Raw genomic sequence first — 57671 nt, 5'->3', positions numbered from 1 at the left:
GGAAAAAGTCGGTTGAGGGCCACCGTGTAACGCTCAGAACCTCCCACAACAAATTCCTCCTTCTCTTTCTCCAATCCTAATAAAATCCCCTTAGCACAGCGAATTGGATCCATTCCATCTGCCAATGCATTTTGCATTTTCCCACTGGTACTTCCATCTCCACGAAGTCCAGCCACGGTGATGTTGGTTTGGATAAATCCCGGAATGACGATGTGAATAAATAGTCCCGAACCGTGAGTTTCAGCTCTTAGGGAATCAAAGTACCCCTGAATGGCATGCTTCGAAGCTGCATAAGCGGCTAGTTTGGGTACACCGTATTTTCCACTAAGACTGGAAGTAAGCACCAAATGAAGTGGGTTTTCCGGGGTTCTAAGTTTCAGTAGCTCTTTGGAAATCGCAACCGGCCCCCAGAAATTGATATCCATAATTTTTCGCTCCACTTCAAGTTTGCACTCAGTGACCAAATCACGGACAGACATCCCGGCATTCAAAAACACATAGTCCAAGCCACCAAAGATTTGCCACGCTTGACTAGTTTTTCCTGGGAGTGCGGAAATTTCTTCGACATCGAGTGACAAAACTTCAATTTTAGATTTGGGAAATGATGATTTCAGCTCAAGGAGCTTTGATTCATTTCTTGCCGACAGGATCAGGTTTGCACCTTTTTCAGCCAATAGCCTTACCAAGCCTTCTCCAATTCCGGAGGAAGCACCGACAATCCAAATCCGTTTTGTGTCCCAAAAGTCCATAGCCGATGGTTTACTTCTATCCTAATTTAACTCCCATTTTTCCATTTTTGGATTTGGCTCTAGCATTGTGAGTTGAAGAAATTATATTTGTCGGATTGTTTAGACTTTTTAAGGTCGATTCGATCAGATTTTGACAAGTAAATCCAAATAAGGATCGGCTTAATCCCGATCAGAACTTTAGAATTCAACCATCCGATAAATGAAATACAACCGCATTCTGCTCAAACTCAGTGGAGAAGCCTTGATGGGCGATAAAAACTACGGTATCGACCCTTCCCGTCTTCAACAATATGCCGATGAAATCCGAAAAGTGAAAGATATGGGCGTGGAGATTGCCATCGTGATCGGTGGGGGAAATATTTTCAGAGGAGTACAGGCAGAAAAATCAGGAATTGACCGCGTGCAAGGAGATTACATGGGAATGTTGGCTACCCTGATCAATGCGATGGCTTTGCAAAGTGCCTTGGAACAAAACCACATGTTCACCCGCCTGATGTCGGGCATCAAGATCGAAAGCGTCTGCGAACCGTTTATCCGCAGGAGGGCCATCCGTCACCTAGAAAAAGGTAGAATTGTGATTTTTGGTGCAGGAATCGGTAATCCCTACTTCACTACTGATTCTACAGCCGCCCTTCGAGCCATCGAAATCGAAGCGGATGTTGTGCTCAAAGGAACTCGCGTGGACGGTGTTTATACAGCAGATCCCGAAAAAGATAAATCAGCTACGAAATACAACAACATTACCTTCTCAGAAGTCTATGAGAAAAATTTGAGTGTGATGGACATGACTGCCTTTACACTCTGCCAGGAAAACAACTTGCCGATCATCGTATTTGATATGAACAAGGCCGGCAACCTAAGTAAACTTGTACAAGGAGAAGAAATCGGAACATTGATCACCGCATAATCCAGAATAAAATCATGGAAGAAATCGAGTTATTCCTAGACGAAGCAAAAGAACTGATGCAAAAAGCTGTAGATCATACTGCAGCTGAATTGGTAAAAATCCGCGCCGGCAAAGCAATGCCTAACCTATTGGACGGCATAATGGTGCAATACTATGGATCCCCTACTCCATTGAACCAGGTATCCTCCGTAACTACTCCTGATGCGAGAACTCTTGCCATCAAACCTTTCGAACGAAATCTGATTTCAGAAATCGAGAAGGCAATCATCAATTCAGATTTGGGCCTTGCTCCTCAAAACAACGGAGAAATCATCATTCTGACGATTCCTGCTTTGACAGAAGAGCGTCGAATCAACTTGGTAAAACAAGCCAAACAGGAATGTGAAACCGGCAAAATCTCCATCCGAAGCATCCGAAAAGACACCAATGAATCCCTGAGAAAACTTCAAAAAGATGGGGCTTCTGAAGATGCGGTCAAGCGAGCCGAAGACCAAGTGCAAAAACTCACAGATCAGTTTTCTGCGAAAATCGAAGAGCTGCTTGCCAAAAAGGAATTGGACATCATGAAAGTCTGATTTCGGCAAATTGTTAGAACACAAAACCCGGCTTCCTTCCAGTTGCCGGGTTTTGTGTTTTTAGTCCTCAAAGTTGACATCAATAAAGGTCGCGATCCCAAACAAAGGTCCACTTCTTAAGTATTTTCCATTTTCAAAGGCTACACCCAACTCTAGCCTGAATATCCTGAACAGATTATCCAGCGAATACCCGATTTCGGTGTAGTGCGGGGAGTTTTCGGTTTTAAGGTAATTGACAAAGATGTTTTCCCTCAACCCCGAAAACCTCAGCATGGGCAATTGGGTCAGCAAAAACTTTCTGAACTGGTAGTGTGCAATCCCTGAAATGAAAGACGAATTGGTGCTGTATTTATAATAATCCATAAACCGGTAATTGGACGCCGGACCAAAGTTTGAAAAGATGGTTCGGTTGCCTCCAAAATGCTTGAAGTCCTGAAAATAAACCCGGTCATTGTTGAGAAATGTCCCCGCGGTAACATTGAAATCCAGCTTCCCGCTTACTCCAAACTTGACATCGTGCTTTAATCCCACTTCGACCAAGTCAAATTTGCTGGCATCTGAAGCACCGAAAAATCCCGGAAAAGCTTTTTGATAAGTAAAAGTCAACAAGGGCGATCGTTCATAGTTTGGCGATTTCCTTCCGTCACGGATGGTATACGTCAAGCCCGGTCTCCATTCCAAAGAGGCGTTAAGTTTGGCAATTTGGTTGTTTTGAAATACTTCATCACCAGCCTCTACATTGTCGGGACGGTTAGGGGTATATTCCCTCTCAGGCTTATTATAGAATGAATAATCCGACGTATTGAACAATTCCCTTCGCTCGGCCCAAGTAAAGTTTACCCGATAGGTGAGTCCATAATTTACCCGATGCGACCAATATGCTCTTACAAAATCCTGTTCGTAGAGCTTCATATAGTTTTTTCGGACCAACAAGGAATAGGCCGCATTGACTTGCTCCTGGATGGGATCATCCGAATTGAATTGGTAGATGTACCTTCCACCCTCCAATCCCCAAGTCTGTCCGGAAGTCGGCTGAGTATGTGACCAACGGAAATTGACTTTGCCGTAAAACCGGTCACTGGAAAACCCATATCGAAGCTCAGGCTCGATGTTGAAACTCTTTCGGATTCTGTTTACGCTGTCTGCAAGCTTGACTTCTGAATATTTCCGGTAGAAAAAGCCCATTCCTACTTTCCATCCTTCCACCGTGTTAAAGGAGATTTTGGTCAGATTCTGTTTAAAACCAACCGAGACACCTTTTCCAAAGGAATAGGAACCACCTGTCAAAACCTCAAGTGGCTTGAATCCGGATCTTGCCTTTTTTGCTACCGAATCCACCTCACTCAGCTTGGCCACTTCTACTGTCGCTAGGCTATCGTCTCGCTTGTACCCCTCGATTTCCTTCAATGTCAACGGAACCGGCCGAATGCTGTCCCAATAGCTCAAGTCTCGTTTTTTCGCCAATGTATCAATGCTGTAATATCGCTCTGAAACGACATCCTGTTTTTCGGCAACCTGCTCCTCTTTCAAGGCAGCCTTCTCATATTCATTCAACAGCTTCCGGTATTCTTTTCTTGTCTTGGGCTCTTCGCTTGCCAACTGCTCCAAGGCTGAAACCGACTTTTTGAATTTTGTAGCATCCTGAGGTACATCCTGTACTTTTTCATCAATGATTTCAGGAACTTTCACCAAATCCGGATTGAGCGTCACCTCATAATCCCTAGTAGAGGCCAGATATTTGAATTCTCCCTCAAAACCAAAAATCTTCCCTCCAAACGTGTAACTGTGAGTCAGGGGCATCCAGACATTTTCAGCTACTGGGGCATATTGTTGCTTGGCTGAAATCTGAAAACCAAAAAGTGAAGTCCGCAAATCCAGACTGTGGATAGCCCAAAGATCCTCTATGATGTAGATATAGCCTTCGAAAACCCGCTCTCCCCTTGATCTTGGGGTTACCTTGATTTTGCTGACCATGACATTTTGGTCAAAAAAGCTGCCTTCGTACTTAAACTGATAATAGGTAAAAGCAGACCTGGACAAGGGAGAAATAATTTCATTGATCTGGTCCTGATAGAATGAGGTTTGAATATAAGGCGCAGGGGAAGTTCCTTGATTGTCTCCGTTGGTTCGGATAGAAATGACCCGTTCTTCCACCTTGTCAGGTAGTGTAAAAATAATCCGGGAGACAGATTCGGAGGTGTAGGCCTCATTTAACTTCAGCCCCTCTTCTTCCAAGGTCTTTTTCATAAAAAAAGGAGCATCCGTCAACTGACCAGTCCCTTTTAAATAAACGGTAGTGGAGTATTTTTGAAGCTGAAGACGATGATACTTTGCTTTTGAAATGGCCTTCCGCATAATGGTGAGCGCCGGATCTTCGGCACCGGCCCGTACTTCCACTTCACTGAGGTTGTAAATCTGTGGCTCTAACACAAAGTCCAAGGTCACCCAGGCATCTTTGACTTCTACCGTTTCCAGTCGGGACTTGTAGCCCAGATATTGGACAATGACATCATAATAACCCGGCTTAAGCTTGAATTCGTAAAGCCCATTTTCATTGGTAGGCACCCCATCCTCCAAATTCCGGATGTAAACCGAGGCAAATGGTAGGGGTGCATTTTCTACAGTTACTACTTTTCCTTTGATACCCTGACCAAACAAGGCATTGTGAAAAGCAAAAAGAAACAATACCAAAGAAAGAACTGAGAAGCGAATCTCTGATTTCATAAAAGTTGGTTTAACTAGATAAATATAGAGATGCCTCGACAAACGATAAGGTTGCTTGGCCGGTTTTTACATGTTTTAGGAATTGAAGAAAATTATTTAACTATTTCTGATTAGTTATTTTATTCATCTGGTATGAACTGCAGAAATACCGAAACGAAACTCTTCTGAAATAATTTTTTTAAACCATCACACTTTTTTAAAAATTTTCAAAATGTTGATTCTAAGCCAGAAACAGAGATTCGATGAAGCAATGAAATTTTCATTTATTTAATAAAAAGTAAATTTTTTAAGTTTCTTCAAACGGAAAACGTTTTCCATTGATTTCCTATCAACAAAATAAAACATTTGTTAATTAATCGTCAAATAATATATAATTCTGTTGGAAATAGATTTTTTGAGTGAGTACGGGGGCATTTGTTAATAATTGCAAAATCAAAAATTTCACATCACTTTGCTTGAGAAATTAAGTACTCATACCTATTTCGCTTTTTTCAAAAACAAAAAACCCTATGAGCAATTATTTACCAAAACTCAAGTCGTTGATGCTTGCTTTTGCACTTGTACTAAGTGTGATGGCAACTGTTAACGCCCAAAACCGCACCATTTCAGGTACAATCCTGGATGCTGCTCTTGGAGACCCTGTTCCTGGCGCCACTGTACTTGTCAAAGGTACGACCCGAGGCACAGCTACTGACCTGGATGGTAAGTTTACCCTCCAACTCCAGGCAGGTGATCAAACACTAGTGGTTTCTTTCGTGGGTTACTTAACCCAGGAAATCGAAATCGGTAACCAAACCACCATCACTGTAAATCTTGAAGAAGACATTCAAAGTCTCCAGGAAGCTGTGGTTATTGGTTATGGTTCACAGGACAAAAAGGAAATTACTTCTGCTGTTGTAGGTGTAAAGCCGGAAGACTTCAACAGAGGTAACATCACTAACCCTGCTCAGTTGCTTCAAGGTAAAGTTGCCGGTCTTTCTATCACCAGACCAGGTGGTAACCCTAACAACGGTTTTACTGTACGTCTGAGAGGTCTATCTACTTTCGGTGCCAACTCATCTCCTCTAATCGTATTGGATGGTGTAATTGGTGCATCGATTGAAAACGTTGACCCTAACGACATTCAGTCCATCGATGTATTAAAGGACGGTTCGGCAGCAGCTATTTATGGTGCAAGAGGTTCTTCAGGTGTTATCTTGATCACTACTACCAAGCAAGGCAAAAAAGAAGGTACAACCAATGTAAACATCAACACCTTCGGTACAATGGATCAGGCTACTAATCTAATCCCTGTTCTTTCTCCGGAAGAATTTGTGGCTAGAGGCGGTACTGATTTCGGAAGCAAAACAGATTGGAGAGATGAATTGATTGACAATGCTTTCTCTTACACTACCAACGCAAGTGTTTCCGGAAGCTTTGGAAACTCCAATTACATGGCTGCTGTTAACTATCGTGATAACAACGGTATCGTGAACGGTGTAGGAAACGAAAGATTGAACACTCGTTTGAACCTGTCTCAGGGAGCATTGAACAACAGATTGAGATTGAATATCAATTTGTCCTTCACCAATGTAGACTCTGAGTCTATCAATGATGCTGCATTTCGATATGCGACCATCTACAACCCAACTGCTCCTATTACTGAGTCCACTGAAACAGCGATTAACAGATTCGGTGGGTATTTCCAGAGAGACTTGTTTGACTTCTACAACCCTGTCGCTTTGGCTAAACAGCAAAAGTTCGTAGGTGAGACTAAAACAGCCTTAACTTCATACAGAGCGGAGTTCGACATTCTTTCCAACTTGACTTTGACTGCACAGTATTCTCAGGACAGAAGAAATACACTTTCAGGTGGTTTCTGGTCTTTGCAAGACTTCCAGGTAGGTATTGGTGCTACAGGTTCTGCTGAAAGGAACACTTTCGACCGAAAGCAGCGAATCTTCGAATCAACCTTGAGATACGAAACTGACCTCAGTGACAAATTAAACATGACCCTCTTGGGTGGTGTAGGTGTACAATACACTACCAACCAAGGATTCAATGCAAGAGTAAGACAATACCTGTTTGACTTGGGATGGAATAACTTGGGTGCTGGCGCTATCCGTGTCGGTAACAATACCAACGTTTCCTCTTTTGCCAATGAAGATCAGTTGAACTCAGTGTTCGGTAGAGCAAACTTCAACTGGGACAATATCGTTTTCGTTTCAGCGTCTGTTAGATCAGAAACGTACTCAGGTTTTGGTGAAAATAACCAGACTGGTATCTTCCCAGCATTCTCTGTGGGTTCTGACTTCACCCAAGTTTTTGATATGGGTCTGTTTTCTCAGTTCAAGCCTAGAGTTTCTTATGGTGTAACTGGTAACCTTCCTCCATCTCCAACCTTGGCTTTGGGTGTGTACGGCAACGGAAACAGAATTGACCTTGACGGTGATCCGCTGACTCAAAATGACATCTTTGTTGGTATCAACCAGTTTTCCAATCCTAATAAAGATTTGAAGTGGGAGACAAAGAAAGAATTCAACGTAGGTATTGACTTCGGCATCTGGGACAATAAAGTAACAGGTAGCGTGGATTACTACACCAGAAATATTTCTGACTTGTTGTTCAACGTTCCGGTTGCAACTGGTGCTCCAAACCCGTTTGATCCAGGAAGATTCAACACTGCTTCTTCTACTTGGGTAAACCTTGCTGACTTGAGAGCTGCAGGTTTCGAATTTGCAGTAGGTGTGACACAGATTGGAAAAGGCGCCTTGAAGTGGACTCCAAATTTAAACTTCACCATCTATGACAAGACTACCATTGAAAGCTTGTCAAACGGTGACCTTGGTTTTGAAGAATTGAGATTTGCAACTCCAGGTTCTCCAGGTCAGAATAACAACCCAATCATCTACAACCGAGTTGGACAAACTTTGGGTGATATTTACGGTCCAAAACTGAATGGATTAACTGAAGACGGACAGTACATTCTCTCTACCACAGACCCTAACCAGTTCGAAAAATTGGGTAACGGTCTTCCAAAAGGTGAGTTTGGTTTTGCTAACAATTTGATGTGGGGACAGTGGAACCTAAGCTTCTTCCTTAGAGGTGCATGGGGTCACGATCTATACAACTCCTACAGAGGTTTCTATGAGAATGCTGACCCAGCATCCAACACTTGGAACTCTGTAATCACGGACAAAACTCCAACAAACCCATTGGTAGTATCTACTCCTACTTTCAACAGTTCAGTAGTTGAGGATGCTTCTTTCATCCGTCTGGACAACATGGAATTGGGGTACAATGTGAAGACCAAATCAGCAAATCTGAGCTCATTGAGATTCTATGCAGCTGCTCAGAACTTATTTACCATCACAAATTACACTGGTATCGATCCTGAAGTGAGAACTAACGACTCAGAAAACGGAGACGCGTTCACATCTGCACTTTCTCCAGGTATTGAGCGTAGAAATACTTATTTCCAAACGCGTTCATTCACGCTTGGTGTAACTGTAAACTTTAAATAACCGATCAAATTCTACAGATATGTTTAAATCAATTAGTAAAATCTGTTTGATGCTCCCATTGGTTTTCGCCGTGGGTGCATGTCAAGAACTGGAGCAGGAGGTATTGGACGGGGTGACATCGGAGGATATTGCAAATAGCACCAACCCAAATTTGATTAATGTCCTTAAAGCTTCTGCTTACTCTCGTATTGTAGGTTCTTGGGGTGGCCATAACAGTATTTGGTCAATTCAGGAAGTGTCTTCAGACGAAATGGCTATTCCTCAAAAAGGTGCTGACTGGGAAGACGGTGGTCAGTGGATCAGAATGCACAGACACACTTGGAATCCACAGGAAGAATCATTCAACAACTCCTGGAACTATTGCTATTCTGCAATTGGTGAAATCAACAACCTGTTGATTCAATATCCGGATGTGGCTGCTTTGAATGCTGAATTGAAGGTGCTTAGAGCATTGGTTTACCTTTGGCTAATCGACTCTTTCGGTAACGTTCCAATCATTGAAGAAACCTCCATTGGCGGTAATCCTACCAACAACACCAGAGCCGAAGTTTTTGCTTTCATCGAGAAATCGATCAAGGACAACATGGATCAACTGGTGAAAGAGGATACCAAAACCACTGTAAACTACTACACTGCTCAGGCGATGCTGGCAAAGCTTTACTTGAATGCCGGAATTTACACCGGTACACCAAAGTGGGCTGAAGCTGAAGCTGCTGCGGATGCAGTAATCAACAGCGGTAAGTATTCTTTGTCTTCAAACTTCTTTGCTAACTTCTCCGAGCGTAACGGTGGTTCAACTGAAAACATTCTGACTCTTCCTTATGATCAGAACAACGCAGGTGGATTTAACCTTCCTCAGATGACTTTGCACTACCTGAGCCAAAGAACATATAACCTTCAGGAACAGCCTTGGAATGGTTATGCTTCATTGGAAGAATTCTACAACAAATTTGATGACAAAGATGTAAGAAAGAATTCCTTCCTTGAAGGTCCTCAGTTTGCTTCTGACGGAACTAGACTGAACGATATCTCAGCTGAAGCAACTGATCCGGATGGTCAGCCACTGACTTTCACTCCTCAAATCAACATGTTGGCACCAAATGCCTTCAGACAAGCGGGTGTAAGGGTAGGTAAATTCGAATTTGCATCAGGTGCAGCTTCCAGCTTGAACAACGATTATCCGTTGATCCGTTTGGGAGACATCATCCTGATCAAAGCAGAAGCTGCTTTCCGTCAGGGAAAAACTGCTGCCGCATTGACTGCAATCAACCAGATCAGAAAAAGAGCAAATGTGAGCGAATACACAACGCTTACATTGGATAACATCTTCGATGAGAGAGGTTTTGAAATGTTTGCAGAGGCAAGCAGAAGAACTGACCTGATCCGTTTTGGAAAGTGGAATTTGCCTTGGTGGGAGAAGCAGGCTTCTCAGCCATTCAGAGCATTGTTCCCAATCCCTCAAAACCAGATCAATGCTAACCCGGCTTTGAAACAAAATCCAGGTTATTAATCCATACTGAATTAATTTTGAAAGGAAGTGTGCTTCGGTACACTTCCTTTTTTTTACCCAACTACCATGAAGCTAAAGAACGTATTTGTTCTCCTGTTTCTTTCACACTTTTCCTGTCAAAAGGAATCCAACACTACTGAGCCCCTTTTTCGGCTTCTCTCAGAATCCGAATCAGGTATTACCTTCAGGAATGAACTTTCCTATACCGAAAAAGTGAATCCCTACACTTTTCGAAATTTTTACAACGGAGCTGGAGTAGCTCTTGGGGATATCAACAACGACGGATTGACCGACATTTTTCTAGCTGGCAACCAAACCTCCAACAAACTCTACCTAAATCAGGGAAACCTGAAATTCAAAGACATTACCGATCAAGCTGGGCTAAACTCCACCGGCTATTGGTCCACCGGAGTCAGCATGGCCGATGTCAACGGCGACGGACTTCTGGATATTTACGTCTGCAAATCCGGGCCTTCCGGAGGAGAAAAGCGTCACAATGAATTGTTCATCAATTCCGGAAATCTCACTTTTTCCGAAAAATCGAACGAATTTGGACTAGCTGAAACCGGGCTCTCTCAGCACGCCGTTTTTTTTGACTTGGACAAAGACGGAGATTTGGACATGTATCTCCTGAGCAATTCAGGCCGGTCGGTAGGAATCTATGATTTACGGGAAGGACAGCGGGAAATCCGCGATCCGGAAGGCGGAAATAAACTGTTCAGAAATGACGGGGACAGGTTTATCGACATCTCCGAGCAAGCTGGAATCTATGGCAGCGCGATTGGATATGGGCTTGGGGTAACGGTGGCAGATTTGAATCGGGACAACTGGCCGGATCTTTACGTATCCAATGATTTTTTTGAACGGGACTACCTCTACCTAAACAATCAAGACGGCACATTCTCAGAGATTCTTCCTGACGTTTTGCCCGAAATCAGCATGGGAAGTATGGGGGCCGACATCGCGGATCTGGACAACGATACCCGGCCAGATATCTTCGTGACTGAAATGCTCCCTCATGATTTGGCAAGGGTCAAAACTAAAACCCCTTTTGAAGATTGGGATAAATATCAGAAAAATGTCAACGCCGGATATCACCATCAGTTTACCCGAAACACACTGCAACGGAACCTGGGATTCAGACCCGGAACCGACACACCGGTTTTTACTGAAATCGCAAGATTGGCTGGAGTGGAAGCCACAGACTGGAGTTGGGGAGCCCTGATTTTTGACGCAGACAATGACGGCATGAAGGATATTTTCGTGGCTAACGGGATTGTCAAAGACCTCACCGATTTCGACTTTGTGGATTTTTATGCCAATAACCAGGAGAACGTGGAGGCTTTCCGAAAAGACTCCGTTTTGGTGACAAAAATGATAGACGCCTTCCCCTCTATCCCACAGCAAAACTTTCTGTTCAAAAACGGCGGCAATTGGAAGTTTGAAAATCAGGCCGGAAATCTGGGTTTGGATCAACTGACTTTCAGCACCGGTTCGGCCTACGGGGATCTGGACAATGACGGTGATCTCGATCTGGTGGTCAACAACCTGAACGAGCGAACCTTTCTCTATCAAAATACCAGTTCGGAATCCAAGAAAGGGAATTACCTGACGCTGGACTTGGGAAAAGCCTTTGGCGCGAAAGTGACAGCTTTTGCAGCAAATCAAACTTTCTTCCAGGAATACCAGCCGGTAAAAGGCTACATGTCCTCCGTGGATCCCAGAATTCATCTTGGCTTGGGGTCCATTACCCGATTGGATTCGCTCCAAATCCTTTGGCCTGAGGGAAAAATCACCATGCTAACCGGCGTCGAAACCAACCAAACCTTGAAGCTTTCCCCCGGATCGGATGCCGTTAGTTGGGAAAAACCAAACCTTGTCACCAATCCCCTCTTCCAACAATCGGAAACCATCATTCCATTCCGGCATCGGGAAAGTGACTTTATCGACTTTGATCGGGACAGGCTCCGATTTTGGATGATCAGCAATGAAGGCCCAAAAGCGGCCAAAGCAGATGTCAACGGAGACGGACAGGAAGACTTGTTTATTCCCGGTGCAAAAGGTCAGGCTTCAGAATTGCTGCTTCAAAAATCCAATGGGGAATTTTCCAACCCAAAAAATTCCCCCTTCGCAGAGGACAGCATTTCGGAAGACGTGACGGCTCACTTCTTTGATGCAAATGGCGACACCTTTCCGGATTTGATCGTGGGAAGTGGAGGGATCGAATTCCCGGATTATTCCGGAAACTATTCCGACCGACTCTACCTTAACGACGGAAAAGGCATCTTCAAAAAATCAGCTCAGGCCTTCTCGCCAACTCCAACTTCATTCCTTCTTTCCTATGATCTGGATGAAGACGGCGATTTGGATCTGCTCTCAGGAACCCGTTCCGTTCCCTTTGCTTATGGAATACCGACAGGCTTACAGGTATGGGAAAATGACGGTCGGGGAAATTTCAAGGAAATTGCTGCCCAACTGAATGCCGAACTCACCAAACTGGGTTTGTTGACTTCCGGAGCTCTGGAGGATTTGGACGGAGATGGAAAAGCAGAGCTTATTCTGGCAGGTGAGTGGATGTCCATTCGCATTTTTTCTTTTTCGAAGGGAAAAATGCTGGAAAAAACTTCCGCTTTTGGATTTGAAAATACACAAGGGCTTTGGAACTGCCTGCTCGTCAAAGACGTGAATGGAGACGGAAAGCCGGATATTCTAGCCGGAAATCAGGGATTGAATACTCGGCTGAGAACCTCGGAGACTTCCGAGTTGCGGATGATTGTCAATGACTTTGATCAAAACGGAGCCCTGGATCACCTACTTTCTCAATACGAAAATCAAAAAACCATTCCCTGGATCCTAAAGCCAGCTCTCATTCGGCAAATCCCCTCTTTGCGCAAACAGCTTCTCACCTATGAATCCTACCAAAATAAGACCTTGGAGGAGCTTTTCCCGGAGGCTGTTTGGGCAAATTCTTTAACTTTGCGTGCTCATACCCTGGAAACTACGCTCTGGATCAATGCAGGAAATGGACAGTTCAGTTCTACTCCGTTACCGATTGAAATTCAGTCTGCGCCGGTGCATTCGATCTTGGCAATGGCAAGTAAATCAGGACTTCCCTATTTGATCTTTGGAGGAAATCAAAGTCGGATCAAGCCGGAACTCGGTTCTCAACTGGGAAGTTATGGTTGGGTCCTGGAACCCCTTGCAACCAATCAATGGAAAACAATGCTTCCCGAACAAAGCGGACTGTTTGTCCCTGGAGAGATCCGAAGCATGATTCAAATCAATATTGAAAACAAACCAAACTTAGTCGTTTTAAGAAATAATGAAACACCGCTCGTTTTTGAAATACGTTAGTATTCTGCTCTTTACACTAGTCTTCGCCTGTCAATCTCCATACGAAAAAATGGAGTCGGAACAGCTTGCCTCAGGAAAAGTGGTCAATGATATTTTCCTTGGACTGAAGTTTGGTATGAGCCAAAAGGATTTTTTTGAAACCTGTTGGGCACTGAACAAGAAGGGATTGCTTACCAATGGCCCGACCGAGCTTTCTGTAGAATATCAAGCGAAAATGCCCTCGGGAAATCCCGCCAGAATGCGGTTTTATCCAAAATTTGAAGAAGATAAAATCTACCTGATGCCGGTGGAATTCACCTACGACGCCTGGGCACCCTGGAATGAAGATCTCACTGCAGAAAAGCTTCGTGAAGATGTGGTGAAGCTGTTTGAAGAATGGTATGGTCCCGGTTTCATCGAGGTGACCAACGAGGACAAAAGCCAGATTGCCTTCGTTAAAATCGACGGCAATCGAAGAATCCGGATTTTCAAAAAACATATCTCCGTCGTTAGGGCAGAAATTTCTGACCTTCCGATTGAGAAAAAATTAAAAGGGATCAAAGCCTCATAAAATACCTACGAGAAGTCATTCTCTCAATGGGAGATGATTATCAAGGTAATTCAAAATGGCCGCTTTAAGAGAATATTAATCCTATGAAAAACTACCTTGCCAGTCTTCTTTTTCTGAGTTTGATTTTTTCCTGTACCCAGAAAGAAAAGGAAAAAAAAGCCACGCTTTTCGAAGAAATTCCAGCGACCAGTTCGGGGGTTGACTTTCGAAATGACCTGAGCTTTGACGAGGAATTCAATGTGTTCACCTACCGAAATTATTACAATGGAGGTGGTGTAGCCATTGGGGATGTGAACAACGATGGACTGGCAGATCTCTATTTCACGGCAAATCTCGGCCCCAACAAGCTTTATTTAAACAAAGGCGATTTCAAGTTTGAGGATGTCACCGATAAAGCTGGAGTAGCAGGAACCCGTGCATGGAGTACAGGCGTGGCCATGGCGGATGTCAATGGGGATGGCTGGATGGACATCTACGTTTGCAATTCCGGGGACATTTCCGGTGACAATAAGCAAAACGAACTCTTCATCAACCAAGGTGACGGAACATTCAAAGAGCAGGCGGAAGCTTATGGTCTTGCTGATCAGGGTTTCTCCACTCATGCCGTCTTTTTCGACTATGACAAGGACGGGGACTTGGATGTGTACCTCCTCAACAACAGCTACCAAGCCATTGGCACCTTCAACAAAATGCAAAATGAGCGGATCAAACGCGATCCGGTCGGAGGAGACAAACTTTTCCGAAATGACGGGGAAAAATTCACCGATGTCAGCGAGGCTGCCGGAATCTATGGTTCGGTGATCGGATTTGGTTTGGGAATCACCATCGGTGATGTCAATCAGGACACCTGGCCAGACATCTTTATTTCGAATGACTTTTTTGAAAAAGACTACCTCTATATCAACAATCAGGATGGCACATTCACGGAATCCTTGGAGACGGCCATGCGCTCAATCAGTGCAGCATCGATGGGTGCAGACATTGCCGACATCAACGGAGACGGACTGCTGGATATTTTTGTGACAGACATGCTTCCGGAGCCTCAGGCTCGGTTGAAGCAGGTGACCACTTTCGAAAACTGGGACAAATTCCAGTTCAACAAGACACACGGCTACCACTATCAGTTTTCCCGCAACATGCTGCACATCAACAACGGTGACGGCACCTTCAGCGAAATGGGAAGGCTAGCCAACATGGAAGCGACAGACTGGAGTTGGGGAGCATTGATATTCGACATGGACAATGATGGGCTCCGGGATCTGTTCGTAGCCAACGGCATCTACCAGGACATCACGGATCTTGACTACCTCAACTTCATCGACGATGAGGAAACAAAGATCAAAATCATCTCTCAGGAAGGCGTTGACTACAAAGCGCTGATCGATCCGATTCCGATCACTCCCATCCCCAACTATGCCTACCGCAACCTCGGAGATCTGAAGTTTGAAAATGTGGCTGATGACTGGGGATTGGGGCAGCCCATTCACTCCAACGGTGCGGCCTATGGCGACTTGGACAATGACGGAACCCTTGATCTGGTGGTCAGCAATGTGAACAATCCTGCCCAAATCTTCAAAAATCAGGGGAAAACCCTGCATCCCGAAAAACATTCCATTCAGTTTCAGCTGGTAGGAAAAGGAAAAAACACCCTAGCCATCGGCACACAAATCCGGGTGAAAGCGGGAGGAAAATCCTTTTACCTGGAGCAAATGCCGAACAGGGGGTTCCAGTCTTCGGTAGACCCGAAATTAACCTTGGGATTGGGAGAACTTACGCAGGTGGAATCCATTGAAGTGCTCTGGCCGGACGGAAAATACAGTGAGCTGAAAAATCAGCCCACTGGAAAACTTTTGACTTTGAAATGGGAGGATGCGGTTGATCTTCAGGCTGGAAAATCCTTCTTTGCCACTCCTGCTCCCGGTCAGTTTTCCAAAGTGGACAACCCGGGTTTGGATTTTGTCCATGCAGAAAATTCCTATGTGGATTTTGACCGGGATCGCCTGACCTACCACATGTTTTCAACCGAAGGACCTGCGTTTGCCAAAGCAGATGTCAATGGGGATGGGTTGGATGACCTGTTTTTTGGAGGAGCAAAGACCTTTTCCGGAAAGCTCTATTTGGGCGACCGATCCGGAAAATTCAGGGAAAGTCCCCAAAAGTCATTTGAGGAAGATGCGCTTTCCGAGGATACCGATGCCGTATTTTTTGATGCGGACGGGGATAAAGATCTCGATCTTTTTGTCACATCCGGGGGAAATGAATCCGGATTTGCCTCCCCTGACTTGGCTGATCGCCTTTACCTCAATGATGGCAAAGGTAGCTTTACCAAAAGCAATCAACCCTCGCTTGCGGGAATCACAGGCAGTAGCGCGGTGGTCAGAGTAATGGACCTCAACGAAGACGGTGCTTCTGATTTGTTTGTGGGCGGACGCTTGGTTCCTTTCACCTATGGTGCACCGGCAAGCAGTCAGCTTTGGGTCAATGACGGCAAAGGCAACTTCACCGAGCAGTCGGCAACCTTCGCGCCTGGATTAAAAGATTTGGGCATGGTGACCGATGCACAGGTATTGGATTACGACGGAGACGGGAAAAACGATTTGGTCGTGGTGGGTGAATGGATGGCTCCAACTTTTTTCAAAAACCAATCGGGAAAGCTGGTAAAGACCGAAATGCCGGAATTGGCAGGACTTAAAGGCTGGTACCGTGTGGTGGAAGTCGGAGATTTTGACGGCAATGGGTTACCTGACCTAGCGCTTGGGAATCATGGGAGAAACACCCGATTTAAAGCCAATATTGAGCATCCTGTTAGCCTTTTCCTCAACGACTTTGACCAAAACGGAGCCATTGAGCATGTTTTTACCCGCAAAGAAGGAAACGTACAAGTGCCCTACACGCTCAAACACGAACTCGAAAAACAGATCCCGAGCATCAAGAAAAAGTACATCAAGAATGCGGACTACAACAATCAAACCCTGAGCGATATCTTTCCGAAGGAAGTATTGGACAAGTCCATCATTCAGGAAGTAAATCACTTGGAGTCTGGTATTTTGCTCAATCAGGGCAACGGGAAGTTCGAATGGAAGTCATTCCCAACGATGGCACAGCGCTCCTGGGTTTTCGCGATTCAGGTTCTGGATCTCAACGGAGACGGGAAGCAGGATCTTATCCTTGGAGGAAATCTCGCTCAGGCGAAACCTGAAGTAGGTAAATACGATGCAAGCTATGGCGAAGTCCTGATTGGAAACGGAGACGGCACTTTCACCTTTAGTCCCAACAGAGAAAATGGTCTGAAACTGGATGGAGACATTCGCGCGTTTTCAATTTTGGACGAGAATCGGATTTTGGTGGTGAAAAACAGTGCAGCAACTGAGATTTGGACGTATTGATGCGAAAGTTTTCACCCTATTTCCTTGTTGCCTTTGGAGTGCTTGCCTTTATTTCCTGCAAAAAGGAGGAGGTAAAAGAAACTGATCCACTGTTCACCTTGCTCAGTCCCGAACAGACAGGAGTGACCTTCACCAATCAGCTGACCTCAAGTCCGGAAAACAACATTCTGGAGTACCTCTATTTCTACAACGGTGGCGGAGTGGCGGCCGGCGATATCAACGGAGACGGATTAGTCGATCTGTATTTCACCGGCAATCAAGTTCCCAACAAACTCTACCTCAACAAGGGAAATTTTAAGTTTGAAGACATCACCGAATCCGCGGGAGTCGCCGGAAATGGCGGCTGGTCCACCGGAGTAACCATCGCCGATGTGGATGGAGACGGCAAGCTGGATATTTACGTTTGCCAGGTCGGAGAATTACCCGGACAATCCGGAAAAAACAAACTTTACCTCAATCTGGGAGAGGGAAAATTCCGGGAAGCAGCCGAAGAATTCGGGGTCGATTTTAGGGGATTCAGCACGCATTCAGTTTTTTTTGATTACGACCGGGACGGAGATTTGGATCTCTACCTGCTCAATCACAACGTCAAATCTCCGGAAGTTTTTGCAAAGGCCGAAAACCGATTTAAACCCGATCCTTCCGGCGACAAGCTCTTCAAAAACCTGGCTTCCGAAGGCAAAACCGGGTTTGAAGATGTCACCGAAACTTCCGGGATTTTCTCCAGCATTCTGGGCTTTGGCTTGGGAGTAAGCGTTGAAGATTTCAATGAAGATGGCTGGCTGGATATTTATGTATCCAATGATTTTACTGAAAACGATTACCTCTACCTCAACCAACAGGACGGCACTTTTCGGGCGGCTTTAGCCGAACTCATCCCCTCCACCAGCCGATACAGCATGGGCAATGACGCGGCGGACCTGAATGGAGATGGCTTGCCTGAAATTTTCACCACAGACATGCTCCCAGAAAATCCGGAGATCTGGATGAAATCAGTAGGTGAAGACAAAGCAGAAGTCTATCAGATCAAAAATCAGTTTGGCTATCAGGATCAGTACGTCCGCAACCACCTCCAAGTCAACTTGGGCAAGGGACAGTTTTCCGAAATCGCCCTTTACTCCGGTGTCCATGCCTCCGACTGGAGTTGGTCGCCTCTGATTTTCGACATGGACAATGATGGCCTTTCGGATATTCATGTCACCAACGGGATTGTCAAGCGTCCCAATGACCTGGACTTTATCCAGTATTCTCAGGAGGCTGATGCCAGCACCCCTTTGGCTGATCTTAGGAAAAAACAGATCGACATGCTCCCTAGCTTGAAGATTTCCAATTTTGCCTGGAGAAATCAAGGGAATTTGGAATTCAAAAACGAAGCAAAACCTTTGGGACTTGATCAGGAAAGCTACTCTAACGGCTCGGCCTATGCTGATCTGGACAATGACGGCGACTTGGATTTGGTCATCAATAACCTGGACCAACCGGCCTTTCTGTATCAAAACACCTCGGAAAAGAACGGTAACCATTATTTAAGGATTGACTTGAAAGGTTCCGAAAAAAATCCCTTGGGAATTGGAGCTCAAGTGAGCCTTTATTCAAGTGAGAAAAGTTGGACTCAACGCCTCAGCACTAGCCGGGGCTTTCAGTCGGGACCCTCGACGACCTTGGTCATTGGATTGGGAAAAGCCACGGTGCTTGACTCCATTTCGGTGAGTTGGCCAGAGGGTGAGCGGGAAGTCTTCCCTGGTACTCCTGTCAATCAATCCGTAACTCTTCAAAAAGGATCAGGAAAAGCTACTTTCGCCAATAAAAACCTTCTACCGGAAGCCCCTCCATTCTTTCCCGAATTTCCATGGATTCATCAGGAAAAAGATGAGGTGGATGAGCTGAAGAGGGAATACCTCGCTCCAAAAAGCTTTGCCCGAATGGGTCCCGCTCTGGCCGTTGCCGATGTGAATGGCGATGGATTGGAGGATTTGTATGTAGGCGGAGCCAAAGACCAAGCAGGTGCGATCTTCATTCAAAAGCCGGATGGAAAATTTGAAGAAGTACCCAATCCGATGTTTGCCCAACTGGCCAAAGCGGAGGATATCGTGGCAGAATTTGCGGATTTCAACGGAGACGGATTTTTGGATCTTTTCGTAGGTAGTGGGGGCAATGAATACGAGTCCGGCAACCTCTTCAACTTTGACCGGATTTTCTTCGGCAATGGGAAAGGTCAGTTCATGTTCTCGATGAATTCCCTTCCTCCAATCGGAGAAAACACCTCCTCTGTGGCCATTCATGACTTCGATGGGGACGGTGATCTGGATTTGTTTGTAGGCACCTCAGTCCAATCAGGCAACTATGGCGCCAGTCCAAAAAGCAGCCTTTTGGTCAATCAGGGTAACGGACAATTCAAAGACGAAACACAAAAATGGCTTGGTCCCGAGTTCGAATCGGGCATGGTCAATACGGCGAAGTGGGCCGATTTGGATGGAGACGGCAAAGTCGAACTCCTGCTCAGCGGGGACTGGCAGGGGATTCGGATATTTAAGCTAAGTCCGCAAAATAAACTGACGGAATCAACCCTTCCCGGACTTGAGTTTTCTTCAGGCTGGATCAATTCACTGGAAGTAGCTGACCTCAACGGAGACGGAAGACAGGATATTTTGGTGGGTAACCTGGGATTGAACAGCAAACTGAAAGCCTCCAAGGAAAAGCCCGTTTGGCTCTATCACCACGACTTCGACGGAAACGGGCAGGCAGACCTCCTGATTTTTCACTACATGGGTGAAAAACTGGTTCCGCTTGCCACGAGAGATGACCTCATCCGGCAGATTCCTGGAATCAAGCGAAAGCATGCCTCCTACAGCGAATATGCTCAAATCAGCCGTCCCGAGGATCTTTTCCCTAAAGAGGAAATCGAAAAAGCCCGAAAACTTCCTGCCTACGAGTTCAGGTCCGGAGTCTATTTCCAAACCGAAGATGGACGCTTTGAATTTGTCCCTTTCCCTTCGGAAGCACAATGGAGTCCGGTGATGGCCATGGAAATAGATTCTGTCTCGGGAACCATTTTTCTAACTGGAAACTTTTCAGGGTTCAGGGTGGACTTGGGGAAATCCATGAATCTACAACCCTCAGCTTACCGTTGGGTAAAGGATCATTGGGAAAAAGTCCCAGTGGAATCGTCTGTACCGATGAAAACTGAAATCAGAACCCTGAAGAAAATCGGGATCGGATCTGAAGTTTTCAGGCTCGGTGCCCAAAACAATGGCCCCTTAATCTGGATTCGGCAAAAAAGCTGAAGAAAATCATTTGGGGTTGAGGGCCTTCTACTTAGCTTTGACACTCATGTAAGTTGATAACAAATTCATTGACCCAATCAAGTGAATCCATTTATCACGCTTAACTCTTCAAAACCCTATATGCGTACCATTCGAATCTTACTCATTCCTGCTCTGATAGGCTTGACGGTATTCGCCTGCAAAGAGCCGGTCGATTACACTCAGGCGATCACCGATGGAAAATACTTTCATCAAGCCCAAAACCGGGTGACCGAAGTCATTATCCATGACATCTTCTCCCCTCCTGTTGCGGCTAGAATTTACTCTTATACTTCCTTGGCAGCCTATGAAGTGGCTGCTGCTACAGATCCGGCAAACTATGCTTCCTTGATGGGCCAATTGAACGGTTCCGAACCTTTGAATCTGACCGTTCCTGAAAACATCTATCCTCCATTGGCTTCATTAGCGGCCTATTATCATGTAGGGACAGCCATGATTTTCTCGGAGGAAATGATGAACGAGCATCGGGATAAAGTCTTTGCCGAACTGAAAGAAAAGGGAATCCCTGAAGATGTTTTTGAGGCTTCTGTGAAATTTGGACAGGAAGTCGGAGAAAAAATCAAGGACTACTTCAAGAAGGACAACTACCACCAAAGCCGCTCTTTTCCAAAATATACCGTAGTCAATGATCCGGCGACTTGGCAACCCACACCTCCTGCCTATATGGAAGCAGTGGAGCCGCACTGGAACAAGATCAGAACTTTTGCCTTGGATTCAGCGGCACAGTTCAAGGCCGGACCTCCACCCGCATTCTCGACAGACCCGAATTCAGAGTTTTACAAGATTGCCAAGGAAGTCTATGACGCCAAGCAAAACATGACAGACGAACAAAAAGCCATTGCCATGTTTTGGGATTGCAATCCTTACAAAATGAATGTGAAAGGGCACGTGATGTTTGCCGAGAAAAAAATCACGCCGGGTGGTCACTGGATGGGAATCGCCTCCATTGCATCAGCTGCTGCCGGAAAGGACTGGAAAGGAACCGTGGAAGCGTTTGCTTTGACAGCCATTTCGCTCAATGAAGCCTTTATTTCCTGTTGGGACGAAAAATACCGCACCAAGCTCATCCGTCCGGAGACTTACATCAATCAGCACATTGACGAGGAATGGGTTCCACTTTTGCAGACCCCTCCTTTTCCTGAACACACCTCAGGACATAGCGTAGCCTCCACCGCTGCGGCCTACACCCTAACCCAACTCTTTGGAGACGAACTGCATATCGTGGACAGTACGGAAGTGGCTTATGGACTTCCTGTCCGGGAGTTTGACGGATTTACGGAAATGGCCAAGGAAGCAGCAATCAGCCGGTTCTATGGGGGAATTCACTACATGCCTGCGATTACAGAAGGCTCTGTCCAAGGAAAGCAGGTCGGCGAACTGATCTGGCAAAAGATCTCGACCAAGCCAAAACAAGTGGCAATGAAAAAGTAAATGTTGAGTCCCGAAGAAATTCGGGACTTTTTTTATAGATAAAGCTTCTTATCCAAAATATAGTCTTCCACCTTGTCCGGCAGGAGATATTTGACAGAATAGCCTTCCTGAATGGACTTGCGGATAAAGGTCGCCGAAATATCGAGTAGCGGGGCTTCGAGGACCTTGACTTTGGGATGATCCATTCCCTTGGTTTCGCCCGGTCGGGGATAGACAAAAATCTCGTAGTTGTCCAAAATCGCCTGATGATTTTTCCACTTGGGAAAGTGGGCCAGATTGTCCGAACCTAAAAAAAGACAGAACTGATGTTGGGGATATTGGTCACTGAGGTAGGTCAGCGTATCGATCGTATAGCTGGGCTTGGGCATCCGAAACTCCACATCACTTGCCCTGAAGTGAAAATGATCCGCAATGGCCAACTCGACCATCCGGAGACGATCAAACTCATGAATCAGGGATTGTTGTTTTTTGAAGGGATTTTGTGGACTTACCACAAACCAGACCTCATCCAGATCGGAACGTTCGTAGAGGATATTGGCGATGATCAGATGCCCGACATGGATCGGATTGAAGCTTCCAAAATACAGCCCTACCTTCATACTTATTTTACCAAAAAATCCGAAACCAAGCTGACTGCTTCCTGAGAGGCGCGCTCAAAATCATCATTCAGGATCGTCACATCAAACTGAGGCTCAAAGGTCATCTCAAACTTGGCCTTGTAGAGTCGGCGGGAGAGCGATTCGGGAGTTTCGGTACCCCGGTCATTCAGGCGGGAAGCCAATACTTCCATCGAGGGCACTTTCACAAAAATAGCCAAGGCCTGAGGACCAAAATACTTTTTCAGCGCAAGTCCACCTTTGACATCGACGTCAAAAATTACAGCTTTGCCACTGTCCCAAATGCGTTGAACTTCTTCTTTGAGGGTGCCGTAAAAATTTCCCTCGTAGACTTCCTCCCATTCAACAAAGGCATCCTGATCGATTTTGGTTTTGAATTCTTCGATGCTTAAAAAGTAATAATCTCTGCCGTGCACTTCATGCCGTCCTCTTTTGTCACGGGTACAGGCCGAAATGGAGAAGCCCAGGTTGGGCACATGCTGGATCAAATGCTTAACAAGAGAGGTTTTTCCCGAACCGGATGGAGCGGAGAAAATAATGGCTTTACCCTGAATTTGGCTCATTTGCTTTCCTGAATCATCTGACGGATTGAATCAGCCAATTCTGTCGGGACGGGCTGCTTGGTGCACTTGGTCTTCAGCACTTCCCGAATCGCCTGCTCCAGGTGAAAATGCTCAAAGCAAGGCTGGCACTTGTCCAGTTTTTCCTTCAAAACTTCTTTTCCGTTTTCACCTAGGTCTCCGTCAAGAATACTTTCAAGCAGTTGAAAGCATCTGGTGACGTCATTGCACTGAAGCTTTCGCTCTCCGGATGATTGATTGTTTATTTCCATAAATACTCGATTTATTCCTCCTCTTCGTCCGTATTGTAACCCATTGACTGGGCATATCCTTTCAGTTTGTCTTTCAAAAGATTCCTGGCGCGGTGCAGCCTGGATCTCACCGTCCCGATTGGGATATCGAGGATTTTTGCCATTTCCTCATAGGTAAAGCCTTCCAAATCCGCCAAAATAATCACGGTTCGGAAGTCCACTGCCAGCGCATTGAGGGCATTGGAAATCTCGTCACCAAGCATATCCTTGACCGATTCGGCACGCAAATCAGTAGTGCTTTGATAGTCAACATCATCAGAGTTGTAGAAAGTTTCCACCTCCTGATAATCAACTTTCGCAGGTTGCTTACTTTTCTTACGGTACTCGTTGATGAAGCTGTTTTTGAGAATCCGGAATAGCCAAGCTTTGGCATTCGTTCCCTGCTCAAATGAATTGATGAAACGGAAAGCCTTCATGTACGTGTCTTGTACAAGATCTTTGGCATCGTCCTCGTCAAAAGTGAGTCGAAAAGCAAAATTGTACATGGAATCGATGTGGGGCATAAATTCCCCATCAAAGATGGCTGTTCTCTCTTCCTGAGTATATTTCCTTCGCTGTACTTCAGACATAAGGTTCAAAAGTAATCAATGCCCAATTTATAACCAGAATTTGAACCGAAAGTCCGGTGATTTAATTTATTTTGTTAATTCTAAAGCCCTCCTTTCGAGGCAAAATTCCCTCTCAACAGGTAATTGCTATGTTTTTCTTCAGGCTTTTGTCCTACTTGCCGCTTCCGGTTTTGTACTTGTTCTCCGATTTGATTTACCTGATAGCCCGCTTTGTGGTAGGCTACCGAAAAAAGGTGATTGACAAAAACCTGAAGTTTGCATTTCCCGACAAAACCGATTCTGAGCGAAAAAAGATCCGAAATCAATTCTATAGGAATTTTACGGATGCCTTTTTTGCAGAAACGCTCAAGATGCTGACCATCTCCGAAAAAGAACTCCGTCGACGGTTCGAGGTGGTCAATCAGGAAATCATAGATGCTGAAGTCCTCAAAGGAAAAAGTGCTCTTATGATGGCAGGGCATGTATTTAACTGGGAAATGGCCATTCTCGGGGTGGCAATGAACACCAAAGTAACAGCAGAGACGGTCTACCTAAAGCTTAACAATCCCTTTTTCAACAATCTCATGTTGGCTATCCGAACCCATTTCGGGGGAATCATGACCGAGAAAAGGGAGTTTCGAAAAAGCATGATTACCATGCGCAGTCAGCCCAGAATCGTGCATTTGGCCGCTGACCAACGGCCTCCAAAATCTGAAAATCGCTATCAGCGCGATTTTCTAAACCGTCCGGCATATTTCTTCGAAGGAGGAGAATTTATGGCGAAAAAAATGCAGCTTCCGGTATTCTTCGGGACGATGACAAAAGTCAAACGAGGACATTATCGCTTTGAATTTTCCAAAATCGCAGAGCCGCCGTTCGATACAGCGGAGCCTCACAGCATCACGGATGAATTTTGCCACAGGCTGGAAAACAACATCCGCCAACAACCGGATTTGTACCTTTGGAGTCATAAGAGATGGAAGGTCTAAAAAGCGATTAGGAATGCCACTCGCAAAATCCAAATTGCCAAAAAAACCTTATCCTGATATTTCCAAACTGTCATTTTCGGAATCAAAAGCTTCCTTTCCGACTGAATCAGAGTGAGAAATGCAAGCTCACTCTGAGGCAATAATCCTCCTATTCAACTTTCCAGTCTACAGTCTTTTTCCATAATATTTTCTTTCTTGTAGATACTTTGCATTATCAGGAATTACATTTCCTGACAAAGCCAAATCTTAATGTCTGGTCCGCTGTGAGGAAACAATTCAGAGGCCAACCAATCCACCTACGCTAATCCGAAAAAACCAACCTTAATGTTTTTTTTCAGGCTGTTGTCCTACCTCCCACTTCCGGCTTTGTACCTGATTACGGACTTCGTCTATTTGGTAGCACGGTTCATCGTCCGCTATCGCAAAAAAGTGATTGATGAAAACCTACTGCATGCCTTTCCTGAGAAATCGGAAAATGAGAGAAAAACAATCCGTAATAGGTTTTACAGAAATTTTACCGATTCGATAGCCGAGATCATTAAATCCCTGACAATCTCCAAAGAAGAATTATCACGAAGATTCACGATTACCAATCAGGAATTACTCGATCAGGAAGTGCAAAACGGGAAAAGTGTTTTGCTGCTGGCAGGGCATTTTTTCAATTGGGAATTGGGTCTACAGCGTGCCGCTTTGCTGAGTAAAGTCCCATCCGAAGGCGTTTATCTAAAGATCAACAATCCGTTTTTTGATAGACTGATGTATCAAATACGAACCCGGTTTGGAAATACGGTAACGGAAAAAAATGAATTCCGGGATACAGTAAAAACCTTGGATTCCCAACACAGAGTCGTCCAGCTCGCCGCGGATCAACGACCAAACAATCGAAATACCCGCTATCTGCGGAATTTCTTAAACCGTCCTGCCTATTTCTTTGAGGGCGCTGAACACATTGCAAAAAGTATGGATCTCCCCGTTTTCTTCGGGGAAATCACAAAAAAGGGAAGGGGAAATTACCAGGCAACCTATGAGTTAATCAGCAGGGGACCTTATGACTCCGATCTTCCCCATAGCATTACGGATGCATTCTGTGAAAGACTGGAAGAGAACATTCGAAATCAACCGGATTTGTACCTTTGGAGCCATAATCGCTGGAAAGTCTAAAATTGATATTCGCTTTTAAAGATGAATTGAAACTTCCCAAGCCAAAAAGTAATTAAGGTAGAGTTCAATCTTGGAAGTCAGGGATTCTAAACTGATCCCATGAAGTTCCTACCTGAAAATCACTTCCAATTAGAAAACTCAATACTCACTTGATTCTAACGTATTGATTCTTTTATCTTGAATCATGCATCCCGAGTCTAGATATTTAAATAATGGATTACCTCAAGGAACTCAATCCTCCCCAGTTACAAGCCGTTGAACATACTGACGGTCCGGTGATGATCATTGCCGGTGCAGGTTCGGGCAAAACCCGGGTTCTTACTTACCGGATCGCTCACCTGATCTATTCCAAAGGGATCGATCCATTCAATATTCTTTCCCTCACTTTTACCAACAAGGCTGCCGCGGAAATGAAACACCGCATTGAGACCCTTGTCGGACTTGAGGCCAGAAATACCTGGATGGGGACTTTTCACTCCATTTTTGCAAAAATCCTGCGCGTGGAATCCGACAAAATCGGCTATCCTTCCAACTTTACTATCTACGACACGGACGATTCCAAATCATTGATCCGGACTTTGGTCAAGGAAATGCGTCTGGATGATAAAGTGTATAAACCGAGCGTGGTCCTTTCCCGAATCTCCGGTGCCAAAAACCGTCTGATTTCCTGGCAAGCCTATCAGGACGATCCCTACGTCAAAGCAGATGATGAAGCCGCCATGAGACCACGGATGGGAGAAATTTACCAGCGATACCAGGAGCGTCTCTTCAAAGCCGGCGCCATGGACTTTGACGATTTGTTGTTCAATACCAACGTCCTGTTTCGCGATCACCTGGACGTGTTGAATAAGTACCAGCAACGGTTCAAATATGTAATGGTCGATGAGTTTCAGGACACGAACATATCCCAATACTTGATTACCAAAAAGCTCGCTTCCATGCATCAAAATATTTGCGTGGTGGGAGATGACGCTCAGAGTATTTATGCTTTCCGCGGAGCGGATATTCAGAATATCCTCAATTTCGAAAAAGACTATCCGGACCTTTTTGTGGTCAAACTGGAGCAAAACTACCGCTCCACCAAAACCATCGTCGAGGCTGCCAATTCCATCATTGATAAAAACAAAGCCCAGCTGAAAAAGCTGGTGTGGACCTCCAATCCAGACGGGGACCTGATCGAACTGATCAAAGCCACTTCAGACAATGAAGAAGGAAGAATTGTCGCAACGACAATTTTCGAGGAAAAAAACAACAAAAAGCTCAACAACAGCGACTTCGCCATCCTCTACCGCACCAACTCCCAATCCCGGGCGATGGAAGAAGCTCTGAGGAAAATGAACCTAACCTATAAAATCGTAGGAGGCCTCTCGTTCTACCAGCGAAAAGAAATCAAGGACTTGATGGCCTACCTGAGGTTTACGGTCAATCCTATGGATGAGGAAGCATTCAAGCGAATCATCAATTACCCCAAGCGGGGCATCGGTGACACCTCTGTCGAAAAAATCCTTGTTTCCGCTTATGAACACGACATCCCACTATGGGATGTGGTCCAGAATGCCCACAGTTTTTTAGGCGGAAAAGCGGGGAGTTCTGTGGATGATTTTTCGACAATGATCAAGTCTTTCCAGATCGAAGTGGAGCGAAAAGATGCTTTTGAGGCGGCAAGCACCGTCGCCAAGCAAAGTGGATTACTTCGGGAACTCTACGAAGACAAAACCATCGAAGGGCTCAACCGCTACGAAAACGTTCAGGAATTGCTCAACGCAATCAAGGAGTATGTGGACAACCCCGAAAATGAGGACAAAAGTCTCGGAGCATTCCTTCAGGAGATTGCCCTCCTCACTGACAACGATCAGGACAAAGACAAAACCGATGCCATCACCCTGATGACCATTCACGCTTCCAAAGGATTGGAGTTTAAGCAGGTGTTTGTGGTAGGGATGGAGGAAGATCTTTTCCCATCACAGATGATGATGCAAAGCCGTGAAGATCTGGAGGAAGAGCGGCGACTTTTCTATGTCGCCACCACCCGGGCCATGGACAAATTGTATCTGACCTATGCCTTGACACGATATCGGTTTGGTCGCTTGCTTAATTGCGAGCCGAGCCGCTTTCTGGAAGAAGTGGATCCCAATACGATCAAAGTGAACAAGCGCATGGCTTCGAAAGAAATGCCGGGAGCATTCCGAAAGGAAGGTCTTCCCGGAACCCAGGGCTTTATCGGTATCAAAAAACAAGCGGAATCCCGACAGCCCATCCAGCTGAAAATTCACACTCCTTCCCCGGATTTCAAACCCAGCAATACCAACAACCTCCAGCCGGAGCAATTGGTAGAGCATCCGAAATTCGGCTTTGGAAAAGTGCAAAAAATTGAAACAGAAGGGCTTAACAAAAAGGCCACCATCCAATTTGAGCATTTTGGGGAGAAAACATTATTGCTTAGCTTTGCCAAGCTCAGAATTATAGACTAATCACCTGCTTCCCTGTCCTTTGGTGATTTTTTGTTACCTTTTGTAAGGCAAAAAACGGGAAGCAACATGGAGCACACCGAACCTGAAAAACACAGACTTATTTTGAAAGAATACGGCAAAAACATTCAGCGCCTGGTCGATCACATCACTGGCATTGAAGACCGTGAAAAGCGCACCCAAAGTGCCTACACAGTCATTGAAATCATCAAGCAGCTCAATCCTTCCATGAAGCAGGAAAATGATCAGAAGCTGTGGGACGATATTTACATCATGTCTGATTTCAAACTCGATGTAGACGGCCCTTTCCCGATGCCGGAGAAAGAACTTCTGGGCAAAAAGCCGCTTCCTGTAGGCTATCCAAAAGGCGAAGTGAAATTCAAGCACTACGGCAGAAACATCGAAAAACTGATCGAAAAGGCCATCGAAATCGAAAATGACGAAGAACAGGAATCAGCTATCATCTACATCGGTCAGCTGATGCGGAGCTTTCACTCCACCTGGAACAGAGACAATTTCGATGACGGAATCATCCTGGATGACATCAAGACACTGTCCCGAGGAAAACTCCACATCGATCTGGAAAAAGTAAGGGAAAACGCCCTGTTCGAATCCAATACCCGTCGGGACTTCAAAATCCCACATATTGAGGAGGAGCATGCTCAGAAAAACAAGCGTCCTATTCAGCACAAAAAACACCGAAACAACGGCCACAATAAAAAACGCAGAAATTAATGGCATCTTTTCGAGTAACCGGGGGAACCCGATTAAAAGGTGAAATCATCCCTCAGGGAGCAAAAAACGAGGCACTTCAGATTCTTTGCGCTGTTCTGCTAACTCCCGAAAAAGTAACCGTCCATAAAATCCCAAACATCCGGGACGTCAACAAACTCATCGAATTGTTGGCTGATATGGGCGTAAAAGTCCAACAGCTAGGCCCCGAATCCTATTCTTTCCAGGCAGACGATGTCAACCTGGATTACTTGGAAACTGCTGATTTTCTCAACAAAGCCTCAGCACTTCGTGGTTCGGTGATGATCCTTGGCCCACTTTTGTCAAGGTTTGGGAAAGGAAAGCTTTCCAAGCCAGGCGGGGACAAAATCGGCCGTAGACGAATGGATACCCACTTTTTTGGGTTTCAAAAATTGGGAGCTCAATTTCATTACGATGCCAAAAACGAGATTTTCCACATTGATGGAAAGCACCTCAAAGGCACCTATATGCTTCTCGATGAAGCATCCGTAACCGGTACTGCCAACATCGTGATGGCTGCAGTTTTGGCTGAAGGCAAAACCACCATCTACAATGCCGCCTGCGAACCCTATCTGCAGCAACTCTGCGATATGCTCAACCGCATGGGAGCCAAAATCACCGGTGTAGGGTCTAATTTGCTAAACATCGAAGGGGTAAAAAACCTAGGCGGCACTGATCACACTATGCTGCCCGACATGATAGAGATAGGTTCATTTATCGGAATGGCTGCCATGACTCAGTCCGAAATCACGATTAAAGACTGTCAGATTCATCGGTTGGGAATCATCCCGGAGACATTCAGAAGAATGGGAATTCAGATGGAATTCCGTGGTGATGACATTTACATTCCGGCTCAGAAGCATTACGAGATCGAGACCTTTATTGACGGATCAATCCTGACAATTGCTGATCAGATTTGGCCGGGCTTTACCCCTGACTTGCTTTCCATCGTGTTGGTGACAGCCACTCAGGCAAAAGGTACAGTGTTGGTTCACCAGAAAATGTTCGAGTCCCGGCTTTTCTTTGTGGATAAACTGATTGACATGGGTGCTCAGATAATTCTTTGCGATCCTCATAGAGCAACAGTGATCGGGCTCGACCGAAAGTACCCACTTCGTGGCATCCGAATGACCTCTCCGGATATCCGGGCAGGTGTGGCATTGTTGATTGCCGCGATGTCCGCTACGGGCACATCAATCATTGACCACATCGAACAAATAGACCGAGGCTATCAAAACATCGATCAACGATTGAATGCCTTAGGGGCTCAAATCGAGCGATTGCCTTAACCAATTCCAGGGGAGCAATGGCTCCCTTTTCCTTTCCATTATCAACTCCCTTTAAGCTTTGCGCCAGGAAATCACTGTCCAGAGAAACCTTCCGGTCAACCTTAATCCAAAGGATCGCCATCTTTTTGAGTCTTCTTTGATGGCTACTTTCGAGCGCCTTTTTCCTGTTCATCTCAAGAATGCATGGGTACTTCAGGACACGGTTTTTTCTCCAGGAGAGTTGAAGTTTTATTCCAGCCATACCCACAATTCATTGTTGGGCTTCCCCCAATTTGCAAAACGGACTATCCTTTGTGCCACCAAAGCATGGAAAACCATTCCCAAAGGAATGTGGGTAATAGACGAATGGAGTGCAAATTACTTCCATTGGATGACCGATTGCCTGCCGAGAATTTGGGAAGGATTGGAAAGAGATCCTGCATGCCCGGTGATTCTACCGGAATCCTTCAAAAGTCTCAGCTATGTCACACAGACTTTGGGGTTACTGAAAATCAAAGTGGAATTTTATAAATCCAGAGAGAATCTTAGCGTGAAAACTTTAATTCTCACAGCGAGAACTGCTCCTTTTCCCCACTTTAATGTCCCTCTAGTTCAAAAAACAAGAGTAAAACTTGCAGTAAATCCTGTTCAGGATCCTTGGAAAAAAGTATTTATCAGCAGAAAACTTGCTACCAAAAGAAAAGCCCATAACGAACTCGAAGTAGAACTCCTTCTCCGCAAAAAAGGCTTTGAAATCGTGAATACCGAACAGTTGACCATCCAACAACAGATTCAATTGATGTCAGAAACGGAACTATTGGTCTGTCTGCATGGCGCGGCTTTGGCCAATATGATTTTTATGAAGGAAGGAATGAAAATTTTGGAACTTCGGAATATGAATGATTCGCTCACCCAATGCTACTTCAACCTCTCTTCTGCCTTGGGACTACAGTATTTTTACACGTTGAACAAAGGGGATTCCAAAAATACCATCATGACAAACTTCACCATTGATTTGAAAGCTTTGGAGGAGGCTTTGTTTTTATTAGAAATAGAAAAGGCCTAAAAAACCTCATTTTCCAAGCTCAATTCCCCATTTATCCAATTTTTTGGTATCTTCTTGGCCAAATAGCTCAACCCATTTTAACCTATGTCCAAGAAAAAACTCCGTAGCCAAGAATGGTACGGACGCACCGGCAAAGACGGAATTATCTACCGATCCTGGATGAAAAACCAGGGACTCCCTCATCATCTTTTCAATGGTGAAAAGCCTGTTATCGGTATCTGCAACACCTGGTCTGAACTTACGCCTTGTAATGCCCATTTTAGGGATTTAGCTGAAGCATTAAAAAGAGGAATCTGGGAAGCCGGTGGCTTTCCATTGGAATTCCCTGTGATGTCATTGGGCGAATGCTCGATCAAACCAACCGCCATGCTTTTTCGGAATCTCGCCTCCATGGACGTGGAAGAAAGCATCCGCGCCAATCCCATGGACGGTGTGGTCCTGATGTGCGGATGTGACAAGACCACTCCTTCATTGGTCATGGGTGCTGCTTCGGTCAACTTACCTACTTTAGTACTTTCCGGAGGACCTATGTTGATTGGTAGATTCCGGGGGAAAAAGATCGGAACCTCAGATATCTGGAGATTTGCGGAAGACTATAAGGTAGGCAAACTGACCCAGAAAGATATGATCGAGGTCGAGTCTTCCATGTCCAGATCTGTAGGCCATTGTGCACCGATGGGTACCGCATCTACGATGGCCGCTATGGTTGAAGCCTTGGGACTTGCCCTTCCGGACAATGCCACTATCCCTGCAGCTGATTCGAGAAGGAAAGTCTTAGCTCATCTGGCAGGCATGCGCATCGTTGAAATGGTCAAAGAAGACCTGACAATGGATAAAATATTGACCCGGAAAGCTTTCGAAAACTCCATTATGGTCAATGCAGCCATTGGAGGATCCACCAATTTCATCCTGCACCTGACTGCAATTGCAAAACGAATCGGAGTGGAACTTGACCTGACGGATTTTGACCACTTCTCCTCCAAGATACCTCTTATCGCCAATGTGCAACCCTCCGGAGAACATTGGGTAGAGGACCTGTTTTATGCCGGTGGACTTCCGGCTGTCATGCGGGAAATCCAAAAACACCTCCATACCGATTCCCTGACCGTCAACGGAAAAACTATCGGGGAAAACATCTCCAAGGCAGAATGCTGGGATAGAAACCTGATCGGAACCTTGGAAAACCCCATCAAACCTGAATCTGGAATCGCAGTCCTCAAAGGAAACCTTTGTCCCAATGGCGCAGTCCTTAAGCCATCGGCAGCCACTCCTAGTCTGCTGACCCATACCGGAAGAGCGGTCGTTTTTGAAAACATTGATGACTATAAGGCCAAAGTCGATGATCCCAATCTTGACATAGATGAGACCTGTGTCATGGTCATGAAAAACGTGGGACCCAAAGGGTACCCCGGGATGCCGGAAGTCGGCAATATGGGTCTTCCAAAAAAACTGCTGGAAAAAGGAGTCAAAGACATGGTTCGGATTTCTGACGGAAGAATGAGCGGAACCGGCTTTGGAACTGTTGTTTTGCACGTCTCTCCCGAGTCTGCTATTGGTGGCCCTCTGGCATTTGTTCAAAACGGAGACATGATTTCCCTTGATGTTCCCAATCGCAGCTTGAATCTTCTGATTTCTGAAGAAGAATTCGAAAAGCGCCGGGCCAACTTTGTACCTACCCAACTACCGTATGAGCGGGGTTATGTCAACTTGTTCCTTGACAAGGTAAATCAGGCACACGAGGGAGTGGACTTTGACTTCCTTCAAGGAAGTTCAGGCTCAGAGGTAAAAAGAGATTCGCATTGATTTGTTGAAATAAACCTGTCGGGTTCTGTAAACCTGACAGGTCTTTCCCCAAGAAAAATGAAAAACTCCAAAGTAGCCGTTATCACAGGGGCAGGCCAGGGAATTGGACTGGAAATCGCCCGTAAATTGCTGGACACAGGTTCTCATATCATCCTCAATGATCTTGAAACAAGCCTGACGGAAGAAGCTGTAGCTTCTCTATCCCGGATGGGAAAAGGGTCTGTATTAGGCTGCTCTGGCGATTCAGCTTCAGACGAAGTCATCTCCGAACTGTTGGACTTGGCCATGAAGCACTTTGGACGTGTAGACCAAGTAGTTGCCAATGCCGGAATCACACTCTTTGGAAATTTTCTGGACTATTCTAGAAGTGATTTCATGGAAGTAACGCGGGTGAATCAAGCTGGAACTTTCTTCCTTACCCAAGCCGCAGCACGAATCATGAAGGATCAGGAAAACGGAGGGGCCATCCTCCTCACTTCGTCAGTCACTGCCCACCAGAGCCATGAAAACCTCGCCGCCTATGCAATGAGCAAAGCGGCTATCGAGATGCTTGCAAAGAATCTGGTATTGGAACTTGCACCTTTTGGAATTCGAATCAACACCATTGCACCCGGAGCCACCCTGACTGAGCGAACCACCTCCGACCCGGCTTATGCCTCTACTTGGTCCAAACTCACCCCATTGGGACGCCCTGCTAATACTACCGATATCGCTGAAGCAGCAGCATTTCTACTTTCTGATGCTGCTCGCCACATTACCGGACAGACACTGATCGTGGACGGCGGTTGGACTTCCATTAGCCCATCACCCTATGCCTGAAAACCACCTAGTCGCCAACGATCTTCACTTTGTTTTAAAATCTCCTCCTCCATGGAAACTCAGCGGGGAGGGAATTATACTGGTTTTCAAATTCAAGAAAGATTGGGTTGAAAATTCCATTCACCTTCCCAACCATCTCAAAGGGAAATTCAAAGGGGGGCTGGGCTATGTAATGCTGGTCAATTATGAAAATTCTCCCGTGGGCCCTTACCATGAGCTATTGATTATTCCAGGGAAATTCCGAAAAACCAAAAAACAGGCCATCACCAAAATCTACGTGGATTCTGAAGCCAGCCAGATTAACGGTCGGACCAATTGGGGAATACCGAAAGAACTGCTTCCATTTAGCTGGATAAAGGAAGAAGGGAAAGACCTGATCCAAATCAAATCAGGTGATAAGACTGTATTCTCCGCTGAAATCACCCACGGAGGTTTTACATTTCCAGTGACCACTTCAGTACTACCAATTAGCCTTTGCCAAACTTGGAATAAGGTGAAATACTACACCAAACCGAGCGGATTTGGCTGGGGCAAGCTAGCCAAAATAAAAAACCTAGAATTGAATCCAGAGTTTTTCCCTGACATCAGCGGAATTAAGCCCCTTCTGGCAGTCAAAGTCAACCCGTTTAAAATCAAATTCCCGGAACCCACTTATGGGGATGAATTCATTTGAAAATAAACGGATCATCGTAACAGGTGCTGCCTCCGGAATCGGGTTGGAAATGGTCAGGCAACTAATCCCATTCACCAAGGAAATTCTGGCGGTAGACAATTCGGTGGAAAACCTGCAAAAACTCCAAAGTCAATTTCCTGAAGTGCGGCACTTACTGAAGGTAGATTTGAGCGAAAAAAGCGGAAACGAATTGATTTTGACTTGGGTGAAAACCCATTGGACTCACGTTGACTTTTGCTTCGCCAATGCCGGAAAGGCCATCTACTCCCCAGCCCTCTGCCAATCCGGAGAAGAATTGGAACGGCTGATTCAATTGAATCTCACCAGTCCGATTGATCTCGGGTTTGCTTTGTTGGACAAGGCTCCAAAAGGAAAATTTCGCCATGTAATCACCGCATCAGCCATGAGTTATTGGAGTTTGCCTGGCTATTCTGCTTACTCGGCCAGCAAAGCAGGCTTGCTTTCCTGGGCGGAGGCGGTTTGGGCAGAGAAAAAGGGAAATTGGTTAAGCCTGGCTTTCCCAATCGCCACCAAAACCAAGTTTTTCGATGCTGCCGGCAAAGGAATTCCTGCAGCATTTCCGATACAGAATCCGGATATTGTCTCAAGGAAAATCCTGCTTGGAGCAAGCATCGGAAAAAAGAAAATTTTTCCATCAAGGCTTTTTCGTTTGATGCTTACCTTGGACAGATTCTTACCGATAATCCGGCCAATCTATCTGGCAATAGAATATTCGAAGTACTCCAAGTGGCTTACCAAACATTCAAAAACCTGAACAGTTTCAATCACAACCTTTTCCATTCACTTATGAAAAACTACTTCTTCCTCCTCGCTTTAATTGGGTTAATCAGCTCCTGCCAGCAGAAGCCTGAACTGCCTGACACCCTACCTTTCAAAGTTGCCAAAGCTTACGGCTTTGAAAACTTCGATCAGGTAAACTCGATCTCCTATACCTGGAATGTACAGCGTGATTCAGTGAATGTCCTGTCCAGAGACTGGAAATGGAACATCAAGGACAGCACGGTATATTACTCAGGACCGGACACCACCTTCACCTACAGTTTAACCGCTGATTCCTTGCCAAAGCAGGACGGTGGCTTCATCAATGACAAATACTGGGCAATGATGCCTTTTCAATTGGCCTGGGATAAAGGTTACACCTTTGAGACCGTTGAAAATGTGACCTCTCCAATCAAAGGAACTCCCTCTACCAAGCTGACCATCGTGTATAATGCCGGTGAGCCACAATCTCCAGGAATGGGCTACACCCCAGGAGATGCCTATGACCTTTATCTTGATGAAAATTTGATGATCGTGGAGTGGGTTTTCCGAAGAGGAAACGGAGCCGAGGGCAGACCAATCACTTGGGAAACCGTCGAAACACACGGTCCATTGAAATTTGCCACCGAACATTACAATGCAGAAGGGAAGAAAACTCTTTGGATCTCCAATATCAAAGTAGAATAGCGCTCTATCCATTCCAAAATGATTTTCAAGCCGTGGGTATCCTTGCTCACGGCTTTTTTTTACTTTTAAAAATGCCTCTTCATCAAATTCATAAAACCACAATGAACCGCAGAAATTTCATCTACCAATCAGGAGCATTACTCGGTGCAGGAATGCTTGCCAATCCTTTTTCGGGCTTTTCCTATTCCGGAAAAAAGACCTGGACAGTCGGTGAAATCATAGATACGTTCATCGCCCAAGTGCCCAATGGACCTTTCGCCCAAACGGTGGATACAATCAAAATAGGCTCCCGGGATACTGTGGTGACCGGTGTGGTAACCACGATGTTTACTACTATGGGGATTATCCAAAAAGCCATCGAACTCAAGGCCAACTTGATTATTCCCCACGAACCCACTTTTTTCTCCGGGCAGGATGATACAGACTATTTGCAAAATGATCCGGTCTTCCGAGCTAAGTACGACCTGATGGAAAAGCATGGGATTACTCTTTGGAGAAACCACGACTACGTACACCGAATGCAGGATGATGGTGTACGCGTCGGTGTGGTGGGAGATCTGGGCTGGAATGCCTTTTACACTCCTGGAAGCCGGATCTTGAACATCCCCAAAACAGATCTTCGGGGCTTGATCAATCATATCAAAACCCGATTGGGAGTTCCTGCGATGCGATACGTCGGAGATTTGAATCAGTCCTGCAGCAAGGTGCTTTTACTTCCGGGTGCAGTTGGAAGCCGACTTCAAATCACCCAAATCATGGAACATCGTCCCGATGTGCTGGTCTGTGGTGAGTCCAACGAATGGGAAACTCCGGAATATGTGCGTGCCGCGAACGAGATCGGGATGAAGCTGTCGATGATCGAGATCGGTCACTCAGCAAGTGAAGAAGGTGGATCCGAGTTTGTCAAAAACTGGCTCAATCAAAACATGCCCGACATACCTGTTCACCATATTCCCTCCGGCAACTCGCTTCAGATATTCTAAATAAAAAAGGCCAGTTTCTCAAACTGGCCTTTGGTCTTTTAATCAGATAATTAGTTGTTTTTTTCAAATGTCTTCTCAACATTATCCTTGAGCTTTTGCCATTCGTTTTCAATATCCCGGGTCGTTTTGTTTACTCCGGATTTGATGTCATCCCAGGTATTTTCAGTGGCTTTTTCGACATCATCAAGCGCTTTTTCCAGGTCAGACTTTTCGGCTCGGAGTTCCTTTTGCATTTCTTCAATTTCAGCTTTTGCATCTGCATTAGCCTCGGCCTTTTTCTCCTCCAACTCTTTGATCTTCTGGTCGACTTCGGCCTCTAAATCTTTGAGTTCTTGCTTAAGCTTATCCCGCTCCTTTTCAAAGTCAATGTTGACTTCGATGATTTGCTCGTCTGAATCTGCTTTCTTATTCTGGTCACAAGACATCGCGGTCATTCCTAAAAATGCCATTCCGATGAAGGCTGCTACTTTAGTTTTCATAGTTTGATCGAGTTAGGTTGTGTAATCGTTAACGTTACTTTTGAGCGCTAGTCTAACAAATTCATTTTTTATTTGATTCAAGACCTCACTTAAAGTAAAGTCTTGCTTAAATTCTTTTAATCGCCAATTATCCAGCTAAAAGTAACCCCTCGCTGATGAAGTGACTATTACAAACTCCAGGTATTACCCACCTCTGACAATGGCATGCAGCCTCTGAATTCTCCCGGAATCGGATCGTAGCTAAGGACATTTTTTCCGATTTCCTCCGAACTGAAATACGCCCAAAGGACGGTGGATTTCAAGCTGCGATAAAACCCGACAGGTTCCTGCGGTCCTACCCCAGTTCCCCAAACCTTAGGCGCAAACTTTGGTGAATTGGCCTCCTGGTCCTTGAAACAGGCAGTTTTGTCCTCCTGACTCAACTCGGCAAAGACTTTCCCAAACTTAGCCTTACAGTCAGCATTGAATTTCTCGATATCAGCTACCACCTGCTTTTGTGCTGCTTCGTCGTAAGTTTTGGAATACATCAGGTCGATAAAAACATCCGCCTTTACGTCCAAGCCTCCGGGAGTTTCGGTTTTGGGTAACAGAAAATCCACAAAAGCAGAAATGAATCTAGCCTGATCTTCATTCAAAAACTGAGGCGTCCAAGTCACGCGGTCAGTCTGTGCACAAGCCTGAAGCAAGCTGAGCAAAGTCGGGGTTCCGGCGGCAGCTCCAAATGCCAATGCCGTTTTTTTGAGTGCGTCGCGTCTGTTCATGGCTTAAAGGTTCATTTTTTTAAGTTCGGATACGGCATGATTGGCAGCTCTGGCGGTAAGTGCCATGTAAGTCAAAGAAGGATTGACACAGGAAGAAGACGTCATGCAAGCACCATCGGTGACAAAGACATTGGCGCAGCCGTGAACCTGATTGGTGCCGTTGAGTACGGAGGTTTTTGGATCTCGACCCATTCGGGCGGTACCCATCTCATGGATTCCGAAGCCCATCTCATGCTTGTTGTCAAACTCCATAATATCTTTCAAACCCGCACGCTCCAACATTTCTTTGGCATCCTTTCGGGCCTGATCGTTGAGTGCAAGTTCGTTGGCTTTCCACTCGGCATCAATGGATAGCGTAGGCTGTCCCCATTTATCCAAGACCTCCTTGTTGAGGTAGACTTGGTTTTCATGATATGGGAGACATTCAGAAAAACCCGTGATGAAAAACTCCCAAGGTCCAGGCTTCATGAGTCCATCTTTGAAATTTCCTCCAAAATCTTCCTGATTGCTTCCTGCACCCCAGCCTGCTCGCCCTCCCCCTCCTTGGAATCCAAAGCCCCTGACAAAATTGTCGGATTGCGGGCCGTCTTTGAGATTCACATAGCGAGGGATATAAATTCCGTTTGGTCTGCGGCCTTTGTAGTATTGATCCTCAAATCCATCCACCGTTCCCATGGCACCCACACGATAGGTGTGATCCATCAGGTTGTGCCCGAGTTCGCCGCTGTCATTTCCCATTCCGTTTGGAAACCGATTGGAAGTAGAATTGAGCAAAATCTGCGTAGTGCTCAGGGTCGAGGCATTTACAAAAACTATTTTGGCTGTGTAGACAATCTCTTCACTTGTCTCCGCATCAATGATGCGGACGCCTGAAGCTTTACCTTTTTTCTCATCATAGACCACAGACTGAACAATGGAAAAAGGTCGGATCGTGAGATTTCCTGTGGCGTGGGCGGCTGGCAAAGTCACTGCATTGGAGCTAAAGTAAGCTCCATAAGGACAGCCCCGATCGCAGCGGTTGCGGTACTGGCATTTGCCCCGGCCATTGAGCGGCTCTGTCAGATGCGCCACCCGACCGATGATCATATTTCGACCTTTGAAGTCCTTTTCGATACGCTCCTTCACGTGCTTTTCCACACAGTTTAATTCCATGGGAGGTAAAAAGTGGGAATCCGGTAATTGCGGAAGTCCCAGCGCTTCTCCACTGATTCCTGCAAATTTTTCGACATGGGTATACCAAGATTCCAAGTCTTTATACCGGATCGGCCAATCCACTCCATGCCCGTCTTTGGCATTGGCTTCAAAATCGAGGTCGGACCAGCGATAAGTTTGCTTACCCCAGAGGAGAGAGCGCCCACCCATCTGATGCGCACGCACCCACAGGAATGGCTTGACTTCGGTGTAGGGATTTTCGAGGTCATTGGCGTGAAAATGCTCATTCATAGCGCCAATGAATCCGGATCGACCGCCTTTGGGATGCTTGGCCTTTTGCTCAGGGGTGAGCCCTCCACGGAGTTCGTGCTCCCAGGGATCAAGGGTCATGGTAGGATAATCCACTACATGCTCCACGATGCGTCCCCGTTCAAGGACAAGAGTTTTAAGTCCGGCTTCGCAAAGCTCCTTTGCCGCCCAGCCTCCACTTATTCCCGAACCGATGACGATGGCGTCGTAGGTCAGGTTTTTGTCGGCGTCGATGTTAAAATTGGCCATTTACAATAGGTTTATAGAGGATTTAATATTAAGGAAAAAATGCAGGAAATGCAGGTCGGCTATTATGTCCCATCTCAAAATTAAAAATCCAAAATTGAATTTGGGATTTTCACAGAACGTGTCTGCCGACCGAAGGCAGACCAGAATTCAATTACAGGTTTCTACATCACAGTAGGTAGTTGAGAGGGGAAAGGCCCAATCTTAAACTTCTATTTTTTTAATAAATCATGAGTGATTAAAACCCGAACCTTGCCCTCGCTCACTTTTTCGCCTATTTTACCCCCATGAAAAAAATCACCCTGATCTTGATTCTGGCGGTGTCCCCGCTTTTCTCATTTGCGCAGCAAAAACTCAACAAAGACGAACAAAAACTCCTTGAACTGATCGATAAAAACTACAAAGAGACCTTAGCTCTATTAGAGGAAGTCATCAACATCAACTCCGGTTCACTCAATAAAGAAGGCGTGCGGGAAGTCGGTCGGATCTTCGAACGGGAATTCCAAAAAATCGGTTTCCAAACGGAATGGATCGAGCTCCCTGCCGAGGTCAACCGCGCCGGGCATTTTGTAGCCACGCGAAAAGGAAACAAGGGCAAAAAACTTTTCCTGATCGGGCATTTGGATACGGTTTTTGAAAAGGACATGCCTTTCACCCCGTTCACTTACCTCAATGACACCACTGCCACAGGCCAAGGCGCTAACGACATGAAGGGTGGTGATGTGCTGGTTTTGGCCAGTCTGAAAGCCCTCAACGAACTCGGACTTTTGGAAGATCGCACAATCACTGTTTATTTCAACGGGGATGAGGAAAGCTCCGGCAACGCAGAACTTTCCAGAAAGGACTTTATCGAGCGGGCCAAGCAGCACGACATCGCTTTGGGATATGAGACCGCCCAAGGGTTCAGCACGGCAACCGTAGCCCGACGAGGTGCCGGAGGTTGGACACTGAAAACCAGCGGAAAGCAGGGACATTCCAGTGGAGTTTTTGGTCAAAATGCAGGTTATGGAGCGATTTATGAAGCTGCGAGGATTTTGAATGAATTCCGGGAGGCTTTGGCTGGTGAAAAGTACCTGACTTTCAATCCGGGTCAGTTTATCGGAGGTTCGGATGTAAGCTTGGATCAAATCAGTGGCTCAGGAACAGCTCTCGGAAAGACCAATATCGTAGCCAGAGAAGCCATTGTGACTGGGGACCTGAGGTTTTTAGGAGAAGCCCAGAAAGAAGCTGCCCGAACTAAAATGCGGGAAATCGTAGCCAAAAACCTCCACCAAACTGACGCCGAAATTACCTTTTACGACTACATCCCTTCCATGGAACCCACCGAAGGAAATTATGCCTTGGCGGAATTCTTAAGCCAAGTCAGCCAAGACTTGGGCTATGGGGCGGTAAAGCCCGGTGACCCAGGAAGCCGAGGCGCGGGAGATATCTCTTTTGTAGCGGAATTTATGGATTGTTTGGACGGACTGGGGGCTTCAGGGTCGGGTGCGCATGCTCCCGGCGAAACGATAAACATGAAGCAATTCCCTGATTTGATCAAACGTAATACAGTTTTACTTTACCGACTGACCCGATAACCTGATATTATGAAGAAACTATTAACCGTGGCGGTTTTGGCGGCGGCAGCTTTTTCCTGCCAAAATCCGGAACCCCAAGAATCCGAACCTATGAAACCCCAAAAAATAGTCGTTTATCAGGTTTTTACCCGTCTTTTTGGCAATACGAATACCACAAATAAACCTTGGGGCACCAAGGAAGAAAACGGAGTCGGGAAGTTCAACGACTTCACGGATACCGCATTGGAGGAAATCAAAAAGTTGGGCGTATCCCACATTTGGTACACGGGTGTGCCTCATCATGGAGTGATCGGAGATTTTCCGGAGATTGGCGTAAGTTCAGACGATCCGGATGTAATCAAAGGCCGTGCGGGCTCGCCATATGCCGTGCGGGATTATTACCAAGTCAATCCTGACTTGGCTGTGGATGTAACCAAACGGATGGAGGAGTTTGAAGCTTTGATCGCCCGCACCCACAAGCACGGGATGAAAGTAATCATTGACATCGTTCCCAATCATGTGTCCCGTTTTTATGAAGGGAAAAACAATCCTGCCGGAGTTCGGGATTTTGGTGCCGACGATGACAAAACGGTCGAATACACCAAAAACAACAACTTCTACTATATCCAGGGAAAGGCCTTTTCAGTTCCGGAACCCAAAAATGGCTATCAACCACTTGGAGGGGAAAAGCATCAGTTGGCCGACGGAAAATTTGATGAAAATCCAGCCAAATGGACCGGTAACGGCTCCCGATTGGCAAAGCCGGATTTCAACGACTGGTACGAGACGGTCAAGATCAATTACGGAGTGAGTCCGGATGGGAAAAAAGATTTTGACGAATTACCTGCCGGAGCCGATTCCTTAGACTGGAAGGCTCATTATGAGTTCTGGAAAGGAAAAGAGGTGCCCGATTCCTGGAAGAAATTCAAGGACATTACCCAGTTTTGGCTGGGAAAAGGCGTAGACGGATTCAGATTCGACATGGCCGAAATGGTGCCGGTGGAGTTTTGGTCTTACCTTAATTCCCACATCAAGATGGCCAATTCAGAAGCTTTCTTATTGGCGGAAGTTTACAACCCGAGTTTGTATCGAGATTACATTCACAAGGGAAAAATGGATTACCTCTACGACAAGGTGGAGCTTTATGATACTCTGAAGCATATCATCCAAGGTCATGGATCTACAGATAATCTGGTGCCGATTTTGGCAGGCCTGAAAGACATCGAGCACCACATGCTGCACTTCCTTGAAAACCATGACGAGCAACGGATAGCCAGTACGGAGTTTGCCGGGAATCCCTGGAAAGCCATGCCTGCAATGGTCTTATCGGCGACGGTCTCTACTTCTCCAACCATGATTTATTTTGGACAGGAAGTGGGCGAACCCGGAGCGGAACTGGCAGGTTTTGGACAGCCAAGCCGCACCTCTATCTTCGACTACATTGGGGTACCTCAGCATCAGAAGTGGATGAATGGAGGAAAATTTGATGGAGGACAGCTCCCCGAGAATGAAAAAGCGCTGAGAAATTATTATTCTGAGGTCCTGAACTTTACCCGAAACAGTCCGGCGCTGATGGGAGAATATTTGGATCTTCACACCTTCAACCGCAAACAAAATCCAAAATATCACAACAAAGCCTTCGCTTTTGCCCGCTGGGATGAAAGCCAAAAGCTGATCGTAGTGACCAATTTCGATGCCCTACAGCCGATCAAAACCACACTGAAACTCTCTCCAGAACTAATTAAAGCCTGGAAGTTGGAAAAAGGCGATCGGGAAATCCAGGAAGTCATGTTTGGGAAGAAAAAAACCATGCTTCGTATAACGGATCAAGGAGCAGAGATCGATTTGGACTTCGGACCTTGGGAGTCGGCGGTATTTGAGATTGGAGGGTAGGAAGTAAGGAAGTATGGAGGTTCGGAGGTTTGGAAGAAGTGAAGCCGATTGAATTTTTCTCAATTTCCAAACTTGGAAAACTTAGAATTATAGAAACCTAATAATGCCCCAAAAGAAAAAGTCCGGTCCTTGGATTTGGATCGCTTTATTGATAGTTGCCGTGGCCTTGGGCTCTGGGTATTTGGTTTTTAAATTCCGACATCAAATTGACCGGAGGCTGGGTGATTTTACCCGAAAAACTCCTCCCTTTACCGAGTCTTTGAAGTTTGAGCACGTATTCTCCAATTTTCCGGAAGGGATTTTGGGAATTGATGTCTCCGAATATCAGGGGAGAATCAATTTTGCGGGGCTTCAACTTCAAATTCAAAACCGACGAATTGAGTTTATAGTGGTTCGAGCCACCATGGGAAAGGACGGGGTGGATGCCCGATTTCGACGAAACTGGGAAGGAATCCGTACCCTTCCAGTCAAGCGAGGAGCGTATCACTACTACCGCCCCAATGAAAACAGCACCCTTCAGGCCCAGAATTTTATCAAAACTGCCAATCTCAAAAGTGGGGATCTGATCCCTGTGCTCGATATCGAAAAGCACAGCACCATCCAATCCCAGGACAAGCTGCGTGAAGGGTTAAAAAACTGGCTCAAGATTGTGGAGTCACACTATGGCGTCAAACCTATGATTTACACCGGAGATCGGTTTTTCTGGGAAGTGCTGCATGAGAATGGGTTTGATGAATACCCCATTTGGGTAGCCAATTACAACCCGATCGTTGAACCTGAAACCGAGGATTGGACCATTTGGCAATTTTCTGAAAAAGGGAGCTTACCTGGAATTGGGGAGAAAATTGATTTGAATGTATTGACAGGGGGCAAGAGGCGGTTAGAAGAACTGTTGCTACCCTGACTCACCAAAACCGGCTTCACTTCAGGTTCAAGTTGTGGAGTCCCTTCTAGTTTTCCTTTCCCTAAAAAGGATCATTATTCAAAATGGATTGATGGATCCTGTGGAAGTGTTTGAGAAGATAATTTTTCACCTCATTATGCCACTGGATCAGATAGGCTAAAGAAAGCCTGTCGGGTATAAAGCAGGTTGCCCAATACTTTCCTTCAGGGTATATTCAAGCATCATCCCCGAAACTCCTGTTTATGAGCACAGTCTTGGTTTCCCTTTTGGTTCTACTGTCTTTTTTTCAACAATCGATTGAGAATAAACCGCCAAATATCCTTTTTCTGATCGCCGATGACTGGTCTTTTCCGCATGCCGGGATATATGGAGATGAACTGGTCAGAACACCCAACTTTGACCGAATGGCCAAGGAAGGAGCCCTCTTTTTGAATGCATATACGGCGTCTCCCTCGTGTTCGCCTTCCCGGGCGAGTATCCTCACCGGGAGATATCCGCATGAAAACGAAAGCGGAGGTAACCTTTGGCCGGAGTGGCCAGCCCAATATCCTACCTATGTGGGCTTGCTCGAAAAGGCTGGCTATTTTACAGGTTCCACACGTAAGGGCTGGGGACCTGGGGACTTCAAGGTATCAGGCATGGCACATAATCCTGCCGGGAAAAGCTACGCCGATTTTGAGACCTTCCTCAAGGACAGACCGGTCGGTAGTCCATTCACCTTTTGGTTTGGAAGTTCAGACCCGCACCGGGAATATGTGGCCAATACAGGAATTCAGTCGGGTATGAGATTGGAGGACGTGGTAGTTCCGGGGTTCTTCCCGGACAATGACTGCGTTCGAAATGACATTCTGGATTATTATTTTGAGATTGAGCGATTTGACAGGGAATGTGGGCAGTTGATCCGTAAACTGGAAGAGATCGGAGAGTTGGACAATACCATCATCGTGATCACCAGTGACAATGGAATGCCATTCCCACGTGCCAAGGCTAATTTATACGACTTTGGAACCCGTATGCCACTGGTAATCCGCTGGCCCCAAAAGATCAATCCCGGAACCGTGGTCAATGATTTTGTGAATTTTGTGGACTTTGCTCCAAGCTTTTTGGAGGCTGCCGGCCTTACACCTGAAAAGATGAGTGGACAGTCACTTTGGCCACTTTTGAACGGGGAAAAACAGCTCCGAAACCAGGTATTTCTGGAAAGAGAGCGGCATGCCAATGTGAGAAAAGGTAATCAGAGTTATCCCATGCGGGGCATCCGAAATCACCGGTTCCTCTACATCTGGAACCCCATGCCCGAGCGTGATCCAGCAGGTAATCCTTCAGTCCATCAGGCAGTGGGGCAATATGGCGATGTAGATCATTCCATCACCAAATTCCTGATAATGGCCATGGAAGGAAAAGTTTCCTCCGGAATGCCGGACTATTTTTCACTGGCCTTTGGTCAGCGGCCGGAAGAGGAATTGTATGATATTGAAAAAGACCCTTACCAACTTCGTAATCTGGCAGGAGATTCCTCATTTGCAAAAACAAAAAAGGAAATGAGGCAAGCCCTCTTGGAATGGATGAAAACCACCGGAGATCCGAGATTTGAAAATCCAAGGTCAACCTATTGGGATGAACTTAGGTACACGCCGGATTATCAGATGCAGGATATAGATTGGCAAAAGGAGATCAAGGACTACCGGGTCAAGCCTGCTGTTGGAACAGTGAAAGAGATTTTATGCCTGCCTGAAATACCTGCTGATCGATAGTTGGCTTCTCTAATAGGGGTTCTTTGGTGGGCTTTATTTCCTTCTATTTTGGTTGATGGTTGAATTCGAAATACGTTAACAGGAGTTCCGGTTTTGCAATCCGGAAAAAGGAGTGGTGTTTCTTTGGTGAGGTTTTTTTGGCTTTCGTTATGGTTATAGGTCGGATATCAAATCCGGCGACAGGAAAGAAAGGCTATAGCAACTGGTAATTCCGTAGCTACATGATTCTACGATATCCATCGGGAATCCCCCTGAAAACCTGTCAAAGGGGCTATGTCCCTTTTTGGGATAAAATGAATCAGGCGAAAGTATCTCAAAATCGAAAGCCCAGAAGAGTTGAAATCAAAAAATCAATCCTTCAAACCTAGTCCCTCATCCATTACTTCCCTGTTTTGATGTATTCAATCGCCCTCTCCAAAATAGGATCGCGGCCTGCAGCCATATCTTCCTGAGTCATGCTTACCCGAATATCCACAGGAACTCCTCCTTCGAAATTTAATCCATCCACCGTATATCCAATGGTTGAACTGTAATTGAAATACCATCCATTGGGCAAGTCATATCCTGCGGGCACTCCACTACCACCTCCCGTGTCGTCTCCCATTAGGATGGCGTTGGGAATCCCTTTGATATACGCGGCAAAATAGCTTCCAGCACTGTATACTTTTCGATTGGTAAGGACAACAATCCTTCCCTCAAAAGAGGGATTTTCTTTATCCGGATTCAGAAAAACCTCCTTTTCCTCAGAAAAGTCAGTTGGCCCTGATCCGTTTTTTTGTTGGTAGGAATAAATTTTAGTTCGCTCCTTGATCATGCGGGAGGCCATTCGTAGGCCATTGGCGGGATTTCCACCCTCATTATTTCGAATATCAATGATCACACCGGGAAGCCCTTTGAATCGGTTTAAGACAAAATTGAGTTCATCGTCCAAAATCGGGTAAGTAAAACTTCTGTAATGGATATAACCAACTCCTTCAATTTCCTGATTAAGAAGATATCCTGTTATCAAATATTTCCCCAGGTATTTTCTTTCCAAAACGTCAAAATTATAGTTGGCCGGGGCTTCGAGATAAGGCGAATACCTACTGATGTCAAAGGGAGTCCTTAGGTTGACATGTCCGTCTTTAAGGGTGTTGAGCATTTGGGCCATGACATCAAAAAGTTCCTGATTATCATTGGCCTGAAGAGCCAGCGGCCTGTAGATGGTTTGTACACTGTCCCAGTTGATCTTTTTATAGTCAAAAAAAGAATACCGATCCTTCATGGTTTGCCACAGGACATCAAAGTTATCCGCATTGGTGTTTTGCTTTTCTGAGTCGTAGAAGAGGTTTTCACATGCCGAAAAAGCCATCATCAGAGTAATGAAAAGAAGAGATATTGCCTTTTTCATTTCGTTCTCATTAAAAAGTTGATTCCTATCGTATGAGCAGCAGTCTGTACCTTACCTGGAACTTGGAATGAATAATATTCCCAGTTGTAGATTACCTGGATTTTATTTCCACTTGCAATGGGGAATTCGACAAAGTTGTCAAACTGAATTCGGGGGAAATTTCCCAACCAACTGACTGAGGTTTCAACAAATAAGCTCGACACAAAATCCTGTTCTTGATCCAAAAAGTCCGGGACTCCGGAAAAAGAGGGCCGGGTAATATAGCCGACAATGGGGAGTTTAACCCCAAAATTTCCAATCATAGGCTTTCCAAAAAGCTCGAATTGTCTTCGATAACGAGCTTCAGCCTGAAGATTTCCAGTGAATTCATAGTTAATCTGACTATTGTCCCAGCGGGGAGATATCCGCAATGAAATAACATTGGAAACAGAGGGACCAAGATAGAACTCACTTCTTTCTCCTTCTTTGATTTTGAACAGATAGCTGTAAGTAATTTCATTCCAATAGGAATCCACGCTTGGCTGAAGGTATCGGGAAAGGGGTTTTCCTTGCTCGAACTCATCGCTTTTGAGACTTCCGATGGTCCCTTCCAAAGCAAAATTTCTCAGCGTGTTGGCCTTAAACTTTTCCTTATTGATCATCAAATAGAACTGCGGCCCATTATACCTGACTTGGGTTACCAATTGATCTTGGAAACGTTGAAATCGGAGTCCCAGTGCTACTCCCCAAAAGGCAGTCTTTTCAAGAGTCTCGGAAGTCTGAGAAAAAGCTATCCCCTGAAAAAGAAAAAAGAGGCTTAGAAGGATGCTTTTTTTCATGCACTTTAAGAAGGTCGTGTGTGAATATTCAAGTTCAACAGATCAAAGGATATTGCCAAGTCTTCACGGATCCAAATATTCCAATTGGGAGTTTAATTTTTTCGATTGGGGAATATTGGTCAAAGGGTTTTGAATCCCCTCAGTTTTCAAAATAAATTCATTTCAAATTCAAAAACTCACTGACCTCCACATCTCCTTTCAGCACTTGAGCAGGCATGGGATTTTTGTTAGTGAACACTCGCAATTCATCCGAAGACAGTAAAGTCACAAAGCTTTCATCAAAGCCATCCTGATAGGGAATCCGCCCGGCATTGAGTCCCAGGTAATGTCCAAAGAAATTATATACCGCGGCCCGTTTGTTTTTACCATAATCATGTCGCTCACCAGCCAAGTGTACGTTGTCTGTCCGACTTTCTGCTTGATAGGCTGAATAAACTTTTTGTACATAAGGGAACTCGATCCGAGGATTATTTTTGGTCCAGTCGCCTCCGTCAGACACCAAAAGCAAAGGTCTTGGCGCAGCCAAAGCAGCGATCTCCACATTGTTGGTTTGATGGGTGGCGCTTTTGTGAATCGGCATCCCACTTTCGCAGGTACAGCCTCCAAAGAAGTAGGCCGAGACCATCACCACAGGAGCGGAAACGGTAATCCTCGGGTCCAGAGCTGTAATCAAAATCGTCTGAGTACCTCCACCGGATTCGCCAGTCACGCCGATTCGATCAGGATCCACATCCGGCCTGGAAATCAGGTAATCAATCACCCGTTGGGAATTATAAGTTTGAATGGTCAAGGCGATCGGAATTTTATGATCCACCTGCTTGGAATCCCCATAGCCGATCATATCATAGGCAAATACGACCGCCCCCATGCGCGCAAAGGCCGCACTCCTCTTTTGCATACTTTCCCCAAATCTCAGATCAGGACCATGCCCATGCACGCTGAGAATGGCAGGACTTTTTTGAAAAGGCACTGGATTGAGAGGCCGATAGAGATTGCCGGTGATGAAAAATCCGGGAAAGCTCTCTATTGCAATATTTTCAACGATGTAGCCATCCATTTCCCTTGTGCTGTGGATGATGGTGTTGAAAGAAGCTGTTCGAGCGGGCATTTGCTCAAGCTTCATCCCCTGTATGATGCCATTTCTAATGGTAGAAGCACGTTGTTCCCAATCCGTTTTGGTCGTCCAAGTAGAAGCGGTTTGTTTCATAAAAATAGCAGCTTCATCTTCCGTCCAATAAGCACCTTGGCAGAGCATGTTTTCTTGAGCGAATGCCATCGAAAACTGGAAAATGAGAAATACCGAAAGAGGAAGGATTGCTTTTTTCATTTGTTCTAGCGCTTAATCGAGGAGTAGCGTAGTTTCACTGGGTTCATACCCGATTCGATGAGACCTGACATAGATAGTGTTTGCATCTTTTACTTCAAAAGGCCCAGTGTAAACCTTCCAGGATTCTTTTTCAGAAAATCGGTAACCAATAGAGGCACTAGGATTAGAGCAAATCAGCTTTACTTTCCCGTTTTCAGATATAATCTGGGCATTAGGGGTTATTGGAGGAGTGTCCTTGCCTTTCCACCAGGTCCGAACCATTTCCATTTCATTGACAGCTCCCAGGTCGCCGTAATCAGCAATCCATTGTTCATGTGCACTTCGAAGCTCTTTGAGTTTATCAGAGTAAGCCGGATTATCTACCAGATTTTTGAATTCAAAGGGATCCGATTGGGTATCATAAAGCTCCTCCTGAGTCTTGGAAGGAGCAAACCAGCGGGCTTGCTCAGGGGTAAGCTTGCCCTCTTCATGCAGCTTCAAAAGATGGGGCATCAGGGGATTCTGGAGCCGAAAGCGGATATTCTGGTAGAAGGGCTTTTCGGGCATGTAGTTTCGGATGTATTTGAATCGGCCATCTGATACCGCTCTTACCCGATCATATTCGGAATCCATCCGATCCCGGGCAGCATAAATGTATTTTCTGGGAGTCTTGGATTTTTGCTCACCAAGAAATGCCTGGCCCTGTATGGATTCAGGAATCTTAACGCCTGCCAATGAAAGTAAAGTCGGCGCAAAATCCACAAAACTGACTAGCTCTTCATTTCGGGTTCCTGCTTGCAGAAAAGGGGCCTTGATCAACAAGGGAACCCGTAATCCCCGATCGTAGAGCTCCCGCTTGACATAGGGTAATCCGTCTCCATGATCCGAGTAGAAAAAGATGATTGTATTGTCATAAAGTCCATCTTCCTTCAGCTGGCGGATTACCTCTCCTACCTGATCGTCCATGGTCATGACATTGCTGATAAACCGGGCCATCACATAACGGCTCACTGAGTCGTCGGGGTAGTAAGGGGGAAGTTTCACTTTCGCAGGATCGACTTTTAGGGGTTCTTTTTCTCTAGCCCAAACTTGAGATTCATGCGTGGTGGTAAAGTTGAAAATGGAAAAAAAGGGCTGGTTTTTATCCGGTCTGTTGCGGTAATGGGCTTTGCCACTACTCTCGTCCCACATCGTCACCGGACTACGAAATTGGTAATCCTCTTTTGAATTGTTTGAGGTATAGTAGCCCGCTTCCCGTAAGAGTAAGGGGTAAGGTTTCATCCCTTCCGGCAAAACCGCAGAGTACCCTTTGAACCCTGGAGGATAATCATCTGAAGCCACGGCAGAAGCCGCCAAAGTTCGCATATGATGCGCCCCGATCGAAGTCTGATAAGCTCCTGTGATCAAAGCCGCCCGACTGGGAGCACATACGCCTGCAGTAGAGAAAGCATTCATGTATTGCACAGACTCTTTCGCCAAGGCATTCAGATTGGGAGTTTTCCCTCCTGTACCCCCGTACGTCTCTAAATGCTCCGGTGACATGTCCTCGCAAACAATCCAAACAATATTTGGCCGACTGGGATAACCGGATTCTTGGGAAGCAACTTCACTTATCCCAAAAAAACAGGAGAATAGACATCCAAGGGTCAAACAAAAGAGACTGACTTTCATAGTTATGAGTTTGGGCTAAACCAAAAGATACTCCTTTTCATCAAAAAATCTGTCGGGAGGAGATCGGAATCCTGGGAGGAAAAGAAATTTCAGTAAAAAATTTTAATGTGGTTTTTGAAAACATACAGGAATGAAAATTCATAAAAGTGAGCCCTGAAAAATTTTCTTTTGAATTCCTTATTCAATTCGTAAATTATTGACTTTCAATCCGAATTTCCTTTCATGGAGCAGTCCCCCAAAATCAACAGAAGAGAATTTCTAGGTTCAGCCGCAACAATTGCAGCTTCAATTTCGATCGTTCCATCCCACGTCATTGCAGGAACAGGTCATATTCCCCCATCAGACCAAATTACCATTGCCAACATTGGATGCGGAACTCAAGGATTACGGGAAATGGGTGAGCTCCTTTTAAATCCAAAAGTGAGGGTGTTGTCCGTGTGTGACGTCAATAAATTTTCGACAGATTACATCGATTGGTCGCCCTATGGAATCCGAAATGACATACGAAAAACCCTTGGGGACGAATCTTGGTGGGAAGGCAAACCCGGAATTCCAGGAGGTAGAGATATCGGTCAGGAGTATGTGGAAAAGTATTATGCCAAAAACAAACCCTCCGGAAGATATAAAGGCTGTGCGAGCTATGAGGATTATCGTGAGCTTTTTGCAAAAGAAAAGGGAATTGATGCAGTCAAAATCATGACTCCTGATCATACCCATGCCTCCATTGCATTGGCAGCGATGAACAAAAAAATCCACGTGGTGACCCATAAGCCCATTTCCAACCGGCTTCTTGAGGGAAGAAAAGTGATCCAAAAAGCCAAGGAATCCGGTGTGATCACCCACCTTTTGGCTTGGTCTGATCGCCCCGAATACCGACAAATCAAAGCTTGGATGGATGCTGGACTGATAGGGGAACTCCAGGAAATCCACAATTGGTCCTACCGGCCGGTTTGGCAGCAGTGGACCAAAAGACCAACCGAAACTCAGCCCATTCCTGATGGCTTCAATTGGGAGCTTTGGCTAGGCCCGGTACCTGAAATGCCCTATCACAAAACCTACACCCATAACGTCTTCCGGGGATGGTATGAGTTTGGCGGCGGATCTGTGGCGGATATGGGACACTACAGCCTCTTTCCACTTTTCGAAACATTGGGAATCAATCGCTCACCGGTTTCGGCTAGGGCCTTTGGTACGACCAGCCGAGAGGAAATCAACCAAGTCTATCAGTGGGTGAAAAATGACGTCGCTTTTCCTGCCAGCTGCACGATCAAGTGGAAATTTCCGGAACAGGAATCCCTTCCTGCTTTTGAGCTTTTCTGGTACGACGGAGGAATGAAACCTTTCGCCTGTGAGGAATTGGAGGAAGACGGAAAAGACACCCCGGAGGAAGGTCTCCTGATCGTAGGAACCAAAGGAAAAATCCTGGGAGGCTTCCGTGGTGAAAACCCGGTTTTGCTTCCTGAAAGCAAAGCCATACTTGGACGTGAATCCGAGCGGATCAATTCACGCGAAGTCGATCGCAAGAGTGATCAATGGGTGGATGCCATGCTGGAGGGCAGACAAACTCCCGGAAGTTTTATCCGGGCCCAGACCATTACCGATACCATCAACTTGGGAGCTATTGCCCTTCGGGCAAACAAAAGGGTTGATTTTGACCAAAACCTGCTGAAAATCATAAATGATGAATCGGCTAATCAATACCTTACCCGAGTCTATCGCCCAGGATGGGAGATTTGATTTTATCCCTCCAAAATGGGCATTGTAAGGTTTAACTAGAGTCATTCAAATTTTAAATTAACACAACCAAACCATATCACTTAACCATTAATCTTTTAAACTATGAGTAACAGAAGAGAATTTCTGAAAACAGCCGGCCTCGCCTCAGCAGCATTAAGCATTGGCCTTCCCCAAATGTCATTTTCTATGAAAAAAGAAGATTTGTTCAAAATCTCATTGGCAGAGTGGTCCCTAAACAGACCGCTTTTTGCAGGAAAAATGAACCATTTGGACTTTGCCATCGAAGCAAAAAAACACAAAATCGATGCGGTGGAGTATGTCAACCAGTTTTTCAAAGATAAGGCTACAGACAAAGCCTACCTTCAGGAAATGAAAACCCGTGCCGATGGAGAAGGAGTAACCTCGGTATTGATCATGATCGACGGAGAAGGACAACTCGGAGCTGCCAAACCTGAAGACAGACAGCAGACTGTGGAAAACCATAAAAAATGGGTTGAGGCGGCTAAATTCCTAGGGTGCCATGCGATCCGGGTAAACGCCTACACTGCAGTACCGTATAGTACCCACCCAGCATCTGAACAGGAAGCCATAGACGTGTGCAGCTCGACCTTGAGAAGAATTTGTGAATTTGCCGATGGCTTTGACATCAATGTGATGGTCGAAAACCATGGAGGATTTTCCAGCAATGCCAAATGGCTCGCAGAACTGATCAAGCAAACAGCTCATCCGAGAGCGGGGACTTTGCCCGACTTTGGAAATTTCAGAATGCATGCCGAGGGAGAAAAGGTATTCAGCTATGACTCTTACCGTGGTGTGGATGAACTGATGAAATATGCTAAAGGAGTCAGCCTAAAACCAACAGTTTGGGATGATTTTGGAAAAGAACATCAGCTGGATTATGAGCGCATGATGAAAATCGTAGTCGCCCACGGATTCAGAGGATATGTAGGCATTGAACATGGCGAAAAAGACCGGGAATGGGACAGCATCGATGAGATCCGAGCCAATCTCGACACCATCCGAAGAACACTTGAAAATGCTTAATCAAAATCCCGGGGCCGAAACCTCGGGATTTTTTCTTCCCAATCGTTTAATCTATTCTTCTTTGCTTTTCTGAAAGAGAACCGATAGTTCTGATTTTGCTTTTGGCGAAACCGAAAAGAGAAATGAGTTGAGAAATCAAAATTATTCCCAAGACGCTCATCTCCTATTCAAACTCTTTATTTAAGACCAAATTATAAAAAAGCTCCTTAGATCATCAAAGGAGCTTTATCCGGAGATTGCAGTTGGGCTAGCTCAAAATTTGTAACTTAGCATAACTTGGTAAAAGGGTTGTATTTGTATATTCCAATTTTCAACTCTTTCATACTCGACTATCCTTACAAATTCCTCTGGCTCGGGACTTTGAAGCTGGGTATAGTCTACATCTGTTGTTTGGAGCGAATAAACCCCTTGAAGACTGGACTCAACAGAGATCGCAAAATTCTTTCCCAATTCATGGTTATAGCCTATTATTCCGGATAGCCTTATCGTGGACTCCTCATATTTTGAAAACCCTTCTCGGGTACCGGGTCGGCTTGGTCCCCAAACAAGGTTTTCCTTAGCTCGTGAATAACCGATATCTCCACCTGCATATAAGGTTCCTTTGGAAAATACCTTTAAGTCCCGTTGGAGACCGCCAGCAACGAAAAAAGCACTTGTTTTTTGGTCTATTTCGGCAGCCCCATCAAAAAACGCTGAGTCCAGAAGTTCAAATTGCTCAAAACCGATCCGCATCCGAAGTTGAGTTTTCTTTTTTCCTTCGGGATTTAGCCAAAATCTCCCAAAAAGTGAATACGGGGGCAACTCATTCTGATCAATCAAGGATAAAGCGTCCAACCCGATCTCCCAGCGGGGTGATTTTTGAGCGACAGCTGCTTTTACTGAACCCCAGAAAAGGGCCAACGCAAGCAAGCCTATTTTCAACAGGTTTTTATTCGAGGAATTCATGCTATTCATCAAATTAATAGAGTCTTACTTTTCAATTTTAAGATTTTTCTGGGTGATGATTTTACCATTTTGGTAATAGACCACATACTGACCAACTGGAAGGTCATTGACAAGAACTGTTGTTTTGCCTACAATCTTTCCGGACTTCCTTAGATTACCATCAAGGTCATAGATGAAAAACATACCTTCATCAAGCTTTTTTCCTGTCTTTTGTTCATATTCCTCCACTCCGTCCAGACTAATCATGACTTCATGTGACGATGGATTGGGAGCTAATAGCAAACATAGTTCACAACCGGATCCTGGAGGACAAGAAACCGGATCCGAATAGAGATTTATTGTCTTCCACGCACTCCAACCGCAGCCATTATTCACCCTTGCAGAAATTGATGCGTCAACAAATTGGGAAGGAGTATAATTATTTATATTTATAACGAAGGAATTTGGAGTTGTGCTATTGTTATACGGAGTAGCATAGCCATTGGTAACTTGAATTTCGTAGGCGTAGTTTGGATTGAAGGGACCAATGTTAGCAACATATATCCCATTTGGACAAACATAAGGATACCCACCTACCTCATCAAATGGTTGGATTGATATATCAGAGGATTGTAAAGCTCCAGAGTATACAAATTTGGAAACTTCATAATTGCAGTTTCCAGAGACAGTGAATTTTAAGGTAGCCGGTCCAGGGTTGGAACCGGGGATTAAAAAAGCAGTAGACCCTGTACCAGATGCTATTACAACTCTGTTCGCCGGAGTGACCGTCCAGGAAATTGTGGAATTTGTTGGTGGGTTGTCAAGTGTATAAGTATTTCCTGATACACATATAGTTTCGGTTGGTGGCCCTGAGATAGTTCCTGAATTTAATGGCGTTATTGATTTTGAAGTAGAAACCACGCACCCGCCCGCAAGGATTATGTCGGCAGAAATAGTTTGAGACGTTGATCCTGATGGTATAATTACCCTTGTCCTTCCTGAACCTGACATTGTCCAACCAGGAGGTAAGTTCCAAACATAAGAACTTGGACTAACGCATGGCAAATCCGGAACAGAAGCTATAAATGCCACCCCACATCGAACTTCCGATGGGGTCGTTATCACAAATTCAGGAGTCCTTGTAATGGGAAGGACCCTTGGATTACTATAGTGTGGTGTTCCTCTACCTTCGGCATTAGTCCAAGCTCTCACTGAAACTGAACCTGTCGTATTGCTGCAATTCGGTGTAAAGCTTTGAGAAAAAGCATTTGCAGAAGTGAATAACCTAGGAGAACCATTGGAAACTGTACCATCAGAGAATTTCCACCCTGAAGGAATGGTCCATTCATAGCCTGATGCCGCCCTATTTACACCGTTAGGTATCTGCATTGGGGAGATACTATAGAGCCGAGCACCCGATTCACAAATAGGAATAGTAGACTCACCTGAGATCAGGCTAGGCGTTTCACCAGCTATGGACATCACCTGATACGAATTCAGAGATGTAAAAGATCAATTAAACAAAGAATTATCGCAGCTCCCCAACTGAATAGTGACTTTGGCATGTTGTGGCCCTATGGTTTTCCCGCTGCCCCAAGTGACTGTAACTGCATCCAGCCCCGAGGTGAGGGTAGCAATAGCACCCGAATTTCCCACTACACTGGCAGACCTCGCGGAACAGAATGGCGTAATTACAGAACTTGACCCAACCCGATATCCCAAAGCGAAGGTAGTCTGCTCTCCAAACCAAAATGGAGAAGTACCGAACGGGGTAAAGGTAACCTGTTGACCCCAAGAGGAAAAGGAAGTAAAAACTAAGTTTATAAACAATAAAAATTGAATAAGGTTTTTCATGTTATCGAATGGTTATTGTCAAAACAATTTGGTAAAAGGGGTTTGCACCAGCTATAAATTTTTTGGAGCTATTTTGTGCTATGTTGTTAATACTTCCATCTAAGAATATAGCAGAGTATTGATAACTGGAAGAAGATTGTCTGATATAAAGGGCGGACTCAAATGATAGTGCAATATTTCCTTTGAACTTCCTACTAAATCCAACAAAACCTGAAATACTAGTTGAAATATTGGTATTGTCATTGATAGTTTCAATTCCAGCTAGTTCAATAACTTCGTCACCATATGTCAAAAATTGGAGATCATTTAGCCTCTGATGGACAATGTCTGCTCCATAATAAAAAGAAGTTACTGGTGTTGTGTAAATATCCTTTT

At 45.4% G+C, this 57671-nt stretch carries 44 protein-coding genes (2 of these 44 cut by a window edge); 27 read left to right on the top strand and 17 right to left on the bottom strand.

The genetic code is table 11. The annotated features are described in order from the left end of the window. On the bottom strand, positions 1-749 hold the 5' portion of the coding sequence (locus D0X99_RS03660) for an SDR family NAD(P)-dependent oxidoreductase (RefSeq protein WP_119476270.1). The gene continues 79 nt to the left of window position 1, outside the view; 749 of the gene's 828 nt are visible here — the first part of the coding sequence; it begins with the start codon at positions 747-749; its stop codon lies beyond the left edge, outside the window. Positions 750-948: 199 nt separating this feature from the next. Here D0X99_RS03660 and pyrH point away from each other — a divergent pair, with 199 nt between their 5' ends. Together pyrH and frr are read left to right on the top strand one after the other, a co-directional pair. Further along, positions 949-1656 (top strand): UMP kinase, encoded by a 708-nt coding sequence (pyrH, locus tag D0X99_RS03655; RefSeq protein WP_119476269.1) that lies wholly within the window; start codon positions 949-951, stop codon positions 1654-1656. 14 nt (positions 1657-1670) lie between these two features. After that, positions 1671-2231, top strand: coding sequence for a ribosome recycling factor (gene frr / locus D0X99_RS03650; RefSeq protein ID WP_119476268.1), 561 nt, complete (start codon positions 1671-1673; stop codon positions 2229-2231). A gap of 60 nt (positions 2232-2291) precedes the next feature. On the opposite strand, the gene D0X99_RS03645 is transcribed toward frr, so the two are convergent. Then, the gene (locus D0X99_RS03645) at positions 2292-4955 is read right to left on the bottom strand and encodes a DUF5686 and carboxypeptidase regulatory-like domain-containing protein (RefSeq protein ID WP_119476267.1); all 2664 of its coding nucleotides are present in this window, start codon (positions 4953-4955) and stop codon (positions 2292-2294) included. A gap of 509 nt (positions 4956-5464) precedes the next feature. On the opposite strand from D0X99_RS03645, the gene D0X99_RS03640 reads away from it, so the two are divergent. The 7 genes from D0X99_RS03640 (at position 5465) to D0X99_RS03610 (ending at position 22012) form a co-directional block, all read left to right on the top strand. Beyond that, the gene (locus D0X99_RS03640; protein ID WP_119476266.1) at positions 5465-8458 is read left to right on the top strand and encodes a SusC/RagA family TonB-linked outer membrane protein; all 2994 of its coding nucleotides are present in this window, start codon (positions 5465-5467) and stop codon (positions 8456-8458) included. 19 nt (positions 8459-8477) lie between these two features. Next, a complete protein-coding gene (locus tag D0X99_RS03635) occupies positions 8478-9968 on the top strand; it encodes a RagB/SusD family nutrient uptake outer membrane protein (protein ID WP_119476265.1) in 1491 nt (496 codons plus the stop codon). Between the two features lie 66 nt (positions 9969-10034). Then, on the top strand, positions 10035-13322 hold the full coding sequence (locus D0X99_RS03630) for a VCBS repeat-containing protein (protein WP_119476264.1): 3288 nt from the start codon (positions 10035-10037) through the stop codon (positions 13320-13322). A 49-nt stretch (positions 13323-13371) separates the two neighbouring features. Beyond that, positions 13372-13872: a hypothetical protein gene (locus D0X99_RS03625; RefSeq protein ID WP_119476263.1), complete on the top strand. Its 501-nt coding sequence runs from the start codon at positions 13372-13374 to the stop codon at positions 13870-13872. Positions 13873-13955: 83 nt separating this feature from the next. Continuing rightward, positions 13956-17258 carry a VCBS repeat-containing protein gene (locus D0X99_RS03620; protein WP_119476262.1) on the top strand — a complete coding sequence of 1101 codons (3303 nt, stop codon included), beginning with the start codon at positions 13956-13958 and terminating at the stop codon, positions 17256-17258. Beyond that, the gene (locus D0X99_RS03615; protein WP_119476261.1) at positions 17258-20542 is read left to right on the top strand and encodes a VCBS repeat-containing protein; all 3285 of its coding nucleotides are present in this window, start codon (positions 17258-17260) and stop codon (positions 20540-20542) included. The genes D0X99_RS03620 and D0X99_RS03615 overlap by 1 nt, the downstream gene beginning before the upstream one ends. Before the next feature lie 120 nt (positions 20543-20662). Continuing rightward, entirely contained in the window at positions 20663-22012 is a 1350-nt protein-coding gene (locus D0X99_RS03610) for a vanadium-dependent haloperoxidase (RefSeq protein WP_119476260.1), read from the top strand. Between the two features lie 32 nt (positions 22013-22044). Here the strand turns inward: D0X99_RS03610 and nadD are convergent, their stop codons facing one another. From nadD to D0X99_RS03590, 4 genes are read right to left on the bottom strand one after another with little or no spacing between them, the layout of a single operon-like run. Beyond that, positions 22045-22611: a nicotinate (nicotinamide) nucleotide adenylyltransferase gene (gene nadD, locus D0X99_RS03605; protein WP_119476259.1), complete on the bottom strand. Its 567-nt coding sequence runs from the start codon at positions 22609-22611 to the stop codon at positions 22045-22047. A gap of 2 nt (positions 22612-22613) precedes the next feature. Then, positions 22614-23192 (bottom strand): guanylate kinase, encoded by a 579-nt coding sequence (gene gmk, locus D0X99_RS03600; protein WP_119476258.1) that lies wholly within the window; start codon positions 23190-23192, stop codon positions 22614-22616. Continuing rightward, entirely contained in the window at positions 23189-23461 is a 273-nt protein-coding gene (locus D0X99_RS03595; protein ID WP_119476257.1) for a mycothiol system anti-sigma-R factor, read from the bottom strand. The genes gmk and D0X99_RS03595 overlap by 4 nt, the downstream gene beginning before the upstream one ends. 11 nt (positions 23462-23472) lie before the next feature. Continuing rightward, positions 23473-24069 carry a sigma-70 family RNA polymerase sigma factor gene (locus tag D0X99_RS03590; protein WP_119476256.1) on the bottom strand — a complete coding sequence of 199 codons (597 nt, stop codon included), beginning with the start codon at positions 24067-24069 and terminating at the stop codon, positions 23473-23475. Between the two features lie 128 nt (positions 24070-24197). Between D0X99_RS03590 and D0X99_RS03585 the strand changes: the two genes are divergently transcribed. From D0X99_RS03585 to D0X99_RS03530, 12 genes are all read left to right on the top strand, one after another. Beyond that, positions 24198-25037, top strand: a complete 840-nt coding sequence (locus tag D0X99_RS03585) for a lysophospholipid acyltransferase family protein (RefSeq protein WP_119476255.1) — start codon at positions 24198-24200, stop codon at positions 25035-25037. A 324-nt stretch (positions 25038-25361) separates the two neighbouring features. Next, a complete protein-coding gene (locus D0X99_RS03580; protein ID WP_119476254.1) occupies positions 25362-26198 on the top strand; it encodes a lysophospholipid acyltransferase family protein in 837 nt (278 codons plus the stop codon). A gap of 212 nt (positions 26199-26410) precedes the next feature. After that, positions 26411-28669 (top strand): ATP-dependent helicase, encoded by a 2259-nt coding sequence (locus D0X99_RS03575; RefSeq protein ID WP_119476253.1) that lies wholly within the window; start codon positions 26411-26413, stop codon positions 28667-28669. Between the two features lie 66 nt (positions 28670-28735). Then, positions 28736-29401 carry a DUF4290 domain-containing protein gene (locus D0X99_RS03570; RefSeq protein WP_119476252.1) on the top strand — a complete coding sequence of 222 codons (666 nt, stop codon included), beginning with the start codon at positions 28736-28738 and terminating at the stop codon, positions 29399-29401. Beyond that, on the top strand, positions 29401-30708 hold the full coding sequence (gene murA / locus D0X99_RS03565) for a UDP-N-acetylglucosamine 1-carboxyvinyltransferase (protein ID WP_119476251.1): 1308 nt from the start codon (positions 29401-29403) through the stop codon (positions 30706-30708). The genes D0X99_RS03570 and murA overlap by 1 nt, the downstream gene beginning before the upstream one ends. Positions 30709-30766: 58 nt before the next feature. Continuing rightward, complete coding sequence (locus D0X99_RS03560; protein WP_119476250.1) at positions 30767-31753, top strand: glycosyltransferase family 61 protein; 987 nt, start codon at positions 30767-30769, stop codon at positions 31751-31753. An 84-nt stretch (positions 31754-31837) separates the two neighbouring features. After that, the gene (locus tag D0X99_RS03555; RefSeq protein ID WP_119476249.1) at positions 31838-33556 is read left to right on the top strand and encodes an IlvD/Edd family dehydratase; all 1719 of its coding nucleotides are present in this window, start codon (positions 31838-31840) and stop codon (positions 33554-33556) included. 57 nt (positions 33557-33613) lie between these two features. Beyond that, entirely contained in the window at positions 33614-34375 is a 762-nt protein-coding gene (locus tag D0X99_RS03550; RefSeq protein WP_119476248.1) for an SDR family NAD(P)-dependent oxidoreductase, read from the top strand. Then, positions 34368-35048: an acetoacetate decarboxylase family protein gene (locus tag D0X99_RS03545; RefSeq protein WP_119476247.1), complete on the top strand. Its 681-nt coding sequence runs from the start codon at positions 34368-34370 to the stop codon at positions 35046-35048. Before D0X99_RS03550 ends, D0X99_RS03545 begins: the two co-directional genes overlap by 8 nt. Then, the gene (locus D0X99_RS03540; protein WP_158587673.1) at positions 35035-35823 is read left to right on the top strand and encodes an SDR family NAD(P)-dependent oxidoreductase; all 789 of its coding nucleotides are present in this window, start codon (positions 35035-35037) and stop codon (positions 35821-35823) included. The genes D0X99_RS03545 and D0X99_RS03540 overlap by 14 nt, the downstream gene beginning before the upstream one ends. Before the next feature lie 32 nt (positions 35824-35855). Further along, the gene (locus tag D0X99_RS03535; protein WP_119476245.1) at positions 35856-36515 is read left to right on the top strand and encodes a hypothetical protein; all 660 of its coding nucleotides are present in this window, start codon (positions 35856-35858) and stop codon (positions 36513-36515) included. Between the two features lie 101 nt (positions 36516-36616). Next, entirely contained in the window at positions 36617-37498 is an 882-nt protein-coding gene (locus D0X99_RS03530) for a Nif3-like dinuclear metal center hexameric protein (protein WP_119476405.1), read from the top strand. A gap of 50 nt (positions 37499-37548) precedes the next feature. Here the strand turns inward: D0X99_RS03530 and D0X99_RS03525 are convergent, their stop codons facing one another. The 3 genes from D0X99_RS03525 to D0X99_RS03515 form a co-directional block, all read right to left on the bottom strand. Beyond that, positions 37549-37977 carry a sll1863 family stress response protein gene (locus tag D0X99_RS03525; RefSeq protein ID WP_119476244.1) on the bottom strand — a complete coding sequence of 143 codons (429 nt, stop codon included), beginning with the start codon at positions 37975-37977 and terminating at the stop codon, positions 37549-37551. A gap of 167 nt (positions 37978-38144) precedes the next feature. Next, a complete protein-coding gene (locus D0X99_RS03520; RefSeq protein ID WP_119476243.1) occupies positions 38145-38738 on the bottom strand; it encodes a gluconate 2-dehydrogenase subunit 3 family protein in 594 nt (197 codons plus the stop codon). Between the two features lie 3 nt (positions 38739-38741). Continuing rightward, positions 38742-40448 (bottom strand): GMC oxidoreductase, encoded by a 1707-nt coding sequence (locus D0X99_RS03515; protein WP_119476242.1) that lies wholly within the window; start codon positions 40446-40448, stop codon positions 38742-38744. Between the two features lie 284 nt (positions 40449-40732). On the opposite strand from D0X99_RS03515, the gene D0X99_RS03510 reads away from it, so the two are divergent. The 4 genes from D0X99_RS03510 (at position 40733) to D0X99_RS03495 (ending at position 46552) form a co-directional block, all read left to right on the top strand. Further along, positions 40733-42022: a M20/M25/M40 family metallo-hydrolase gene (locus tag D0X99_RS03510; protein ID WP_119476241.1), complete on the top strand. Its 1290-nt coding sequence runs from the start codon at positions 40733-40735 to the stop codon at positions 42020-42022. Positions 42023-42031: 9 nt separating this feature from the next. Beyond that, the gene (locus D0X99_RS03505) at positions 42032-43894 is read left to right on the top strand and encodes an alpha-amylase family protein (protein ID WP_119476240.1); all 1863 of its coding nucleotides are present in this window, start codon (positions 42032-42034) and stop codon (positions 43892-43894) included. A gap of 103 nt (positions 43895-43997) precedes the next feature. Then, positions 43998-44798 (top strand): glycoside hydrolase family 25 protein, encoded by an 801-nt coding sequence (locus D0X99_RS03500; protein WP_119476239.1) that lies wholly within the window; start codon positions 43998-44000, stop codon positions 44796-44798. 242 nt (positions 44799-45040) lie between these two features. Then, a complete protein-coding gene (locus D0X99_RS03495; protein WP_119476238.1) occupies positions 45041-46552 on the top strand; it encodes a sulfatase family protein in 1512 nt (503 codons plus the stop codon). A 379-nt stretch (positions 46553-46931) separates the two neighbouring features. Here the strand turns inward: D0X99_RS03495 and D0X99_RS03490 are convergent, their stop codons facing one another. From D0X99_RS03490 to D0X99_RS03475, 4 genes are all read right to left on the bottom strand, one after another. After that, on the bottom strand, positions 46932-47942 hold the full coding sequence (locus D0X99_RS03490) for a S41 family peptidase (protein ID WP_119476237.1): 1011 nt from the start codon (positions 47940-47942) through the stop codon (positions 46932-46934). Further along, positions 47939-48760 (bottom strand): hypothetical protein, encoded by an 822-nt coding sequence (locus D0X99_RS03485; protein ID WP_119476236.1) that lies wholly within the window; start codon positions 48758-48760, stop codon positions 47939-47941. The genes D0X99_RS03490 and D0X99_RS03485 overlap by 4 nt, the downstream gene beginning before the upstream one ends. Before the next feature lie 157 nt (positions 48761-48917). Next, a complete protein-coding gene (locus tag D0X99_RS03480; protein ID WP_119476235.1) occupies positions 48918-50087 on the bottom strand; it encodes an alpha/beta hydrolase family protein in 1170 nt (389 codons plus the stop codon). A gap of 12 nt (positions 50088-50099) precedes the next feature. Next, positions 50100-51737, bottom strand: a complete 1638-nt coding sequence (locus D0X99_RS03475; RefSeq protein ID WP_119476234.1) for a sulfatase-like hydrolase/transferase — start codon at positions 51735-51737, stop codon at positions 50100-50102. A 222-nt stretch (positions 51738-51959) separates the two neighbouring features. On the opposite strand from D0X99_RS03475, the gene D0X99_RS03470 reads away from it, so the two are divergent. After that, on the top strand, positions 51960-53474 hold the full coding sequence (locus D0X99_RS03470) for a Gfo/Idh/MocA family protein (RefSeq protein WP_119476233.1): 1515 nt from the start codon (positions 51960-51962) through the stop codon (positions 53472-53474). Between the two features lie 102 nt (positions 53475-53576). Continuing rightward, positions 53577-54518 (top strand): sugar phosphate isomerase/epimerase family protein, encoded by a 942-nt coding sequence (locus tag D0X99_RS03465; protein ID WP_119476232.1) that lies wholly within the window; start codon positions 53577-53579, stop codon positions 54516-54518. Between the two features lie 252 nt (positions 54519-54770). On the opposite strand, the gene D0X99_RS03460 is transcribed toward D0X99_RS03465, so the two are convergent. The 4 genes in view from D0X99_RS03460 to D0X99_RS03445 are tightly spaced (at most 30 nt apart) and all read right to left on the bottom strand, a layout consistent with a single transcriptional unit that may run on beyond the window. After that, positions 54771-55463: a hypothetical protein gene (locus D0X99_RS03460; protein WP_119476231.1), complete on the bottom strand. Its 693-nt coding sequence runs from the start codon at positions 55461-55463 to the stop codon at positions 54771-54773. 24 nt (positions 55464-55487) lie between these two features. Beyond that, complete coding sequence (locus D0X99_RS20340; protein WP_158587672.1) at positions 55488-56924, bottom strand: toxin-antitoxin system YwqK family antitoxin; 1437 nt, start codon at positions 56922-56924, stop codon at positions 55488-55490. Between the two features lie 30 nt (positions 56925-56954). After that, positions 56955-57296 carry a hypothetical protein gene (locus D0X99_RS03450; protein WP_119476229.1) on the bottom strand — a complete coding sequence of 114 codons (342 nt, stop codon included), beginning with the start codon at positions 57294-57296 and terminating at the stop codon, positions 56955-56957. Between the two features lies 1 nt (position 57297). Beyond that, a protein-coding gene (locus D0X99_RS03445; protein WP_147392180.1) for a hypothetical protein crosses the window boundary here: on the bottom strand, positions 57298-57671 show its 3' portion. The gene runs 301 nt beyond the window's last position; the window shows 374 of its 675 coding nt (coding positions 302-675); the start codon falls outside the window, past its right edge — the gene reads right to left on this strand; it ends in the stop codon at positions 57298-57300.

The sequence above is a fragment of the Algoriphagus lacus genome (genome assembly GCF_003583985.1).
GTDB classification, from domain to species: domain Bacteria; phylum Bacteroidota; class Bacteroidia; order Cytophagales; family Cyclobacteriaceae; genus Algoriphagus; species Algoriphagus lacus.
This window is presented reverse-complemented; position numbering and strand designations above follow the sequence as displayed.

Excerpts from the sequence above, each read along its gene's own strand:
- D0X99_RS03545 (WP_119476247.1), top strand. The coding sequence starts at position 34,368 with ATGCCTGAAAACCACCTAGTCGCCAACGATCTTCACTTTGTTTTAAAA.
- D0X99_RS03475 (WP_119476234.1), bottom strand. The coding sequence starts at position 51,737 with ATGAAAGTCAGTCTCTTTTGTTTGACCCTTGGATGTCTATTCTCCTGT.
- D0X99_RS03630 (WP_119476264.1), top strand. The coding sequence starts at position 10,035 with ATGAAGCTAAAGAACGTATTTGTTCTCCTGTTTCTTTCACACTTTTCC.
- D0X99_RS03510 (WP_119476241.1), top strand. The coding sequence starts at position 40,733 with ATGAAAAAAATCACCCTGATCTTGATTCTGGCGGTGTCCCCGCTTTTC.
- D0X99_RS03500 (WP_119476239.1), top strand. The coding sequence starts at position 43,998 with ATGCCCCAAAAGAAAAAGTCCGGTCCTTGGATTTGGATCGCTTTATTG.
- D0X99_RS03595 (WP_119476257.1), bottom strand. The coding sequence starts at position 23,461 with ATGGAAATAAACAATCAATCATCCGGAGAGCGAAAGCTTCAGTGCAAT.
- D0X99_RS03520 (WP_119476243.1), bottom strand. The coding sequence starts at position 38,738 with ATGAACAGACGCGACGCACTCAAAAAAACGGCATTGGCATTTGGAGCT.
- D0X99_RS03470 (WP_119476233.1), top strand. The coding sequence starts at position 51,960 with ATGGAGCAGTCCCCCAAAATCAACAGAAGAGAATTTCTAGGTTCAGCC.
- D0X99_RS03640 (WP_119476266.1), top strand. The coding sequence starts at position 5,465 with ATGAGCAATTATTTACCAAAACTCAAGTCGTTGATGCTTGCTTTTGCA.
- D0X99_RS03635 (WP_119476265.1), top strand. The coding sequence starts at position 8,478 with ATGTTTAAATCAATTAGTAAAATCTGTTTGATGCTCCCATTGGTTTTC.
- gmk (WP_119476258.1), bottom strand. The coding sequence starts at position 23,192 with ATGAGCCAAATTCAGGGTAAAGCCATTATTTTCTCCGCTCCATCCGGT.
- D0X99_RS03515 (WP_119476242.1), bottom strand. The coding sequence starts at position 40,448 with ATGGCCAATTTTAACATCGACGCCGACAAAAACCTGACCTACGACGCC.
- D0X99_RS03620 (WP_119476262.1), top strand. The coding sequence starts at position 13,956 with ATGAAAAACTACCTTGCCAGTCTTCTTTTTCTGAGTTTGATTTTTTCC.
- nadD (WP_119476259.1), bottom strand. The coding sequence starts at position 22,611 with ATGAAGGTAGGGCTGTATTTTGGAAGCTTCAATCCGATCCATGTCGGG.
- D0X99_RS03535 (WP_119476245.1), top strand. The coding sequence starts at position 35,856 with ATGAAAAACTACTTCTTCCTCCTCGCTTTAATTGGGTTAATCAGCTCC.
- D0X99_RS03540 (WP_158587673.1), top strand. The coding sequence starts at position 35,035 with ATGAATTCATTTGAAAATAAACGGATCATCGTAACAGGTGCTGCCTCC.
- D0X99_RS03610 (WP_119476260.1), top strand. The coding sequence starts at position 20,663 with ATGCGTACCATTCGAATCTTACTCATTCCTGCTCTGATAGGCTTGACG.
- D0X99_RS03570 (WP_119476252.1), top strand. The coding sequence starts at position 28,736 with ATGGAGCACACCGAACCTGAAAAACACAGACTTATTTTGAAAGAATAC.
- D0X99_RS03555 (WP_119476249.1), top strand. The coding sequence starts at position 31,838 with ATGTCCAAGAAAAAACTCCGTAGCCAAGAATGGTACGGACGCACCGGC.
- D0X99_RS03580 (WP_119476254.1), top strand. The coding sequence starts at position 25,362 with ATGTTTTTTTTCAGGCTGTTGTCCTACCTCCCACTTCCGGCTTTGTAC.
- D0X99_RS03625 (WP_119476263.1), top strand. The coding sequence starts at position 13,372 with ATGGAGTCGGAACAGCTTGCCTCAGGAAAAGTGGTCAATGATATTTTC.
- D0X99_RS03575 (WP_119476253.1), top strand. The coding sequence starts at position 26,411 with ATGGATTACCTCAAGGAACTCAATCCTCCCCAGTTACAAGCCGTTGAA.
- D0X99_RS03525 (WP_119476244.1), bottom strand. The coding sequence starts at position 37,977 with ATGAAAACTAAAGTAGCAGCCTTCATCGGAATGGCATTTTTAGGAATG.
- D0X99_RS03645 (WP_119476267.1), bottom strand. The coding sequence starts at position 4,955 with ATGAAATCAGAGATTCGCTTCTCAGTTCTTTCTTTGGTATTGTTTCTT.
- D0X99_RS03460 (WP_119476231.1), bottom strand. The coding sequence starts at position 55,463 with ATGAATTCCTCGAATAAAAACCTGTTGAAAATAGGCTTGCTTGCGTTG.
- D0X99_RS03590 (WP_119476256.1), bottom strand. The coding sequence starts at position 24,069 with ATGTCTGAAGTACAGCGAAGGAAATATACTCAGGAAGAGAGAACAGCC.
- D0X99_RS03585 (WP_119476255.1), top strand. The coding sequence starts at position 24,198 with ATGTTTTTCTTCAGGCTTTTGTCCTACTTGCCGCTTCCGGTTTTGTAC.
- D0X99_RS03530 (WP_119476405.1), top strand. The coding sequence starts at position 36,617 with ATGAACCGCAGAAATTTCATCTACCAATCAGGAGCATTACTCGGTGCA.
- frr (WP_119476268.1), top strand. The coding sequence starts at position 1,671 with ATGGAAGAAATCGAGTTATTCCTAGACGAAGCAAAAGAACTGATGCAA.
- murA (WP_119476251.1), top strand. The coding sequence starts at position 29,401 with ATGGCATCTTTTCGAGTAACCGGGGGAACCCGATTAAAAGGTGAAATC.
- D0X99_RS03450 (WP_119476229.1), bottom strand. The coding sequence starts at position 57,296 with ATGAAAAACCTTATTCAATTTTTATTGTTTATAAACTTAGTTTTTACT.
- D0X99_RS03615 (WP_119476261.1), top strand. The coding sequence starts at position 17,258 with ATGCGAAAGTTTTCACCCTATTTCCTTGTTGCCTTTGGAGTGCTTGCC.
- D0X99_RS03490 (WP_119476237.1), bottom strand. The coding sequence starts at position 47,942 with ATGAAAAAGGCAATATCTCTTCTTTTCATTACTCTGATGATGGCTTTT.
- pyrH (WP_119476269.1), top strand. The coding sequence starts at position 949 with ATGAAATACAACCGCATTCTGCTCAAACTCAGTGGAGAAGCCTTGATG.
- D0X99_RS03480 (WP_119476235.1), bottom strand. The coding sequence starts at position 50,087 with ATGAAAAAAGCAATCCTTCCTCTTTCGGTATTTCTCATTTTCCAGTTT.
- D0X99_RS03465 (WP_119476232.1), top strand. The coding sequence starts at position 53,577 with ATGAGTAACAGAAGAGAATTTCTGAAAACAGCCGGCCTCGCCTCAGCA.
- D0X99_RS03485 (WP_119476236.1), bottom strand. The coding sequence starts at position 48,760 with ATGAAAAAAAGCATCCTTCTAAGCCTCTTTTTTCTTTTTCAGGGGATA.
- D0X99_RS03550 (WP_119476248.1), top strand. The coding sequence starts at position 33,614 with ATGAAAAACTCCAAAGTAGCCGTTATCACAGGGGCAGGCCAGGGAATT.
- D0X99_RS03495 (WP_119476238.1), top strand. The coding sequence starts at position 45,041 with ATGAGCACAGTCTTGGTTTCCCTTTTGGTTCTACTGTCTTTTTTTCAA.
- D0X99_RS03505 (WP_119476240.1), top strand. The coding sequence starts at position 42,032 with ATGAAGAAACTATTAACCGTGGCGGTTTTGGCGGCGGCAGCTTTTTCC.
- D0X99_RS20340 (WP_158587672.1), bottom strand. The coding sequence starts at position 56,924 with ATGTCCATAGCTGGTGAAACGCCTAGCCTGATCTCAGGTGAGTCTACT.